34 protein-coding genes are annotated in these 55,161 nt (G+C 36.3%); 8 read left to right on the top strand and 26 right to left on the bottom strand.

Going from position 1 to position 55,161, the window contains the following annotated elements:
* Nucleotides 1–257: 257 nt before the first annotated feature.
* Together ACK4HO_RS04970 and hemN are read right to left on the bottom strand one after the other, a co-directional pair.
* On the bottom strand, nt 258–413 hold the full coding sequence (locus ACK4HO_RS04970) for a hypothetical protein (protein ID WP_409663403.1): 156 nt from the start codon (nt 411–413) through the stop codon (nt 258–260).
* A 134-nt stretch (nt 414–547) separates the two neighbouring features.
* Nucleotides 548–1,912 carry an oxygen-independent coproporphyrinogen III oxidase gene (gene hemN / locus ACK4HO_RS04965; RefSeq protein ID WP_409663401.1) on the bottom strand — a complete coding sequence of 455 codons (1,365 nt, stop codon included), beginning with the start codon at nt 1,910–1,912 and terminating at the stop codon, nt 548–550.
* A gap of 261 nt (nt 1,913–2,173) precedes the next feature.
* Here hemN and ACK4HO_RS04960 point away from each other — a divergent pair, with 261 nt between their 5' ends.
* Together ACK4HO_RS04960 and ACK4HO_RS04955 are read left to right on the top strand one after the other, a co-directional pair.
* The gene (locus tag ACK4HO_RS04960) at nt 2,174–2,722 is read left to right on the top strand and encodes a nuclear transport factor 2 family protein (protein ID WP_409663398.1); all 549 of its coding nucleotides are present in this window, start codon (nt 2,174–2,176) and stop codon (nt 2,720–2,722) included.
* Between the two features lie 119 nt (nt 2,723–2,841).
* On the top strand, nt 2,842–3,774 hold the full coding sequence (locus ACK4HO_RS04955) for a nuclear transport factor 2 family protein (RefSeq protein ID WP_409663395.1): 933 nt from the start codon (nt 2,842–2,844) through the stop codon (nt 3,772–3,774).
* 144 nt (nt 3,775–3,918) lie between these two features.
* Here the strand turns inward: ACK4HO_RS04955 and ACK4HO_RS04950 are convergent, their stop codons facing one another.
* Entirely contained in the window at nt 3,919–10,539 is a 6,621-nt protein-coding gene (locus tag ACK4HO_RS04950) for an HYR domain-containing protein (RefSeq protein ID WP_409663392.1), read from the bottom strand.
* 722 nt (nt 10,540–11,261) lie between these two features.
* Complete coding sequence (locus ACK4HO_RS04945) at nt 11,262–11,792, bottom strand: YceI family protein (RefSeq protein ID WP_409663389.1); 531 nt, start codon at nt 11,790–11,792, stop codon at nt 11,262–11,264.
* Between the two features lie 324 nt (nt 11,793–12,116).
* Between ACK4HO_RS04945 and ACK4HO_RS04940 the strand changes: the two genes are divergently transcribed.
* From ACK4HO_RS04940 to ACK4HO_RS04930, 3 genes are all read left to right on the top strand, one after another.
* On the top strand, nt 12,117–12,509 hold the full coding sequence (locus tag ACK4HO_RS04940) for a hypothetical protein (protein WP_409663387.1): 393 nt from the start codon (nt 12,117–12,119) through the stop codon (nt 12,507–12,509).
* Nucleotides 12,510–12,679: 170 nt separating this feature from the next.
* Nucleotides 12,680–17,746, top strand: coding sequence for a translocation/assembly module TamB domain-containing protein (locus tag ACK4HO_RS04935; protein WP_409663384.1), 5,067 nt, complete (start codon nt 12,680–12,682; stop codon nt 17,744–17,746).
* A gap of 1 nt (nt 17,747) precedes the next feature.
* On the top strand, nt 17,748–20,057 hold the full coding sequence (locus tag ACK4HO_RS04930) for a BamA/TamA family outer membrane protein (RefSeq protein WP_409663382.1): 2,310 nt from the start codon (nt 17,748–17,750) through the stop codon (nt 20,055–20,057).
* Here the strand turns inward: ACK4HO_RS04930 and ACK4HO_RS04925 are convergent.
* From ACK4HO_RS04925 to ACK4HO_RS04900, 6 genes are all read right to left on the bottom strand, one after another.
* Complete coding sequence (locus ACK4HO_RS04925; protein WP_409663379.1) at nt 20,038–20,538, bottom strand: DNA-deoxyinosine glycosylase; 501 nt, start codon at nt 20,536–20,538, stop codon at nt 20,038–20,040. The two genes, ACK4HO_RS04930 and ACK4HO_RS04925, sit on opposite strands and share 20 nt — an antisense overlap.
* The gene (locus ACK4HO_RS04920; RefSeq protein ID WP_409663376.1) at nt 20,535–21,026 is read right to left on the bottom strand and encodes an endonuclease domain-containing protein; all 492 of its coding nucleotides are present in this window, start codon (nt 21,024–21,026) and stop codon (nt 20,535–20,537) included. Before ACK4HO_RS04920 ends, ACK4HO_RS04925 begins: the two co-directional genes overlap by 4 nt.
* 120 nt (nt 21,027–21,146) lie before the next feature.
* Nucleotides 21,147–21,899 carry a S1/P1 nuclease gene (locus tag ACK4HO_RS04915; RefSeq protein ID WP_409663374.1) on the bottom strand — a complete coding sequence of 251 codons (753 nt, stop codon included), beginning with the start codon at nt 21,897–21,899 and terminating at the stop codon, nt 21,147–21,149.
* 160 nt (nt 21,900–22,059) lie between these two features.
* Nucleotides 22,060–24,213 (bottom strand): catalase, encoded by a 2,154-nt coding sequence (locus tag ACK4HO_RS04910; protein ID WP_409663371.1) that lies wholly within the window; start codon nt 24,211–24,213, stop codon nt 22,060–22,062.
* Nucleotides 24,214–24,344: 131 nt separating this feature from the next.
* Nucleotides 24,345–24,770: a hypothetical protein gene (locus ACK4HO_RS04905; protein WP_409663368.1), complete on the bottom strand. Its 426-nt coding sequence runs from the start codon at nt 24,768–24,770 to the stop codon at nt 24,345–24,347.
* Nucleotides 24,771–24,787: 17 nt separating this feature from the next.
* A complete protein-coding gene (locus ACK4HO_RS04900; RefSeq protein WP_409663366.1) occupies nt 24,788–24,934 on the bottom strand; it encodes a hypothetical protein in 147 nt (48 codons plus the stop codon).
* Between the two features lie 349 nt (nt 24,935–25,283).
* Between ACK4HO_RS04900 and ACK4HO_RS04895 the strand changes: the two genes are divergently transcribed.
* A complete protein-coding gene (locus ACK4HO_RS04895) occupies nt 25,284–26,387 on the top strand; it encodes an AI-2E family transporter (protein WP_409663364.1) in 1,104 nt (367 codons plus the stop codon).
* 329 nt (nt 26,388–26,716) lie between these two features.
* Here the strand turns inward: ACK4HO_RS04895 and ACK4HO_RS04890 are convergent, their stop codons facing one another.
* On the bottom strand, nt 26,717–34,927 hold the full coding sequence (locus ACK4HO_RS04890; RefSeq protein ID WP_409663361.1) for an immunoglobulin domain-containing protein: 8,211 nt from the start codon (nt 34,925–34,927) through the stop codon (nt 26,717–26,719).
* A gap of 702 nt (nt 34,928–35,629) precedes the next feature.
* Here ACK4HO_RS04890 and ACK4HO_RS04885 point away from each other — a divergent pair.
* Entirely contained in the window at nt 35,630–35,920 is a 291-nt protein-coding gene (locus ACK4HO_RS04885; RefSeq protein ID WP_409663359.1) for a GIY-YIG nuclease family protein, read from the top strand.
* A 705-nt stretch (nt 35,921–36,625) separates the two neighbouring features.
* Here the strand turns inward: ACK4HO_RS04885 and ACK4HO_RS04880 are convergent.
* From ACK4HO_RS04880 to ACK4HO_RS04810, 15 genes are all read right to left on the bottom strand, one after another.
* Nucleotides 36,626–36,817, bottom strand: coding sequence for a cold-shock protein (locus tag ACK4HO_RS04880; RefSeq protein WP_409663356.1), 192 nt, complete (start codon nt 36,815–36,817; stop codon nt 36,626–36,628).
* Between the two features lie 158 nt (nt 36,818–36,975).
* Nucleotides 36,976–37,128 carry a hypothetical protein gene (locus ACK4HO_RS04875; RefSeq protein ID WP_409663355.1) on the bottom strand — a complete coding sequence of 51 codons (153 nt, stop codon included), beginning with the start codon at nt 37,126–37,128 and terminating at the stop codon, nt 36,976–36,978.
* 45 nt (nt 37,129–37,173) lie between these two features.
* Nucleotides 37,174–39,318 carry an ATP-dependent helicase gene (locus ACK4HO_RS04870; RefSeq protein WP_409663352.1) on the bottom strand — a complete coding sequence of 715 codons (2,145 nt, stop codon included), beginning with the start codon at nt 39,316–39,318 and terminating at the stop codon, nt 37,174–37,176.
* A gap of 6 nt (nt 39,319–39,324) precedes the next feature.
* Entirely contained in the window at nt 39,325–39,960 is a 636-nt protein-coding gene (locus ACK4HO_RS04865) for a viroplasmin family protein (protein ID WP_409663350.1), read from the bottom strand.
* A gap of 166 nt (nt 39,961–40,126) precedes the next feature.
* Nucleotides 40,127–42,193 (bottom strand): DUF262 domain-containing protein, encoded by a 2,067-nt coding sequence (locus tag ACK4HO_RS04860; protein WP_409663347.1) that lies wholly within the window; start codon nt 42,191–42,193, stop codon nt 40,127–40,129.
* Between the two features lie 236 nt (nt 42,194–42,429).
* Nucleotides 42,430–42,732: a hypothetical protein gene (locus tag ACK4HO_RS04855; RefSeq protein WP_409663344.1), complete on the bottom strand. Its 303-nt coding sequence runs from the start codon at nt 42,730–42,732 to the stop codon at nt 42,430–42,432.
* Nucleotides 42,733–42,743: 11 nt separating this feature from the next.
* Nucleotides 42,744–43,817: a putative phage abortive infection protein gene (locus ACK4HO_RS04850; RefSeq protein ID WP_409663341.1), complete on the bottom strand. Its 1,074-nt coding sequence runs from the start codon at nt 43,815–43,817 to the stop codon at nt 42,744–42,746.
* Between the two features lie 179 nt (nt 43,818–43,996).
* Nucleotides 43,997–47,947, bottom strand: coding sequence for an Eco57I restriction-modification methylase domain-containing protein (locus ACK4HO_RS04845; RefSeq protein WP_409663338.1), 3,951 nt, complete (start codon nt 47,945–47,947; stop codon nt 43,997–43,999).
* Between the two features lie 20 nt (nt 47,948–47,967).
* A complete protein-coding gene (locus ACK4HO_RS04840; RefSeq protein ID WP_409663336.1) occupies nt 47,968–48,975 on the bottom strand; it encodes a restriction endonuclease subunit M in 1,008 nt (335 codons plus the stop codon).
* A 187-nt stretch (nt 48,976–49,162) separates the two neighbouring features.
* A complete protein-coding gene (locus ACK4HO_RS04835; RefSeq protein WP_409663333.1) occupies nt 49,163–49,828 on the bottom strand; it encodes a hypothetical protein in 666 nt (221 codons plus the stop codon).
* Nucleotides 49,829–49,833: 5 nt separating this feature from the next.
* Nucleotides 49,834–50,067: a hypothetical protein gene (locus tag ACK4HO_RS04830; protein ID WP_409663330.1), complete on the bottom strand. Its 234-nt coding sequence runs from the start codon at nt 50,065–50,067 to the stop codon at nt 49,834–49,836.
* 88 nt (nt 50,068–50,155) lie between these two features.
* Entirely contained in the window at nt 50,156–51,361 is a 1,206-nt protein-coding gene (locus ACK4HO_RS04825) for a hypothetical protein (protein ID WP_409663328.1), read from the bottom strand.
* A gap of 11 nt (nt 51,362–51,372) precedes the next feature.
* Nucleotides 51,373–51,663 (bottom strand): hypothetical protein, encoded by a 291-nt coding sequence (locus ACK4HO_RS04820; protein ID WP_409663326.1) that lies wholly within the window; start codon nt 51,661–51,663, stop codon nt 51,373–51,375.
* A 77-nt stretch (nt 51,664–51,740) separates the two neighbouring features.
* Entirely contained in the window at nt 51,741–52,682 is a 942-nt protein-coding gene (locus tag ACK4HO_RS04815) for a peptidoglycan-binding protein (RefSeq protein WP_409663323.1), read from the bottom strand.
* A 414-nt stretch (nt 52,683–53,096) separates the two neighbouring features.
* Complete coding sequence (locus tag ACK4HO_RS04810) at nt 53,097–53,846, bottom strand: hypothetical protein (protein WP_409663320.1); 750 nt, start codon at nt 53,844–53,846, stop codon at nt 53,097–53,099.
* A gap of 398 nt (nt 53,847–54,244) precedes the next feature.
* Between ACK4HO_RS04810 and ACK4HO_RS04805 the strand changes: the two genes are divergently transcribed.
* Nucleotides 54,245–54,433, top strand: a complete 189-nt coding sequence (locus ACK4HO_RS04805) for a hypothetical protein (protein ID WP_409663318.1) — start codon at nt 54,245–54,247, stop codon at nt 54,431–54,433.
* The last annotated feature ends 728 nt before the right edge of the window (nt 54,434–55,161 follow it).

Below are 55,161 nucleotides of genomic sequence, written 5' to 3'. Positions count from 1 at the left end.
GTTGAATAATATTCAGAAATTGAGTTACTTAAATTAATAAAACACATCGCCATTATTAATAATAGGACTGAAACAATTGAGATAATGATTTTCTTTTTCGTGTATTTCATTACTGGTGTTTAGGCATTGCCACTAACTACCTGATAAATACAATAAATCAGCCTCATCATTCAAATATATAAATAATTCCTTTCAATAGTATTCCTTATAACCCTGTAAAAAAGTTATCCATTACTTTTTCTTGTCATTTCATCGTTTTATGCTTTTCCGCCGGGTTGATAAGGCTTTCCGCCGGCGGAAAGAAGCAAAGGAACGGCGGAAAGAGGTAAAGAAGTAGCGGAAAGGAGTAAAGGAACAGCGGAAAGGAGTAAAGGAACAGCGGAAAGAAGTAAAGGAACGGCGGAAAGAAGCATGAAGGACGCGGAAAGAGTTAAGAAGGTAGCGGAAAGCATCAAGAAGAATGCGGAAAGAGTTAAGAAGGCAGCGGAAGCACTTATATAGGGAAAAGGGAAAAGAAGTAAAACTACAACTTACAACCTACAACCTTCTAAATCGTCATCGAAAACAACTGTGTCTGAGGTGTTTTGCGTTTCAATCGCAAGTCGAATGCCATGCAGATGTTGCGCACAAAAGCTTTGCCTTTTTCGGTCACGACCAAACTGTTGGGTTTAATCTGTAGCAAACCGTCGAGCTCGATTTCGTGGAGTTGGGCCAATACTTCAGGCAGCTCTTCAAAGTACATATCGTCATTTTGCCAAGAAGTGTTGAATTGGCACATCAAATTTAGAATATGTCGGCGAATGATTAAATCTTCATTGGTCAACACATGCCCACGATAAACGGGTAATTCGTTGTTGGCCAAACGAGCGTAATAAGTCTCCAGCTCTTTTTCGTTTTGGGCAAAAGCATACCAACTGTCGCTGATAGACGAAACACCCAAACCAATCATCAATTGGGTTTTAGAAGCCGTGTAGCCCATAAAATTGCGGTGGAGTTTTCCGGCTTTGAAAGCGTTATACATCGCATCGTCTTTTAAGGCAAAGTGATCCATCCCAATTTCGTGATAGCCTTTGTGTGATAACAAGGCTTTCCCCACTTCATACAACTTGCGTTTCTCTTCATCTTTTGGCACGTCTTCGTCTTTAAATCCGCGTTGGCCGTTGCCTTTAATCCATGGCACATGCGCATAACTATAAAATGCCAATCGGTTTGGAGAAAGCGAATTGGTTTTTTCAATGGTGTCAATAATATTCTCTAATGTCTGAAACGGCAAGCCAAAAACCAAATCGTGTGAAATGGAGGTATAGCCTATTTCTTTGGCCCAAAAAGTTACTTTGGCCACATTGTGAAACGACTGAATTCTGTGGATAGCAGTTTGTACTTTTTCGCTATAGTCCTGCACGCCAAAACTCACTCGGCGAAATCCTAAGTTATAAAGCGTTTGCAAATGCTCCCGTGAAGTATTGTTGGGATGGCCTTCAAAACTGAATTCATATTCAGCTGTTTTTTCGGCTTTGCTGAGAATACCGGAAATTAATTGTTCTAAATTTTTAGGCGAAAAAAAGGTAGGCGTTCCGCCGCCTAAATGAATTTCTTTGATAATGGGTTTGGCCGGAAGTATATCGCAATACAATTGCCATTCTTTTAAAACCGCTTCTATATAGGGATTCTCTACTTCATGTCGTTTGGTAATTCTTTTATGGCAACCGCAAAACGTGCACAAGCTTTCGCAAAAAGGCAAATGGATATACAAGCTGATGCCTTCAGTAGCGTTACTCTCGTTAAAACTTTGTATAAAAGTTTCCTTCCATTGGTTCGCAGAAAATGAAGCTTCTTCCCAATAGGGAACTGTCGGATAACTGGTATATCTCGGACCGGGAACGTTATATTTTTGGACTAATGAAACAGACATAACACTACTTTACAAGGACAAAAGTAGTTGGAGTTTTTTCTAATAAAAATGACAATTGTCATATGTGCCAATTATTCCTATGCAACTTTCATTCTTTGTATTCTTAGATATTGAAAATCAGTTAGTTTGTTTAAAAATAAGTGTTTTTTGAAAAGCAACTAACCGATTTTATTTGTAAATTTATTCCACTATTCTGACCTGCTTTCGCATAATGGTAATTTTTAAAATTTAATAATACTATCAATTTAAAACCTTTACCTTATGAAAAAACTAATTTTTATTGCGTTTACAATTGTCCTTTTTTTAGGATGTAAAAAAGAAGCTCCTGCAGAACCTACAGCACCGACCGCAACAGACGAACCAGCTGCCGAACAACCGGCTGAATTTGCTGACGCCAAGTATACCGAAATCGGTAAAAAACACATGGCTGCCTTAGCCAGCGGTGATGTTGACGGATGGATGGCCGATTATGCTGATAATGCCAAATATTATTGGAACGGCGGTGACAGTTTGGTAGGCAAAGCTGCTATTGACAAGTTCTGGCGAGATCGCAGAGCCAATGTGATTGAAACACTTAGTTACAAGAACGATATTTGGTTCCCAATTAAAATCAACAAACCCCAACAAATGGAAGCTCCGGGTGTATGGCTGATGTCTTGGTATGAAGTAACAGCCAAATATAAAGGCGGCTCTTCAATGACCCAATGGATGCATATTTTATATCATTTTGATGAAAATGACAAGATAGACCAAGTTAGTCATTTTGTTGACAGAGTGCCGGTTCAAGCTGCTTTGCCAAAGAAAAAATAAATACAAAACGCTGAATAGTTACTGTTCAGCGTTTTTTTTATCTCTAAATCTATCTCATCAATCAAAATAAATCAAAAGAGCAATCAACTAAACCAATAACAAAACATGAAATGAAAACAATGATTACCCTGGTATTGATGATTACTTCAAGTATCGTCTTTGCCCAAAAGAAAACCAACGGAACTATTTACATTGACCATCCCTCGATTAAAGTAATCGAAGAAATGACCAAAGCCATGGTAGCCGGTGATGAGAAAAAAGTGGCCACGTATTTAGCAGATGATTTTAAAGCCTTTAATGGCGTTTCAGTCAATAAAAATGACAAAGGCCAAGACAAAGCGCAGTTCTTAAAAAGCGTCGGATTTTGGAAAGCGGAGTTTGATTACTTAAGTATTACTAATTCGCCGGGAGCATACCCGGATGCTTTAGAATACAAAAAAGACAATGATAAAGACGAAGTGTGGGTACAAACTTGGGATGACTTAAAAGGCATGCACAAAAAAACCGGTGTTAAAATAGACATGCCCATTCACCGGATGTTTTTGCTCAACAAAGACAACAAAATCAAAACCATGATAGATTACATGAACGAAAGTATTTTTGATGAAATAGGCGACAGCTTTGTAGAAAGAAAAAACGGAACCATCTACAATCACCATGAGTACATCAACAGTGTTAGAAAAATGCTGTATACTTTTGAAAACAAAGATTTTAAGGCTTGTTATGATTTTTATGCCGAGGATTGTCGCTTTAGAGACATCAATTCACCAAGGGATAAATCTTTTACGTTAACTGAGCAAAAAGCCAATGATGAAAAATTCTTAAAAGAGTTTGAAGTGGTTGGCATTGACGTTGTAGGTTATCCCGATTATTTGCATTACGAATTAGGCGATGCAGATTCGGTTTTGTCTTGGTGGGACTTCAGACTAATCAGAAAATCAGATAAAAAAGCCATCACTTTACCGGTATTTTACATTCACAATTTTAATGATAAAGGAAAAATATCCAGAGAAGTAATTTACTATAGTGCTAAGATTTTAGAGGAAAAATAGTTTCAAAAGTATTTAAATTTAAAGTAAAAAACCGTCTCATATTATTGAGGCGGTTTTTTTTAGGGTTTATATTTTGTGAATTTCAGAGCATAAAAAAAGGCACTCCAAACGGAATGCCTTTTCTTGGTTTTTAGTTAAATGGTTTTATCGTCTTACTACACGAACAGTTTGTATGTTATCGCCTTGAGAGACAATCACATTGTAAACACCCGAAGGATATCTTTCTCCAATAGGCGCTTTTTCTAAATCGCTTACTTTTACAGTTCTCTGTTCAACCAATCTGCCCACCATATCGTATACTTTGATGTCAATTAAGGCTGCATCAGCCGTTTTAACTTCAATCATAAAGTTGTTGGTATACGGATTTGGATAAACGGTAGCTTTGAAAGCAGTTGTTTCAATTATTCTAGCTGCCATTGGAGTGGTTATGGTACATTCTTTATCATAAGGTACGAAAGTACCATACAATTGCATAGATACCGCAACATTATAAGTGGTATCAGGAAGTAGTCCGGTAAACATGCTTAGCGTAAAGTTAGGCGTTGGACTATCTTGATATTGCTCATAATCTAATTCCCCAAATTCATCATAATGCGTCAACAAGAAGCGATAAACCGTGGCTCCTGCAAAAGGAGTGGCATTAATCACTTGTGTATAACTGCTTGCTACCAATTCACATTGAGAGGTTATGATTGCAGAGGTTGGCGGTACAGGCGTAAAGATGGAACAAACTTGTCCAAACTGTGACCAGGCGATTATATTAGCCAATTTAATTTTGATTTGAACATCCACTTTGTATTCCGTATCATAAGTTAAGAAACCTACAGGAACGGTTAGCATGGTCAAATTAAAGTTAGGTAAATTACGCTCACCGGTGTAATAGTAGATAGTTGGTGCATCAGCACGAGCTACTCTAAAACGATAGGAAATCGCAGAATTCACCGAATTGGCATTGATAGTAGAATTCATAAACAACAGTGTTGAACCACACTGAGAATTCACCACTTTCGTTGTCGCAACGTTGGTTGTTGTCAGTGTACAAGTACTGCCGTTATAGCCTTGTACTTCACCATTAACAATGGCTGCTACTTGAATAGAGTAAGAAGTACCGTAAGCATAAATATCAGTATCTGTTAATTTGAAGTGGTGTTGCACCGTATCAACGTAATCAACTTGTCCGGTAGACAAATTAGTTACTTTAAAGCGGTAACCAATCACATAGCCTGCGCCTAAATAAATCTCTGTACAATTGATGGTATTATTCAAACCGTGATTGATGCCTCCACAACTTGGAGAAAGAACATGCACCACAATTAGCGGATGACCATCATACAACGTACCATTACAGTTGTTGTCAATATTGTCAAAAGGTATTTCGGCAACACTCGGATTGATTTCAAAAACCAAATCGTTACAATCATCATCATTTACAGAATAGTTTGATTCCGGTGGCGTGTTTCCGTCAACGGCACACAATTGAACCGCAGTAGAACCTTCGGCTCCATAACCATCACCATCACCATCTACATAGAACGGGAAGGTTTCATGTCGGTCTGCCAAAGTATCATCACAATCGGTTCCGTCAACACTATATCCTTCCGGAGCATTATTAGCATCATCTGAACATAACATTACTGATGCACCGGCACCATAACCATCATCATCGTTATCAGCATAGAACGGATAAGTCAGGTAAACGATTACCGTGGTATCAGCTGATGGAGTTGAAGAACACACACCACTTTGTAAAATAGCTCTGAATTTTGTAGTTTCAGACAAAGGTCCAGATGTATAAGTATTGTTGTTGTTACCAATAGGATTCCAACTTAAGAATGGCGATGTTGAACTCTCCCATCCTAATATATCACCCGTATAACCACTTAGAGTCAGCAAAGCGCTGGTTTCCCCCGGACAAATTGAAGTACCGCCACTTACAGCTCCTCCAACAGTTGTTGGGTCAACTATAAGTCTTCCGCTTACAGAATTGGTTCCGTCCCAAAAGTAACCACCGGCGCTAGTGTAACCGCCATATTGCCATAAGCAACCATTAAGTCGGTAACGGAAAGTATAGTAATAGGTTCCGCTGGTTGGTGGAGTAAAATTATAATAGTACTCATCATTAGCAGGGCCGCCACCAAATTGATTAAAGGAAGCCGGTGACCAATTTGACCAACCTGAAGGGTTAGTATTGGTGGTGCTGTAACCAAATTGAACATCAATTCCGGCACCTTGTGCGCCTCCAACGGTTGTTACACCCGCTTCATAAACTTGTCCGTAAGCGGTCATGCTTGAACCTTGACAAATTCTGGCATTTGGAGGCCATTGTAAGTTAGCCCAATCCAAAGATTGAACGGTCAATACACCACTTACATTATTGGTACCATCCCAGGTACCACCATCCCATTGTCGGAATCCGCCATATTGCCAAGTACAACCATTTTGTCGGTATCTGAAAGTATAATAATAAGTACCCGGAACGTTTGAACTAAAGTTATAAAAGTATTCATCATTATTTGGTCCACCACCAAATTGGTTAAACGAAGCCGGTGACCAATTTGACCAGGTTGAAGGATTAGTATTCGAAGAATTGTAACCGAATTGTACTTCAATGTTAGCGCCTTGTTGGCCATTAACAGTGGTTACATTTGGCTCATAAACTTGTCCGTAAGCAGTAAAAGAACCACCCGGACAAATGGTTGCATTAGGAGGCCATTGTAAGTTGACATGATCTAACAAATCCACGGTTACCGTAAAAGTACAGCTGCTTGTGTTACCATGACCATCATCTGCAGTAGCGGTAACAGTTGTTGTACCTACAGCAAAGAATGAACCTGAGGCCGGACTATAAGTAATGTTAGCTGTACCACAATTGTCTGAAGCCGTAGCTGCAAAAGTAACTGTAGCACCACAAACACCGGCATTCATATCAACATCTATATTTCCGGGACAGTTAATTGCCGGTGGTTGATTGTCATTTACTGTAACGGTAAAATTACAACTCGTTGTATTGCCATGACCGTCATCAGCAGTAGCAGTAACGGTTGTTGTTCCTACTGCAAAGAAGGAACCCGAGGCTGGAGTGTAAGTAATGTTAGCTGTTCCACAATTATCACTTGCGGTAGCAGTAAAACTAACATTAGCACCACATTGATTGGCGGTATTATTCACAGTTATATTGGCCGGACACGCAATTGTTGGTGCTTCTGTATCATTAACGGTTACCGTTTGATTACAAGAAACCGTATTACCGGAAGCATCAGTAGCAGTCCAAGTTACGGTAGTATTTCCAAACGGGAAGGTTGGCGGAGCATTGTTGCTGATGAATTGACGATTGATTGCAATATCATCAATAATGAATCCAACGGTATCACCCCATCCGGCTGAAGGCTCAAATTTTAATTGGTGCGTAGTTTGTGTAGCCACAAAGGTGAGTGTTTCAGGTGTTAAACTGAAAACACCATTAGAACGACTAACCGTGGTATTTAAAGCTCCACCATCTAGAGTAATTACTGTCCCTACTGTTGGCGGGGCACCTGATCTTCTGGATGCTCTGAAAGTTAGCTGATAGGTTTGACCTACCACAAAACCGCTAATGCTTTGACAAAGTGTTACCGGCTCATGATCAATCTCAGCTACGGCGTTAAAAGGGTCAGAGCCACCATATCCGGCTTCTGTGCCATAAGCTTCTACATTATTGCCACATTGGTTCCAATTGTCACCACCAGAGGCAAAGCTTCCGTTAAGGGTCATTTGCGGAGCAACAGCACAATTATCTGTAACAACAGGTGCTGTTAGTGTAGCAGTACCCGAGCAAAGTCCGGGTGTGTTGCTCACAACTACTGTTGGTGCACAAGTAAGAGTTGGTGCTTCCGTATCATTAACCGTTACTGTAAAGCTGTTAATGGATACATTTCCGGAGGCATCGGTAGCCTGAAAAGTATTAATAGTGGTACCTATCGGGAACAATGCACCACTTGCTAAACCAGCGGTTTGAACAGTAGTTACCGTACAAATATCAGTAGCAACCGGAGTTATATAATTAACTATGGCTCCACAAGCACCGGTATCGTTATTGGCAACTATAGTATTAGGTACGCCCAAGAAAGGCGCTTCTGTGTCATTAACCGTAACGGTGAAACTACAGGTATTGGTATTGTTGTTTGCATCTGTCACTTGGAAGTTGTTGGTTGTAGTCCCTACCGGGAATACCGAACCACTACTCAAACCTGAAGTTTGTGTAACATTAGTACCCGCACAATTGTCATTTCCAGTTGGAGTAGTGTAATTAACTATATTTCCACAGCCTACATTGGAACGATTGTAAATTTCAAGGTTTCTGATGCAACCGTTAAAAGCACTACCATTGCTATAGTCATTGGTAGTGAAATTCAGATTTCCACCGGTTACCAATGCAGGTAGCGGTGTGCTCATAACCACAACACCATCTATTTTTAAAATGGCAGTATTGGCAGTGTAAACTAATTCACCGGTATACCATTGGTTTAGGGCCAATGTTTTGGTAGAGAATAGCGTATTAGAATTATTGTATTTAATTCCGACCTGTTGGGATGAATTTACATAAAAACCAAACCATCGGAAAGAGTTTCCTCCTAATACGATAGGGAATCTTAATCCGGATGCCGGATATCCCGACAATTTAAAGTCAACTTTCATAATAAAATTAGAAGTGTTTAAACTGCTGATAATAGGTGTTGTAGCATCTTGTCCATTAGCATTGAAACTGTATATTCCATTCAAGCACAAAGGATTTCCGGTTGTTGGAGCAGTTGTACTTCCTGCTAAAGTAACCGGACCAAAAGCTCCCACGGCATCCGTTAATGAATTTTCTAACGGGTAGGAAGCTAAAAGTGTATTGGTGTTTTTAACAATGTTAGCCGGGCAACTTACAGTGGGTGCTTCGGTATCATTAACCGTTACAGTAAAATTACAACTAGTTGTATTACCGTTGCCGTCATTGGCGGTGGCGGTTACTGTTGTAGTTCCTACTGCAAAGGTTGAACCCGAAGCCGGACTATAACTTAAGTTAGCAGTACCACAATTATCTGAAGCCGTTGCTGCAAAAGTAACATTGGCACCACATTGACCCGGCGAATTCCCTACAGTTATATTAGAAGGACAAGTTAGGGTTGGCGCTTCAGTGTCATTAACCGTTACAGTAAAATTACAACTAGTTGTATTACCGTTGCCGTCATTGGCGGTGGCGGTTACTGTTGTAGTTCCTACTGCAAAGGTTGAACCCGAAGCCGGACTATAACTTAAGTTAGCAGTACCACAATTATCTGAAGCCGTTGCTGCAAAAGTAACATTAGCACCACATTGTCCTAGGGTATTACTAACCGTAATATTGGCAGGGCAATTTATAGTTGGCACTTCCGTATCATTTACGGTTACCGTAAAGGTACAAGTATCAGTTCCGCAACCATTGGTCGCCGTAGCCGTTACTGTGGTTGTTCCTACAGGGAAGAAACTTCCAGAGGCCGGAGAGTATGATAATGTTGGTGCCAGATTACCTGTTGCGGTTGCTGCAAAAGATACATTGGCACCACATTGTCCTGAGGTATTTGATACTATGATGTTGGATGGGCAAGTAATGACAGGTGCTGTACCTACAATAACAGTGATATTTACAGTAGTGCTCGCAGAAGGGTTGAAATTATCAGTAAAAACAAAACTAATGTTATGTGTTCCCTGATTACAAGCGGCACCGGATATGGAAACCGTTGCATTAGAAGAAGTCCCGCTTGTCGTAGTTTGTGTAGTATTACACAATCCTCCGGTATTAACCACCACTGAAACGTTTTGACCGACTTCGGGTGGCAAGGCAGTTAAATTTATAGTGCCGGTTTCTCCACAAGCAATATTAATAGTATTATTAGCCGGAACTCCTGAGACTGCCGGTTGTAAATTAGTAAGTGAACCTGCAGTTAACGGATAACAGCCAAAGTCAAGATAACTAATACCGCTTGTTCCACTTAATGGTCCGCCGTAATTGGTATTATTCTGATTAAAGCGACCAATCTGTATGAAGTTAATACCATCTCCTTTGTTAATTCCGGCTGTAGCAGGAACTCCTCCAAAACCTCCTATACCGCCATTTGTGGCTGCTTCTCCTGTAGTCCATTGCATATCGCCATAATAAAAGGCAACATTATTTCCTAATCCTATCAAAGGATCATTCCCATTGGTTATTACTACCTGAAAGGTATTCAGCTTGCTAACATTTTGATTATAATAACCGACTCCCGGCCATGTAACGATTAATCTTGTTGGACTTACTTTGTACTTTACGGTGTTTCCTACTCGAGTATCAACATCTGCCCAAAATGGGGCAACCATTGGTGTATTAGTAGGAAAACCAACCGGATCAAATGAACCGGAGGGAGCTGTAAAGGTTAAATTTCCATTATTATTGATAAAAACAGTATTATAGTTTGTTCCGTATAAACTAAATTGAAATGGTAATGCAATTCCAACTGAACCATCATCATTTCCGGGGAAATTAGTATAAGTGGCATCTGGTGGAATGTAACAGTTAACAGCAGTAGATTGGGCTACGTTAGTGTTAGATCTGCTACTCAAATTGAATGCTTTATTCAATTGTTCGGCAGTATTTGTGTTTGTCTTAATAATTGGTGTAATACTGTTCTTCGAAGATGAAGCTTTAGCGGCATAATGTTCAGGACCGGGCTCAATGATAGTTTGAGCACTTGATTTGTTTATTATGAATAAACAAAATAAGGTCATTAAAAAAATGTTTGGGTGTAGTTTTGCCATGTTTGTTAGTTTAGTTTACCTACTCTTTGAAGGGATTTTCGGTTTTTTCCCAATGCACAATAGAATATAATTTCACTCTTCAAAAGAAGAATAAATGACGATGTGAGGAACAATTCAAACACAAAAGTGTCCAAACAAACATTAGTAGGTACGCGAAAAAAAATGTAGGTTGAAACGAAATCAAGCATCAATTTATGGAGGAAATTGATTTTCGTTAACAGAATGAAATGGAATTAAAGCAGCTGTTTAATTCTGAAAATAAATTTAACAATACTTTAATGGTTAAACAAAAAAAATCCGACAAACTACATTTTATAGCCGTTAAAATGACAATATTTTGTAGAACAAACGTTAATGGTTTTATAGAACTAACATAAATTTCAAAGCTATAGTTAATCAAGAATGAAGCAAAAAAAAAACCGCCACGATCCCTCGTGACGGTTTTTCCTTTATGTCATAGCATTGCTGTTATTGGTTAGGACCAAAAAGGGGCTTTTGGTGAAAACTTCTTCTCTTGACCCAATAACATTGGTTTTTTGTTATAACAAATTTGGCATTTTTTAATCAATGTTGTGTTGCACAATTTTTTCTAATTGTTATATAATTATCATCAAATGGCTGAGGTAGTGGGACAAAGCCAATTTAATAAGCCCCTTTTGTACATTGCGATTTCGTCACTAAGCAATCAAACCTTACTGTTTTACAAACTGTACTTCGGCGTTTAATTTAATGTCTTCACCCACCAATACACCACCGGTTTCTAATGCGGCATTCCAAGTTAGGCCAAATTCTTTTCTATTAATCTTACCATTTAACGCCAAACCGATTTTAGTGTTTCCCCAAGGATCTTTCATTAAACCACTGTATTCAGCCTCTAAAGTGATGTTTTTGGTCACGTCTTTAATAGTCAAATCACCACTGATTTTGTATTCGCCTTCGTTTACTTTTTTAACATCGGTGCTTTTAAAAGTCAGTTTCCCAAACTTCTCCATGTCAAAGAAATCCGCACTTCTCAGGTGATTGTCTCTGTCGTCATTTCCGGTGTTGATGGAATTCACTTCTGCAGAGAAGTTTATTGTAGCGGTTTCGAAATTTTCTTCTTCGTTTTGAATATCGGCTTCAAATGAATTGAATTTCCCCGATACGTTAGTAAACATCATGTGTTTTACTTTAAAACCTATTTCTGAATGTGTAGGGTCGATTGCCCACTTAGCTTTTGCCATTTTTTTTGTTATTTATAGTTAATGTTATTTTCAATACAACAAAGGTAAGCAGGGTGAAAGCATGGAGCACTTAATCTAGATTAAGAAGTGGCAATGGTTTGTGAAGCTTTTTATAAATACATTCGGGCACATTCTAAGACAGAAGTGGTTTTGCGTTTTTGAACTAAAGCAACAGCTGGACTTGCTCTCGATTTTTTGTTTTACCTAACGGAATACTACAACAAATACATAAATGGATATAATCTTTTTGAAGATGTATTGTCTAACTTTATATTCTCTAATTATACCCTTACTTTATCATTTAAACCATTAAAGATAAAGAAAATGAAAAGATTCCTGATTGTACTGCTACTGATGACAACCCATTCAACCCTCTTAGCACAAAGTACAAAAATCGCAAGTGGATGGCGCAAAATAGAAGAAACGAGTATCGAATTCAAAAATGAAACCGGTCAAATTCTGGTATCCTCAACAAAGCGTTTTGGGTCCATAAAAATAAAGGTTGACAACTCGGCAATAAATTTTGAATTTTTTGATATTTATTTTGATGATGGTAGTTTGCAAAGAGTCGATATCCATCAAGTAATCAAAAGCGGCGGAGAAACCAATGCCATGATTATCGGTGGTAAAAAAATAATCAAGCGAATTGATTTCAGCTATAAATCCATCGGGATAACCAGCAGTACAAAACCGCAAGTGGAACTTTGGGGAATTTAAAACCGTCTTGTAACCAATTCAGATGTGCGAATTATGTAAAAAAACAATTTTCAACTGTAAGGCTTATCCCAAGTTTTAGTGCCAAATTTGTGTAAGGAACACATTAACCCGTAATAAATTAACTAATACTGTTTCAGTAACGCGCTATTATTCAATACACAAACAAGGTGATGTTACATAAATACGTGAAGAAAGGTTTAAAAATAACCGGCTGGATAATAGCTTCTATTATCGGGCTGATTCTTCTTGTGGTGTTATTAATCCAAGTTCCGGCGGTGCAGAATAGCCTTAAAAAAAGAGCGGTAGCTTATCTGGAAGGCAAAATACACACACCGGTCAGTATTGGCAGAATCAAAATTGGTCTCCCCAAAAAAGTCATACTCGAACAGGTTTATTTCCAAAGTCAGTCAGGTGATACTTTACTTGCCGGAGAGAAAATAGCGGTTGATATCAGCCTTTTTAAATTGTTTGATGATGAAGTCGAAATCAATTCCATCAGCCTCAAAAACATCACAGCCAATGTAAACCGCGATAAAGATTCGGTTTTCAATTTCGATTATATCATTGACGCTTTTGCCTCAAAGGAATCTAAAAAATCCGAAAAGAAAACCAAATTTTCTATCCATAATGTCAACTTAGATAACATCCGAGTTCATTTTGATGATGCGATTACCAAAAATAATTTGAACGTATCGCTGACCCATTTTGATACGCGAATGAAAGTATTTGACTTGGATAAAATGGATTTTGAAGTCCCAAAAATCAGTCTCAACGGCTTAAAAGTAAAACTAAAACAAGGTGAACTACTCCGAGAAATAACGACCAAAACAATCGTGATTGCTGATTCCTTGATAAAGAAACGACCCGATTTAAAAATAAAACTAGGCGTAGTCGAATTGACCAAAATAAGCGTAAGCTACGACAATGCCGGAACACGATTGAACAGCGGTGTCTCACTCGAAAAACTTTATATTGCCTTTGAGGAAACCAATTTACAAAAGCAAAAAATAACCATCGACCGATTTGAATTAGAAGGTGTAAAAGGCGGACTAACACTCGGCAAATATGACCGAAAACTCGACATCAATACACTTCCGGCGCAAGCGGTGCCCAATTGGCAACTGAGCCTGAATAAGGTGAGCCTAAAACAGATTGATTTCCGTTTTGATGATGAAAATACTGTGCGGATGAAACGCGGTATCGATTACCGACATTTGACTATAAACCAACTCCAACTCGAAGCCAATAACCTAAAATATGCTAACGAAGTTGTGTCCGGGAATATCAAATCATTTACCGTAAAAGAGCAAAGTGGTCTTGATGTCAAAGCTTTTCGCAGCAATATTACTTATAGTCCTCGTGGCGTACAACTGAAAAATCTGTATTTAGAAACACCACAAACCTTACTTCGCAACCAAGTAGCAGTTAATTACCCATCAATACAAGCACTGCAAGCCAATCCCGGAATACTTGGAATCAATGCCGATTTTCAGCAAAGTCGCGTTTCTGTTAAAGACATCTTGATATTTGCACCCGAAGTGAGTGAAGTAGCGCTCTTTAAAAACAATCCAAATGCTATTGCCAAAATCAACGGACAGGTTAGAGGTCATCTCCGAGATCTTATTTTTCCCAAAGTACAAATCAGCGGCATAGGAACGATGAATATGGTAGCAAGCGGCAGAATTATTGGCTTACCTGATGGTTTAAAAGCTTGGTATAACCTCGACATAAAATACCTGCAATTGGGCGCCAAAGATGTTCGTAGGGTTTTAGGCGATGAGCTAATTCCAACCAACATACAGTTTCCCGAGCGCATGAGTCTTAAATGCACTTTCAAAGGGAAATTAGATAATTTCAATACCGATTTGGTGCTGAACAGCAGTTTCGGTGGTGCCAAAATAAAAACTGGTTTCGATTACCGATACAAAAACAGAGAACAATACAATGGCGTTGCCGAACTCAATAATTTTGACATGGGAAAATTAATCAAAGACAATTCGATAGGCAAAGTTACCGCCAAAGCCAAAATAAAAGGCAACGGACTGAATCCAAAAACAGCTTCGGCTAATATTGATGGCTTCATGCGAAAAGGTACTTTCAACGATTACACTTATCAAAATCTAGCCCTAAAAGGAACGATTGCTAAAAGCAATTACAAAGCCACAGCCAACAGCAACGACCCGAATCTCGAATTTGATATGGTTTCCGAAGGCAGTTTTAAAGAAAAATATCCACAAGTAAAGTTGCAATTAAATTTGGCTATGGCCGATTTAGAAAAGCTAAACTTTCACACCGGACCCTTAAAAGTAAGGGGGCAACTCGACGCCAATCTAACCACAGCCAATCCCGATTTTCTTAACGGAAAGATAGCAGTGCATCATTTGCTTTTTTCCAATAACAAAGAGCAATTCCAATTAGATTCCATCAATATCACCGCCATCGCAACCGCTGAAAAGAATTCACTGCAAATAAAATCCCAACTCTTAGAAGCCAATATGGAGGGCCAATACCAATTGAGTAAAGTGGTAACAGCGGTATCTAATTCGGTTGCGAATTATTACGATAGGGAACCCTCGGCAAAGAAAAAACCAACATCACCACAGCGATTTGATTTTAATATTAGTGTCAGCAACGATAAGGTTATTACGCAACTATTCCCAACCATTACACAACTGCAACCCATCAGTATCAAAGGCCGATACAATAGCGTTAATGATACTATTATGGTCAAGGCTACGATACCAAAATTGGTCTATGAGACGAGTACGATTAACAATGCCGTGATTAATATTGATACAAAAGACAACGCTTTAGTCTATAATATTTTTATTGATGAAGTGAAAAACGCCCAATTCCGTTTGCCGGGTACTTCAGTGGAAGGTGTCATAAAAGACAACACCTTGGGCTATAGATTGCAATTGCTTGATGATAAAAACAAAGACCAATACTTAGTCGCCGGAACTTTGAAAGCCATTAACGGCAATACCGAATTTCATTTGTCGCCCGAAGACTTATTGCTGAATTATGAAAAATGGACCGTCACTGAAAACAATCGGATTCAATTGGGGAAGAATGGAATTTATGCCAATGATTTTCTATTAACCAATGGCGGCAGTTTGGTTAAGTTACAATCCCAATCGAATACATTCAACGCCCCGTTATTGATTAATTTCACCGATTTTGACATTGCCACACTTTCCCGCATGGTGCAAAAAGAAGCTCTGGCTTTTGGTGGTGTTATTGATGGAGAAGTGCGATTGGAAAACCTCAATACAAATGCCATTTTTACATCAGAATTGACGATAGAAAATTTCTCTTTTAAGAAAGAAGTCATTGGGAATATCAGTCTGAAAGTCGACAATAGGGTAGCCAACACTTATGCAGTTCAAGCCACGCTTTCCGGAAAGGAAAATCAGGTAACCGTAGACGGGATTTATAGAAATGGCGACCAAAGTTTTGATTTGAAACTTGATATGCAAAAACTAAATTTGTTGAGCATTCAACCGTTTACTTATGACCAAATTACAAAAAGCAGCGGTTATGTTTCAGGAAAATTCCTTATCAAAGGCACGGTGGCCCAACCCAAAATCATAGGCGATTTGCAATTTCACAATGGCGCTTTTACGGTTACCACACTCAATTCGGCTTTTGAATTGCTGAATGATTCCGTGACGTTTACCGGAGAAGGCATGGTGTTTAAAAAGTTCATTTTGACAGATTCCAAAAAGAACACCCTCGAACTGCGAGGGAAAATCGATACGCCCAATTACCGCGATTATGCTTTCGACTTGCGAATAAATGCCGATAACTTTAGAGTCACTAATTCAACCGCTAAAGACAACGACTTGTACTACGGAAAGCTGTTTGTTGATACTCGATTAAGGGTAAACGGCGATCTCAATAAACCAATTGTGGAAGGCAATATCAAAGTCAATAAAAATACCGAACTAACTATAGTATTACCACAATCCGACCCGGCGATAGCCGACAGAGAAGGCATCGTAGAGTTTATCGACCAAGATGCGCCGCTAGTAGATGAACGATTTGCAGTAGCGCTTGATTCACTTAATAAATCAAAATTTAAAGGCATGGATGTGTCTGTTAATATTGAAGTCAATAAAGAAGCCGAACTGACTTTGGTTATCGATAAAGGCAATGGAGATTATCTGAAATTAAAAGGCGAAGCCCAACTTACCGGAGGCATCGATGAATCAGGAAAAACTACATTGACCGGACGTTACGAACTAAAAGAAGGTTCCTATGATATGACCTTTAATTTCCTCAGAAGAAAGTTTGAAATCCGCGAAGGCAGTTATATTCTTTGGACCGGCGAACCTACTACGGCGGATATTAATATCAAGGCAGTTTATAAAACCAAGACAGCGCCTATTGACTTGCTCGACGACCAATTGGGAAATGTTTCGCCAACTGTTAGAAATACCTACAAACAGCGAATCCCCTTTGAGACCGTCCTGAAAATGAAAGGCGAATTGCTAAAACCAATCATCACTTTTGATATTGTTTTGCCCGAAGGCAATTATAACGTTTCGCCTGAAATAGTAACCACTACGCGAACTAAATTGGAACAATTGCGCCAGCAACCGGACGAACTCAACAAACAGGTCTTTGCCTTGTTACTATTAAACCGATTTATAGGAGAAAATCCATTTGCCAGTGAGGCAGGCAGCGGAACAGAAGCCCTTGCCCGTCAAAGTGTGAGCAAATTGTTATCGCAACAACTAAACAATCTCGCAGGCGATTTAATCAAAGGCGTTGAAGTCGATTTAGACTTGGAAACTTCCAATGATTACACTACTGGAGAAAAAGCCAATCGCACCGATTTGAATGTGGGTGTTTCCAAAGAATTACTCGATGACCGATTAAAAGTCACTGTAGGCAGTAGCTTCGGACTTGAAGGACCTGAACAAGCCAATCGCGACATGACCAATATAGCCGGTGATATTTCTCTGAATTACCAACTCTCCAAAGACGGCCGATATATGCTAAGAGCTTATCGCAAGAATGAATACCAAATTGCCTTGCAAGGACAAATAATTGAAACCGGAGTGGCTTTTATAATAACGATGGATTACAATAAATTCAATGAACTTTTTCACCGTTCGGAAGAGGAGAAAAGAATAAAAGAAGCTATGAAGAGAAAAAAGAAAAGAGATGACGCCTTAGAAGAAGAACAGAAAGAACAACCACCAACCGAAGAAACAGAAAAAAAAATATAGTATGAAGGCACTCAACCGCTATTTGATTATTTTTTTACTGCTGCTATTAGGCTCGTCCTGTAGCAATACCAAGCGTTTGCCTGAAGGCGAGTTATTGTATGTAGGTGGCAAAGTAAAAGTAATTGACACTACGGTTTCCCGAAAAGAACGCAAAGCCTTGGAAACGGAACTCAAAGCATTATTGCGCCCTAAACCTAATACCAAATTCCTTGGATTGCGCGTCAAATTGTTTTTCTATAACTTGGCCGGTGAACCTAAAAAACAAAAAGGTTTTCGTTATTGGCTACGTACCAAAGCAGGCGAACCACCGGTATTATTCAGTCAGGTTGATATGGAATATAATACCCTTTTATTGCAGAATTATTCGGAGAATCGAGGTTACTTTAAAGCCACAGCCACAGCAGATTCTACCAAAAGAGGCAAACGCGCCACCACCGAATATACAGCCTATCCCGGAAAACAATACCACATCAAAGAAATCAAATTCCCAACGGATTCTTCCGCACTGGGAAGAGCAGTAACAGCAACACAAGATAAAACCCTTTTGAAGAAAGGTGAGCCTTATGATTTAGACCTTATCAAAGCGGAACGCCTTCGGATTGACGGCCGACTCAAAGAACAAGGTTACTACTATTTTGGACCCGATTATCTGAAAGTTCAGGTGGATAGCACCGTGGGCAGTTATGAAACCGATTTGATTGTAAAAGTAAAGGACGAAACGCCGTCAAAAGCCCGAAAAGTGTTTACCATCGGTGACATTATCATTTATCCTAATTATTCTATTAATACCGGAAAACGCCGTTTGGATAAACTTGAAAAAGACACCACGGCAGTTGTACAATACAAGGATTTTACCATTTATGACAAAGAAAAATTATTCAATCCGCGCATCTTTGACCGCACGCTTTACTTTGCTAAAGGCGATTTGTACAACAGAACCGATCACAATCTTTCGCTGAACCGATTGGTAAATCTTGGCACGTTTAAGTTTGTGAAGAACCAGTTTACCGTTTCTGATTCGATTGATACGGTTTTGGATGCTTACTATTATCTCACACCGCATAAAAAGAAATCCATCCGCGTAGAAGTTTTGGGAAAAACCAATTCGGCCAATTATACCGGAACGGAACTCAACGTTAATTGGAGCAACCGCAATACTTTCAGAGGAGCGGAATTGTTTACTGTTTCCGTTTTTGGCGGACTCGAAGTACAGGTTTCCGGACAAAATAACGGGTTTAATGTATATCGAATAGGGTCGGAAGCGAGCTTAATTTGGCCTCGTTTTATAGCGCCGTTTAAATTAAAATCTTCCAGTGGATTTGTGCCCAAAACTAAGGCTACCATCGGTTATGAATTCCAAAAAAGAGAACAACTGTACGCCCTTAATTCCTTCAAAGGTTCCTTTGGTTATTTGTGGAAAGAAAATATCCGCAAGGAACACCATTTGAATGTAACCGACATTCATTATGTAAGTCCGAATAATGTAACCAGTTTGTACATCGAGCAAATTGCGGCCAATCCAACTTTAGCCAAAGTCATTGAAAAGCAATTGATATTTGGTCCGACCTATTCCTATACCTACACCAATACAATGGAAACGATTCGAAAAAATACTTTGTATTATAAAGGCTCGGTAGATACATCGGCCATGCTTACAGGTTTAATCACCAGTGCCAATGTAAAACAAGGCGATACCATTAAAGTATTGGGCGTACCCTTTAGCCAGTTTATCAAGTTTGAAAATGACTTTCGCCATTATATAAAACTCGGGCCCGAATCCCAATTGGCAAGCCGTATTATTGCCGGAGTAGGCTATAGTTATGGCAATTCGACCGAACTTCCCTTTATCAAGCAGTTTTTTATTGGCGGGACCAATAGCATTCGGGCTTTTCGTTCGCGCTCCATTGGTCCGGGTTCTTACCTTCCTGAACCTGGTGCCAGTGCTTTTTTACCCGACCAATCGGGTGATATCAAACTCGAATTCAATACAGAATACCGAACTAAATTGTTCAGTTTTATCAAAGGAGCGGTCTTTGTAGACGCCGGTAATATTTGGTTGATGAATAGAAATCCTCAGAAACCGAGTGCCGAATTCTCTAAAAAATTTATGGATCAAATAGCTGTTGGAACCGGAATTGGACTTCGATTTGACTTATCATTTTTATTGTTGCGTACCGATTTTGCGTTCCCCATCCGAAAACCTTATTTGGAAGACGGCCAGCGATGGGTATTAGATGAAATTGATTTTGGGAGCGGTTCTTGGCGGAAGGAAAATCTCGTATTCAATTTAGCTATTGGGTATCCATTTTAAAAGGATTAATATGTTCTTGCCAAATCGCTAATTTCTTTTCAAAAGACATCCCAGCATTCGCCGGACTGGTTGAAGGCAAAGTCACTAAGGTATAAGCAGCGTCAGTTTCAACATATTTTTTAAAATAGTGAGCGGCTTTTTGTCCGTTAAAATAAATGTGAGTTACATTGGGATGTTGTTTGAGAAAGGTTTTAAAATCATTGGGCACTTCTTTGAGGATGGCACTGTCTAAACTGCCTTGTCGTTCACAAGCTTGTAATACATCCCATAAGGCTATATTATTTTGAAGTAACAGCTTTTTCTTGGTTTCATAGTCTGTTGAAAAGGGCATATTACAAATCGTAAATAATAACTTCCAAAAATAATTCCTCGGATGTCCGTAATATTCATTCGCCAAAAGCGAAGCAATCCCGGGCATTGTGCCTAAGATTAATATTGTAGCTGTCGGATTGGAGATAGCAGGAAAGGAGTAGATTTTCATGATTTGCTTTTCTGTTCTATTTTATCTGAATCGAGTTGGTTTTTAAAATTATGTTTGATTTCATCAAAAACGCCTTCTAAATTATCAAACACTTGTTTATTTTCAAACCGAAGTACTATTATTCCAAAATGAGCTATAAATAAATCTCTTTCTTGATCTTTTTCCTGTTGGGTAAAGCTGAAGTGATAATCACCATCCAATTCAATAGCTAATTGTTCACTTGCACAATAAAAGTCAACTATATAATTGCCAATACTATGCTGGCGCCTAAATTTTCGACCTTCAAATTTTGAATTTTGAATTTGCTTCCAAAAGTACGCTTCAGCAGGAGTGAGTTTATTTCTTAGTTCTTTTCTAAAAGTTTTTAAATAGGGAAGGTTGTGAATTACAGGTTTTTTTACCACCCCATCTCGTCTTGGGACGAGACACCCCTCCTTATCAAGGAGGGGTGTCTTGTCTTGTTTATTGTTCAAGTCTTGTTTTTTCATCACAATTATAAAATATTAGACCCCTATAATTGTAGTAAAAATAATAAATAATTTAAAGCACACTCAAAAGTTCCCCTCCTTTCCAGGGAGGGGTGGCTCAGCTCTGCTGAGACGGGGTGGTTAAAACACCCTTTGCAACACTGCTGCCAATCGAACTCCGGCTTTTGCAATCTGCGTTTTTATAATCGGAGCGCTGTTGTCTATATACTTTTGGGTAACAATATTGCCTTGTGTGTTATAACATTTGCCCAATAAGTTATTGGATTCTTGTGCCCAAGTGACCACATTGATTTTTTGAAGATTCACAAGTTGGCTTTTTGAAAAAGGGTTAGCAGAGAGACAACCTTTAAGATTTATTCTTTTATGTCGGATAATCCCGCTGTCCCAAAAAGCATGTAGGTTTGTCCCCTGACCTTTAAAGTTAAGCTGCGTTTTGTTTCCGCCTTTGTCATAGCCATAACCTACGTGTAGCGGTTGGTGCAAATCGGCCACTAAGTGGAATAAAAACAGTACTTTGATTTTGATTTGGGCCTTGTTTAGTTGCTTTTTGTTTTGCAATTCTTTGATGGTTTTATCCAAGATATAAAGAATATTATTTCCCTTTTTTAGCGTTACTTTTTCACCTCTGTTAAAATTCATATAGTGATAGGTTTTCATATACCCATAGCCGGGTTGTTTGCTAGCATCATCCATCCAGGTGGCCGCTTGTTGTATCGTCATCCCGTTGAGTGCATTAAGTACTTTTTTCTTTGTGGCCGCATCAAGTTGGTTAAAGGCAGCCTCAGCCACCATAATATGACCTTTTTTACCCCAAGCAAAAGTATTGGTAATACTGAATAGGATAAAGAGTAATAAGACAGTAAAGTTTTTCATAGCATAAATAGCATTTTAATTTAATAACATAACAAATATATATTTATTAGTCATTGCCTATTCTTTTATGCCAAATATTATTGCCCTCCCGAATGCTCCTGCAAAAAGTAGTAAAGCAATACACTAGGAGTACTGATACTGTAGAAAAAATTCTTCATTGTCATATTTTTTCTTCCCGTTCCCAATAGCGGTGATTACCCATCGCATTTACAAAAGAATCCCCAAATTTTTCCTCTATTTCTTTACTTACGATTACACCGGCATCTGAATTTTTACCGGCTTTAAACGCATTGGTCTCTGCGAGAACCTCAATTCCTTCACCTTCAGCGGCAATGAATTTACAATGTTTAAAAGCATCGTTTACAAATTCGGCCACGTCTTTGTTTCCTTTTAATCCAGCTATTCCTTGACCGGCAGGAACAAATACAGCATCAAACAAAACGGAAGCCGCAATAAGGTAACTTTGATCCACAGGCAACACATTTCCTTCTACGGTTTTAATCGTTCCCATGTGTGGCGCAATGATTTTAATGGAGGCACCGGCATCTTCCAAAGCTTTTTTCATGTTGTTAACCGACACGTTACTCACGCCCTCATTACAAAGGAATGCCACTTGGCGTGTAGCGATAGTATTGGTAACTGTTTTATTTTTAATCATGCTCAAGGCGTCTGAAGATTCTATTTCCTGTTTGATTCCGGTTTTGGATTCGTTTTTAGGATTGGCATCGGCACCGGCACCATGATTCAATGGTTTTTCGGGTGTTGTTGGCACTTCCATACCTAAACCTTCTGCCACTTTTGAGGCGAGTGTTTTATCAATTTGCGAAAGCAATCCGAGTGTCCGAGTTCTGATGGCTGCTGTTGCTACTTTTCCCAATTCAAATCGCAAGGCTTTGATGATGTGTCCTTGTTCGACAGGTGTTTGACTTTTAAAGAAAAGTGTGGCCTGACTAAAGTGGTCTGAAAAACTTTCACTGCGTTCCCGTACTTTTTGTGCATCTATGCGTTCGTTGAATGAGGTAAAACCGCCTTCTTCAATTTTAGCCTGAAAAGGACAACCGCCACCAAGCGAATTAGGATGATAGCTTACTCTTCCTACCGCTATTTCTTGCCGCATATGGCCATCACGCTGGTTGTTATGCATGGGAGCCACGGTTCTGTTAATCGGAATTTCATGAAAGTTTGGACTCCCTAATCTCGACAACTGTGTATCGGTATAAGAGAATAATCTACCTTGTAAAAGCGGATCATTAGTAAAGTCAATACCCGGAACTACATGACCGGGATGGAAGGCAACCTGCTCTGTTTCGGCAAAGAAATTATCCGGATTTTTATTTAGAACCATGCGTCCGATTATCGTGACCGGAACCAATTCTTCCGGGACAAGTTTTGTGGGGTCTAATAAATCAAAATTGTATTTATGTTCGTCAGCATCCGGAATTAGCTGCACGCCCAGTTCCCATTCAGGGAAGTTCCCTTTTTCAATGGCTTCCCATAAATCTTGTTTGTGAAAATCCGAATTCTTACCCGAAATTTTTTGAGCCTCATCCCAAACTACCGCATGCGTACCTAATTTAGGTTTCCAGTGGAATTTGACAAAATGGGATTCGTTATTTTGATTAATAAATCGGAAAGTATGTACGCCAAAACCTTCCATCATTCGCAAGCTTCTTGGAATGGCACGGTCACTCATTGCCCACATAATCATGTGCATCGATTCGGGCATTAGTGAAATAAAATCCCAAAAGGTATCATGTGCCGAACCTGCCTGTGGCATTTCATTATGAGGTTCCGGTTTTACGGCATGTACAAGGTCAGGGAATTTCATAGCATCTTGTATAAAGAATACGGGCATATTATTCCCCACCAAATCATAATTGCCTTGCTGAGTATAAAATTTGACTGAAAACCCACGAACATCTCTTGCCAAATCCGTAGAACCTTTTGAACCCGCTACGGTTGAAAACCTCACGAATAAAGGCGTTTTAACAGAAGTGTCATTTAGGAATTCTGCTTTTGTATATTTTTCTAAAGGTTTGTAAAGTTCAAAAAAGCCATGAGCTGCCGAACCTCTGGCATGTACAATTCGTTCCGGAATCCGTTCGTGGTCAAAATGGGTTATTTTTTCACGCAATATAAAATCTTCAAGCAGTGAAGGTCCGCGTTCACCAGCTTTTAGCGCATTGTTATTATCATTGATTTTGACTCCTTGATTGGTAGTAAGAAATTCACCATCCGCCTCTGATTTATAAAGGCTTAGATCTTCTTGTTTGGCTTTGGAGTTGTCTTGGTTTGTATTGTCAGTTTTTTTCATTTGATTATTTTTTTATTTGTGTACCAATAATTTTTGCAAGTTTTACAAAAAATAGGTGCGGTTATTTTAGCCATTGTTTACGTTTAGCCTATAAATTAAACCGCCGACAATAAGCCGGCGGTTTTTATAACTTAAAGTCCCGGAGTTCTTGCAGCTTTATTAACGCTCTTTTCCGAATCCTCTGAATCTTCCCAATCCTCTGTATTTTCTTCATTTAAAATCAGCTCATTGTCATCCACGGAATCTTCATTATCACGTTCATCAAAATCTTCCGGATTTGGAATCTGATTGTCACTGTCTTGTGGGTCATCATATTCATTATTCCTTTTTATGCCCGATTCTGATTCTTGGCTGTAATTTCTTTCGCTGTCTGAACCGGAAATTGTTGCATTGAAGTCTCTACCATTTTCCGGAGAACGTTGGGAATTGGCTTCTGCATCACTACTGTTTCTCGATTCATTGTTGTCTCGGTCTAATTGAGATTGTTGATTTCGAGATTCTCTTTCCTGCGGGTTACGGTCGCTCTGACTATAATCCCTGTTGTTGTCATTTTCCATAGTTTTAATTTACTAATTTACCTTTGGGAACTTTTAACCTCATTGTCTGAGGATTTCCCTGATTTACTGTCAGTTGATTTTCCTGATTTACTGTCTCTGGCTTTTTTCGCAGCACTGTTTTTATCATCCGCTTTACTTGATGAAATTGCATTTTTTGTGTTCATACTATTATTTTTTAAATTAAATATTATCAAATGTACTCTTACCATATCCGCTTTTTTTATACTATTCGTTAAAAGTATTTTATAATTCACATCTGTTTTTTTAACATAATAAGAAGACAGTCAGGAGATTACTTACAGGTTAATCATCAACCTTTAACGCTGCCTTTATCGAAATGATTTTTGAGTCTTTGCCTAATAGAGATTGTAGATATCACCATTTCAAATTTTATCACTACTTGTAATGATGTAAATAATCGGCCGGATTGTATAATAACAAGCGAGGCAGAATAATCGAATTTTGTAGAAATTCTACAATTATGCTGTAACTATAATTAATCAACCCGCTTTTATGACAACAACAGAAATACAACAGTTACCATTTTATGCTAAATTTGCTTTTATACTGGTTATCTTAATCTCATTGGGTTTTTTGTTCTATATCGGGCAAAGCATTCTTTCTCCTTTGTTGTTGGCATTATTGTTTGCCATATTGCTCAGACCGGTAACTGCTTTTTTTACAGATAAACTTCATTTGCCCAATGTGTTGGCATCGCTGATCAGTGTAGTGCTTTTTTCCTTTGTTTTTGTTGCCATTTTTTATTTTATTACCATACAGGTGGCTGATATGGCCGATGATTGGGGCAAGATTAAAAGAAACCTTAACATCCATTACAACCATTTACAGTCCTATGTCACTGAAAACTTCAACTTCAGTAAAAGAGAACAGGACGCCATGGTTGATGATGCCACCAGCAGCTCAGCAGAGAGCGGAAAAGAAATCATCGGGATTACCTTAGTTACTTTTACCGATACTTTATTGACGATGGTATTGATTCCGATTTACATGTTTTTAATACTGTTGTACCGAACCCATTTTACTAAATTCTTTTCCAAATTGTTCCACATAAAGTACCATGGTGTGCTGCAGGATGTTATTACTACCATCAAGATTTCGGTACAAAGTTATATTTTAGGACTCTTAATAGAATTGCTTATTGTTTCCGGTCTTACCACGGCTGGCTTGTTGTTTTTGGGTGTTGAATATGCTATTCTATTAGGGGTTATCACCGGTCTTTTAAACCTAATTCCTTACATAGGCATTCTTATCGCCGGACTGCTAACCATAATAGCTTCACTAACAGGTTCAAGCGAATTGTCTGTCATTATTGGAATAGTAGTAGTGAATGTGGTCGTACAAATTATTGACAATAATCTTTTAGTGCCATGGGTGGTGAGTTCAAAAGTAGAAATCAATCCGTTGGCTTCTATCGTGGGTATTGTTATTGGCGGAGGACTTGGCGGTGTTTCAGGAATGTTCTTAGCCATTCCGATAATGGCGATGATGAAAGTAATATTTGATAGAATAGAATCTTTAGAAGCCTGGGGTTATTTGTTAGGTGATGACTTACCCAGGTCTTTTAGATGGCGGCGTAAACCGATACCGAAGGAATAGTTTTAATAAGTATAGGGATTAGGGATAAGTTCATGTCGTTTAAATGATTACTTACTTTTCCCTTTATGCTATCCCAACTCAAAACACAGCATCCTGCAACCCGGGATTCCATCCTTCCTAAGCTGCCCATTGCATTAACGTTTGAAACTCTTCGAATGAAAGCCTTCTGAAAATTAGTTTTCTATTGTTCATAGGCTAAAATTATCAAAAATATTTCAACTCCCAAACCATCATTTCCGGTTGAGTTTTTGCTAATGCAAACTCTAAAGAATAGTCACAAAAAAAAGCGAAAGATATTCTCTTTCGCTTTTTATGAGTTGAATAAAAAATTAACGTTTTACGATTCGTACGGTTTTGGTTTCATCATCTTGCGTTACAACAATGTTATAAACACCCGAAGCATAATTTAAGCCTAGGTTTTCTTGCTGTATATCCTCAGGTCTTTTTACACTTCGTTCCAATAGTTTCCCGGTCATATCATATACAGCTAATGTCACTTCGCTTACACTCGAGGTGCTTAGCTTGAAACGGAACGAATCTGAATACGGATTCGGATAAGCTAAGGCATCGAAAGACATTTTTTTATTGGATACTACTGCTCTTGCTTGAATACAGTCGGTGTAATATACTATGACAGCAGCTGAAAATACACTTACACCACAGCTGTTGGTAAATTTCGCTCTAAAATAATTCGCTCCCGACAATGGATTAGTTACGGTAAAGCTCTGACCATTAGCACCTTCAATATTAGTGTATCCTAATGTGTTAGAAGTAGCTGATCTTTGCCATTGAATAGCGCCAACATAGCCGTTTCCAATAGTCAATACCTTTGAAGCATCATTGGTACACATAGCGGTTAAAGCAGTTTTACCCGATGGTAAAGTTGTATTGACCGCAATGGCTTTGGCTAATGATTTTGGTGCCAATTCAATAAAAATCGATTCACTATATACCGTTGCACATCCGCCAACACTTACTTTCGCTCTGTAAGCTGTTCGCACTGTTAGGTTTTTAACTTCAAAGGTGCTTTGGGTTTTACCGGTGCTGTACCAAGTAACAAGATCGGTTGATCTTTCCCATAAGATAGTACCTATTACATCATTTAATTCTAATAAAGTGGTGCCGCTACCGGCACAGATGGTAGTTGAACCCGCAGTAATATATCCGGCTACGGCATTGTTTACAAGAGTGTATAATACAACATTACTATATTCTGAGGTACAAGTTCCGCTGGTTACTTTAGCTCTAAAAAAGACATTAGTAGTCAAATTACTCACCAAATAAGTGGTTGAAGTACTTACTGTTGAAGTGGTACTAAAAGGGTCGGTTTGCAAATTGGTTACTCTAGGTGCATTACTAAAATTAATACCGTCTGTTGAGTATTCCCATTGAATTTTACCTCGATATCCGGTTAATTTTAAAGTACTCGAACCGCTGCTGCACAAATAACCACCGCCGGTTACTGTACCACTTAAGGATGGTAAATCAACTTTTATAGTTTTTATGGCAGTAGTGGCCGAAGTATTATCACAAGAGTTTGAAACCACCGCTCTGTAGGCCAAATGACTATTGGTTTGCGCGTTCATCAATGTATAAACTTGTTCATTGGCTCCGGGTATATCGGTGAATGTTCCGGTAGCATTAGGGGCCGATTGCCACTGTATTGAAGTACCCGATTCGCCAAGTAAGATAAAATCAATATTATTGTTTAAACATACCGAGGTTGGCGCAGTAATTCTTCCGGCTGCTGTTGCGCCTACTATATAAACGGTCGCAATATCTGAAATTACACTCCCACAAGTACCGTTTATAATCACCCTGAATTGGGTTCCATTTGGAGGATAATTGCTGGCTTTGGTAATAGTGAGTGTAGGTGAAGTAATGCCCGAAAACACTCCGTTTATACTATCGTTTAGATTATTCCAACCCGGGTTTACATTAGTTGTTGAGATAATACGATACTGCCAAGTATAGGTAGCCTCAGGCATAATGGTCGCCACAGTAAAGCTCGTTGTTGAACCTGCAGGGCTACAAAGGTTTGCATTAATAGGTTGGGTAGTAATCGCCGAACTATTGTTGTTAATCACAGCTAAATTTACCGCTTCAGAGGTTAAGCTGCCACAATTACCGCTTACAAAACACGAATAAGAAGCAACATCATTGTCGGTTGGATATTGAATAGTAAAAACAGGATTGGTAGCTCCTGCAATGGCAACATTGTCTTTCAGCCATTGGTAAGTCACATCACTACCCGAACCAATTACTTCAAAACTCACCGATGTTCCGGCACAAACAGTTTGTGGTAGCGGTTGCAAATCGATTACAGTGGAAGTACATACCGCAAAAGTGATATGGGCATAATTATCACCACAATTATTTCTCGTTTTTATAGTATAGGTAGTGGTAGGGGTTAAAACAGTGGGTGTCCCCGAGATGATTCCGGTTTGCACATCAAACTGCATCCCGGCGGGTAAAGCCGGTGATATGGTGTACAAGTGAGGTCCGGTTATTTTATCTATGGTATTGGTACTGTAATTAAAAACATATAAGGTATTGCTAGCGCCTGGTATAACTTTAGAATAATAACCGAAATATACATTTATTTCTTCTATACTACCATCAGGATTAATTTTTTTGATAATGTAGTAACCACCAGTATAAACGGTACCGTCAGCCCCTACAGATAGTCTGACATTCCATATTGAATCGGCGATTTCCGTAATAGTATCATTTTCTATTTTTAGAATCACTCCCGAACTAATAGCAACATAAATGGTTCCGGATGGGCTTACTGCTAAACTGTACGGATATCCGTTTACAGCCCAAGTGTTAAGAACAGTTCCGTCAGGACTTATCTTTTTAACGGTGTTGGCATACAATTCGGCTACATAAATATTATTTGAAGCATCTATACTTAAGCCATTAGGGTAATCTATACCGGAGATTGCGGTTGTAAGGTTTCCGGCGGTATCAATTTTTAAGATACTGTTGCTTGATTGTTGGTTTACAAATACATTCCCCTCACTATCAACCGCTATGTTGTTGGGTTGATTGATAGTATTGTTAACTATCGTAATATTTCCATTGGTGTCTACTTTTTTAATGGTACCGCCATAAGTATCACAGATATAAAAGTTACCCACGGCATCTTGAGCAAAATCATCCATAAAAGTATCAGGTACAGCACGATAAGTGCTAGTAATGTACTGGTTTTGATGAAGTGCTCCTCCGGTGTTCGTTGGAATTAAAGGGGTCATCGGCTCATTCAAATAGTATCCACTACTCAAATCATTGTAATTTATAATAGGAGATAGGTTCACTACAACCGTTGCGGTTTCCGATACCACATTCCCTTCCGGACTGGTTACAAAACAAAGGTAATCACCGTTATCACTATCCCCTACATTCAACAATTCCAATGTGCTTGAAGTGGCTCCTGTTACAGGAGTGCTGTTTTTGTACCATTGATAACCTAAGTTACAGCCTCTGGCTACAGTATTTAAAAATACATTACCTCCGGCACAAAGGGTTTGACTTGTGGGTTGTACATCCATTATAATCGGACCGCAAGTTGAAAAGCTGATATTGGTGTTAAATGTGTTACAGCCATTGTTAATAGAAACCGTATAACTAGTCGTAGGAACAAACGTTAGAGGAGTGCCCGAAATAGTTCCTGTCAATGGATCTAAAGTCATCCCAGTAGGCAGCGCAGGGGTAACAGTATAAGATACACCCTGAATAATCTTTACCAAATTGGCTGGAGATGTAGAAACATATAGAATTCCGTCGCTATCCGAAACAATCCTATTGGCACTTGTGATGTTGTTAGTTACAGTGGTTATTATGCCTTGAGCATTTATCTTTTTTACAGTTCCATAGTATAGATCTGTAAAATAAAAGTTACCTCTGCCATCGGTTGATAAATCATTTAGATACTCTAAATTATCAACAGCAGTGCTTACTATTCCTTCCGGACTGATTATTTTGATGGCATTGTTATAAGTGTCTGCCACATAAATTGAGCCGTCTTCTTTTATTTCTAATCCGGAAGGATTGTCAAATCCGGTAGCCCATGTAGTCACTGTTCCGTCGAGGGCTATTTTTTTAATAGCATTGTCACCGTTAGCGTAAACATACACCACTCCGTTGGCATCTACTACTATCCCTGCGGGGTATATGATACCTGTACCTATATTGGTAACTGTTCCGTTTAGAGCAATTTTTTTAATTTCATTATTAAAAGTATTGACTACATACAAATTGTTTTGGTTATCCACTGCCACGGCATCGAGGTACCCTAATCCGGTGTAAATATTGGTCAAAGTGCCGTCAGGACTCCACTTTTTGATGCCGGTGTAGCCATAACCAATCATGTAAATACTGCCATCATTACCTCTGGCAATGTCTTTTGAGTATTGTGTTCCCGAACTTAAATCACTAACAGAAATTTCATTGGTTACAATACTTCCTCCGGTTATAGTTAGGTTTAATGGCGTCATTTCAACTCCATATTGGTAATTGGAAATTACGTCAGGATAACTGATAATCCTATCGGTTAAAACATTTAATGACACAGTCTCTGATAGGAGGTTGCCGTATGGAGTTGTAATTTCACAATTGTACGTTCCATTATCAGAATCGGTTATATTGTTTAGGACTAAAGAGGCCTCGTTAGCCTCATCAATAGCAGTACCGTTTAAATACCATTGGTAGTTCAAATTACATCCTGTAGCCGTGAGGCTAAAGGTAACATTATTGCCTGCACAGGCTGTTTTTGATAGGGGTTGGGTAATGATTACAGGCGGTGAACAAATTTCAAATCCTAATGTAGTGGCGGTGTTCCCACAACTGTTCCCAACTCTTATCGAATAAGTGGTAAAAGGACTCAAAATAGTTGGGGTTCCGCTAATAACACCGGTCTCCGGATGTAAGGTCAAGCCCGCCGGAAGCGAAGGTGTTATGGTATAATTAACCAAACTACTAATCTTGCTTACCCTTCTTTTGTCAGAATGTACTACATATAAGTTGCCTAATCCATCCATACTAATGTCGGTAATATTGCTAAAATTGTTGCTTACAATGCTAATACTACCGTCTAGTGATACCCTTTTAATCAAATTATTGCCGCTGTCTGCCACATAAACATTCCCTGTTGGGTCTATGGCCACATCTATCGGATTATTAAAACCACTACCCACATTCGTTAGGGTTCCATTGGGAGCCCTCTTTTTTACCAAATTGTTACTCCAGTCGGCTACATATAAGTTGCCTTGACTGTCTACTGCCATTCCTTTGGGATCACTAAGGCTTAAATTTAAATTGGTAACCAAACCACTAGGGGTGATTTTTTTGATAACATTGCTGAAGGATGTATTCAAATAAATATTGCCCTCTTCATCAACCACAATGTATTTAATGGTACCCAGACCAGTTTTAAAAAGGGTTTGGGCACCATTACCGATTTTTTTATAAAGATTTCCGTTTTCATTAGCGGTGTATATGGTAGTTACATCTACAGCTACCACACCCATATACATTGGTGTAGCGATGTTGGTGGTGTTAAGCGTGTTGCTGGCTATTTTTTTTAAATTGTTGGTAAAATCAGCAATATAAGTGTTTCCTTCTGCATCATTTGCTAAACTTTCGACTTGACTAAAACCGGAAATTAAAGTAAAATTGTCCCCATCAGGTTCAATTTTTCTTAAGGTATTATTCTGATCAGTAATATAAATATTACCATTACTGTCTAAGTCTATTCCATAACAGTAAGTATTGATTAGATTGTATGGCGTTACCGTATTGTTTGGGTCAACTTTTTTGATATCATTCCCGGTAGTTACATAAACATTCCCGGCAGCATCGGTATCTAAATCTACAAAATATGTTCCTACTCCGGAAATAGTGGTTACAGTACCTATCGTATTTATTTTCTTTAATGAATTGCCATTATCAATTACATAAATGTTTCCCAAGGCATCCAATGTCAAGGCAAGTGGGTTGAATAATCCACTACCCAGCATTGACGTAGTACCATCGAGAGCTATTTTTTTTATAAAATTAATATTATCTTCAATATAATAAATATTCCCATCTGCATCTACTGTGATATCTTGAGGAAAATAGATACCAGTAGCGATGATAGTAACACCACCACTAGGGTCTATTTTTTGGATGCTACTACTATTTTTGCTTTCTATTACATAAACATTGTTAGAGGAATCTACAGTTATTCCGTAAGGTAAATTAAGAGTAGGACCAATCAAGGTGACCACCCCATTAGGACTAATTTTGCGAATTTTGGTGTTGTAAGCATTTTCGATCAAATAGATATTTCCGTTAGTGTCTGTGGCAACCCTGAAAGGAAAAGTGAGTCCGAATATACTTTCCGAAGAAGGCGTAATAGTACCACCCGTATTTGTGGGTATGATAGGAGCAATAGCACTTCCGGAGAAATAGGTAGAACTTACCGGACTGTAACTTATTGCCGGACTACTGTTAAGACTCAATCCCATAGTATTGGAGGTAACACTACCCGAACTTCCGGTTACCACACAATGATAAGAACCTAGGGAGGTAGCAGAGATATTGGTTAAATTCAATATCGAACTTAAGGCGCCTGAAATTGGAGTACCGTCTTTATACCATTGATAAGTTAAATTACAGCCTACAGCCTCAACTCTCAATGATTTGCTGCTTCCTTCACAAACCACGGCAGCATCCGATTGCGATAGGATAGACACCGTACTACTGCAAACACCAAAAGTAATTTGAGTGCTTCCAATTCCACAATCATTGCCTGCAGAAATCGTATAAGTGGTACTCAAAGCGGCTTCGGTTGGCGTGCCTGATATTTGACCATTTAAAACATTGAAATTTAAACCTTTAGGTAATGGAGGTGAAATTTGAAAATAATTATAGCGAGTAACCGTATTGGCATTTTGGTTAGGCTTATATATCCTCCCAAAACTGTCCAAGGCAATTCCATCATCATTTGAATATGTTGTGTTTGAAAGATTGCTAATTATTCCGTTAGGGCTTATTTTGATTAATTGATTAGAATAATAATTAATGGTGTAAATATTACCTAAGTTATCAATAGCTATATTTTCAAAGTAGTAATTGGTGAATTCCACAACACCATTGGTAATGTTTACTACCTCAGTATTTGTTAATTTATTAATCCTATATCCATCAGTCACATACACATTGCCCGCGGCATCACAAGCCAAAGACTTAGGACTGCTCATGTAAGGGTTCACAGTAGTGACAGTTCCTGAGAGGTCAATTTTTTTAATATTATTTTGGCCTTGCTTCACATAAACCTGACCCAAAGGGTCAGCTGCTAGACTATTCACGTCAGGAAAATTAAAAGCTATAATAGTAATACTGCCACTTGGACTAATTTTCTTTATAAAATAAAAATAGGTACTAGTACTCATAAGATCTGCTACATACATATTGCCTAACCCATCCATAGCCATTTTTGATGGACCTGTAAACCCCGAGGCAAATATGCTAAGCGTCCCATCAACACTCCTTTTTCGAATCATTTTATTGTTTTTGTCTAACAAATAAATGTTATTAGAAGCATCAATAACAATATCTCTGGGGCTACTAATATGGGTCAGGGAACTGGTCGAATTGTTAGCCGATATTTTTTCAACTGAATTATTTGAAGTATCACTGACATAAACATTTCCGTTGGCATCAACCGCTATCCCTTTGGGAGAGGTGTAAGAACCGGCCAAAGTAGTTGTTTGGTTATCCAGGCTTATTTTTTTAATGGCATTATTCCCGGTATCGGCCACATAAACCAAACCATTGCTGTCTACAACAACCGCTTCCGGAAATTGAAAACCAAATCCTAAGGTAGTAATCACATTGTTGGTTGAGATTTTTTTGATGTTGTTATTCCCGGTTTCTGCCACATAAAGATTTCCAACAACATCAATAGCCACCCCTGAGGGGATAGACAATCCTGTGGCAACAGTACTTACCACATTAGCGGTGCTTATTTTTTTTATGGCATTATTCCCGGTATCGGCCACATACACATTCCCGTTTTGGTCTACAGCAACCCCACGTGGACTCGAAAAGCCACTCCCAATAATAGTTACGGTGTTATTGGTGTCTATCTTTTTAATCACATTATTGCCGGTATCGGCCACATACAAAACCCCTGCTTGGTCAATACTCAAACCTCTGGGCGCATTAAACCCGGTTACTACTACTGTAATGATACCGTTGGGAGTCATCTTTTTAATCTGGTTGTTCGCGCTTTCCAGTACATAAATGTTGCCAAGCGCATCAACCGTAATTCCAGTAGGCTGTCCTATTGGAGAGTTGAAGTTTATGAGACTGCTTCCTGAGGTAACCGTGCCACCGGTATGGGTAACGTATAAAGTAGGTATGGGACTGTTCAAGTTGTATTGGCTGTTCACACCCGAATAGCTGAATTGTGGCGATACACATTGTGCCATAATTTGGTATTGGCTCAAACACAATATAAAGGCAAGAATTGCGGTGGTAATTTTTCTCATATTTTTGATAGTCAATGGATAGGCTATAAAAATATCTTTTTTTAGTTTAACTCAAAATGCCATTTTTTTAATATTCGACTAAGTACCAATATATCTGTTAAACAACGTGATTTAATAATCGTTTAACGGTATTATATTATGGTTAAAGGGAATTATAAATTCGACCAAGGTTACGATGTTATTTCGATTTTTTATAGTTAGTAGAGTTTTCGAGAAGCCTCGTTCAAACAACGGTTCTCGATACTATTTTAAAAACTGAAAACTAACGTTTTCAGTTTTTAAAATCACTCGAACTGACGGGTCTGTAGTGCGATAGTAACTTTAGTTAAAAAAACTCGAACTGACGGTAAGTGCAAAGGACATCATAAGCGTAAAAACATCAAAACCGTCACTTCGAGTGATTTATAAATATAAAAACGCTAGTTTTTGTATTTGTAAATTGTATCGAGAAGCCTTGTTTGTACCACGGTTCTCGATACACTTTTTATTCCACTGCGTTCCACAAAAACCACTCGAACTGACGGGAATCTGCAACGATAGTAACTTTAGTTAAAACCACTCGAACTGACCAAAAGTGCATATCTTGATAAAACAACCAAACCGTCACTTCGAGTGATTTTAAAAGATAAAAGCGATAGCTTTTATCTTTTAAAATAGTATCGAGAAGCCTCATTAAAATAAATTATTTCTTACTTTTACAATATGCAACAATCCTATGTTTACATATTAAAATGTTCCGATGGCACTTATTACACTGGAGTGACAAGTAAACTTACCCAAAGGTTATTCCAACATGATATAGGTTTTTTTCCCGATTGCTATACTTTTAAAAGAAGACCACTCAAACTAGTTTTTTACTGCGAATTCACAGATATCAACATAGCATTTGAAAAAGAAAAGCAAATTAAGAAGTGGTCAAAAGCTAAGAAAGAAGCCTTGATAAACGGAGATTATGATGCTTTACCCAATTTGGCAAAAAAGAAGTTCAGTTGAAACAACGGTTCTCGATACTATTTTAAAAACTAAAAACTAGCGTTTTCAGTTATTAAAATCACTCGAACTGACGGGACAGTGCAACGATAGTAACTTTAGTTTAAATCACACGAACTGACGGTAAGAGCATAACTTGATAAAACAACCAAACCGTCACTTCGAGTGATTTTAAAAGATTAAAGCGATAGCTTTAATCTTTTAAAATAGTATCGAGAAGCCTCGTCCACACAACGGTTCTCGATTTCCTTCGGCAGTCGGCTTCGCCTCGTGTGCTTCGCTCAATTCAGCTAAAGCTTCGGGTCAATTTTTGTTCCGTTGCACTCCACAAAAACCGCTCGAACTGACGGGACTGTGCTAGGTTAGGGACTTTAGTTTAAACTACTCGAACTAACGAAAGAAGCATAACATGATAAAAAAACTAGACCGTCACTTCGAGTGATTTTAAAAGATTAAAGCGATAGCTTTAATTTTTTAAAATAGTATCGAGAAGCCTCGTTTACACAACGGTTCTCGATACGCTTTTTTATTCCTCTGCGTTCCATAAAAAACCACTCGAACTGACGGGATTCTGCAACAATAGTATCTTCAGTTAAAACCACTCGAACTAACAAAGTAATTCCGCCCTATCGAAACCGCTTCAGTCCTTAAAACAAAAAAAGCCAATCAGAAGGATTGGCTTTTTAACAAACACAGGTAAAATATATCTTAGATAACGTTTACATTGGTTGCGGTTGGTCCTTTCTGACCATCCGTTACATCATAAGACACTTTGTCGTTTTCACGCACTTGGCCATTAAGACCGGTTGCATGTACAAATAAGTCTGATCCGCCATTGCTTGGCGTAATAAATCCGAAGCCTTTGGCTTCATTGAAAAATTTAATTGTTCCTTCGTTCATAAAAATAAGTATTAAAAAAGCAAAGATAGTCTTTATTATTGATTTTTAGGTATTTACTCTAAATAATTTAAACTGTTGCATTATTTTAAGGCCTTTGGTGGCTATTGCTCATAATAATGGTTTTGGATTTCTTTTGTAATTAAGTAAAAATTACACCCTCACCAACTCACTTCATGTATACTAATAGCAATCAAGAAACTCCCCACCCGCAATACCCCATCCAAAAGCTCTGCAGCGATTCTTTCGCCAAAGTTGCCGTAAAGACTATTATAAGGGTTTTCTAAATAGAGTGGGAGTTTTTTGGTGTTCATGGGGGGTTGGGTTTTGGTTGGTTAGTTTAAGATTAGTTTTTAATATTAATATTTCTCCCCACACTTAGGGCAAGCCACCCATTCCTCTTTCATAGGAGCGTGACAGTTTTTGCACTCATTCTGGCGGAAATTTGTCTTGGTTAGTTGTTTGCTCTTTGAAGTGTATTCTGCCGGGATTTCATTAAGAAAACTCGATTCGTTTCCTCTTTCGGTAATTAAATAGAGTTTTTCTTTAGCTCGGGTAAGCGCAACATAAAAGAGTCTTCTTTCTTCTTCTAATAGCAAATTGTAGTCGGCTGTCTTAATAATTTGGAATAGTCTGTCTTCTAACCATACATCAGGAAATCCTCCTTTACCATCGGTCAACCCAATAATGAAAACTACTTTAGCCTCTAATCCTTTTGAAGCATGAATGGTTTTTCCATTCACAAAGAACTTATGTTGTTTAAACTCTTCTCGGTATTTGTAAAACATGTTATTCCTGCGGTAGAGGAATAAAATATCATCTTTAGCATAACCTTCTTCTAATAATTCATTTACTTTTTCAACACAAAATCTAACATTGTCTTCATCATTATTACCATGCTGAATTATGATTTTTTGTTGGGTGTCCTTGGTTGCTGAAATATCTTTTTCAATCTTATGTTTGTTGTATTTAATCACTTCGTTACTTGCCTCAACAATATTTCTTTCACTCCTGTAATTTTGGTTTAGCTTGATGAGTTGTGCATTTGAAAAGTACTTTTCAAAATTGATGATGTACTCCACATTCGAACCTCTGAAGCCATAAATACTCTGCCAATCATCACCTACACAAAACAATTGTGTTGATGGTTTTATAATTAGCTTTATCAATTCAACTTGAAGGTTATTTACATCCTGAAACTCATCCACCAAGATATACTGGTATCTGTCTTGATACCGTTGTCTAACATCTTCATGTTTGGTAAATAAAGAAGCTGTTTTTAATATTAAATCATTAAAATCTAAATAGGATTTATTGGTAGTATAGTTGATATAGTCTTTAATGATTGGAATTGCTAGTTCGTAAAATATCCTAATCCGCTCATGCTGGTCTTTTGTTGCTCTTGAAATTATTTCATCTAAAGCAATATTCTCAACTTTAATCATATCGCAAATCCGAATAATTTGTCGAACTAAATCTTTTACCTCTTCATAATAGCCGTTAAACTCTTCTAAGTAGTTTAACTTTTTATCTTGGTGAAAGTCTTGCGGTAATCTGCTCTTTACAATTTGATCGAGTGTATGATTAAAAATAGCGGAATCTTGAGTGTTGCGTTCAAATGTTTTGGCATAAAGAATATTCCCTTTGGCAAACTGTTTTTCTTTGTCTTCCATTGGGTAACTTAAATCACTAACATGTTCTAAGTACAAATTAGCATCAGGAATGAAAAAATCAGGATGGAAATCAAAATCTCTCACATTTAACAAAGGCTCATATACAAAAGGAATACTATGACGGTAGAGCCAATCGGCTATGTATTGCTCTGACTTTGATTTTACTTTTGTACCGTTTAAAGTGGTGTAAAATTTACCATCAGTCACTTTGGGCGATTGGTACTCTTTGGGTATGTGAACTTTATCGACCAAATAGTCTAATATGTAACGCTTAGCTTTTAATAGAAAATCATTGCTATTACATTTTTCAATAAACAAACGGTGGAATACTTCAAAAGCGGTCTCGTCGGCAAGACGGTTGGAGATATCTTCAATATCCGATGATTTTTCATCACCTATAATTTTGAACTTATTGTCAAACTCTTTTACACCATCTGTGCGTAATACACTATAACAAAAACTGTGAAAGGTACGTACTGTTAAACCTTCAATCCACTTATACTTGCGTTGCCAGTTTCGGCGCTCAGCATCCTTTTCTTTCTTTGTTAGTTCTTTGCTGAAAATGATTCGTTCATAAATACCACTATTGTCTGCAGACACTATCAAACGGTCAATCATTTCGTTCGTGGCATTTTTAGTAAAAGTAATGGCCAAAATACTAGATGGATGTACTTTCTTTTCCTCTATCAAATAAATGATTTTTTGCAAAAGGGTTTTGGTTTTACCCGAACCAGCTCCTGCCAAAACCAAAAGACGTTTGGTATCACTAACCACAGCCTCCTGCTGTCGGTCATTTAATCCTTCTAAAATGTTATCGCTACTATTAGACATAATGTTTTATTTTCTTCCAAAATCAGCTGGGTTTTCTCCCCAGGCTTTAGTTTCCCATTTTAATAATGGATTTTCATAGGTATTATTTTCTAACCATTTTTCAGCTCTTTCTAACATTTCAAACAGTTTCTTGTTTTTCTCACTAGGCTCGTGATTGGTTCTTGCTTTTTTATCTCTTGTCCAGCTCAACGCAATCTTGCTATCTGAATAAATTGGCTTATTCCAATTATTCTGTTTACACAAGGCCAAAGCATGCACAATCGCCAAAAACTCTACCATATTAATAGTACCATCCTCTAAAGGGCCAATATGAAACAATACTTTTTTAGTTTTGAAGTTTACGCCCTGATATTCTACCAAACCTGTAGTATTATCCCAAGCACCATCTACAGCTATACTGTCTTCTATGGGATTGCCTATTAAAAGTAATTCTTCTTTGGATAATTCGCTCACTACTTTTTTTGACATACCTATATAATCAGCACTTTCAGCAGAAAATGCCGCCTCAGCTGCTTCTCTTGTTGAAAACGATTTAAATACCGGTGCAGGAAAACCATGGGTTTGTTCTTTACAAGCTTCCCAGGAATCAAATATGCCGGTCTCACGACCGTGCCAGACTACATAAAACTTAGGTTTTGCCATAGTAATAATTACTATTTATAACTTAATTTATCAAAAATCACCTGACTTCTAGTTTCAAAGGAAAAACGGTTTTTTGCTTCTAATATATAAATAATCAAAGCCGTTTTTAGTACTTTTCTTTAAACGAGTTCGATGCTTGCACTATCGGTAAGGTGTTAAAGTGATATTATTCTTCATATTTAATAACTAATTCATCTTCTAGTTCAAATGCAGTTAATACTTTTTTCAGTTTGTTGAATTTTGAATTACTATCCGTGTTAACTTCTATGAAATAAGTATCATTGATTGCATGGGCACTTCTTGGTCTATCTTTGTCGGTTGTTAAACCTAATGTTTCTTTTAGATCTGTTAGTAGAAACTTTGATGGGCTTTCTGTAAACAAGTCAGTAATAATATGATTATACATTTTAGAAAACTCTTTTGTTATTATTAATTCGTCCTTATATGTATAATATTCTAATTTTTTATGTTTAGGTTCAGGTGCATCAAACAATGTATATTCTTCGTTATCATTGTTATCAGTAATTGAAATGCTAGGATATTTCCAAATTGAAGTAAAACGATCATATAGTAATTTATAGCGTTCTTCATATGCTTCAATATTCCATACTTCTTTAGTTTTTAATGCTTCATTCAACCAAAGATTACTGTATATATAACCTTGCCTTCCTTCATCTTTATTCATATCTCTTTTTTCAGTAAAAGGTTTATTACTTAAAGCGCCGTTATTACCTGATAAGGTTAAGTTTGCAATTGTATTTATGTATTTTTCAGAAAATAATTTATATTCAGCTTCGCTGATGTCTGTTCGCCATTTAGTATCCGGATTTTGTGGAAATATATGCTCTATTGTTATTTCTACAGAACTTAAATCAACCCTTTCTGGATTTCTATAATGTTCTATTTGTTCAAAATAGTACAATCTATTTTTAGCTTGAGTATTATATAAGTCTTTGTCTTTAAGAGTTGTTTCAACTTCTGAATTATTAGGTAATCTTTGTACACCTTTCTTTTTAACTAATGCTTTTTCTAACGATATTAAATAATTACTTCTATCAACATCAGTATATAATGTCATGAATATTTTATTTAATGCATTAGTTGGTAAGCCTACAATAAAACGACGCCAAGTATAGGATTGGATGAGTCTTAATACTTCAATGAAAGTGTTTTTGTCAATTTCATTTGTTATATAATCATCATATACTGGTAATAGGAAAGGATAAGAAACATTTATTTCTAATTGCTTTATACTTCTTAATTCCCGTTGGATTTCTATATCACTTTCATTTGATGGGTTTAAAAGTTTGTTATAAATAACTGAATACTGCTTAATAGTTTGTAATGTGTTTTGATAGAAATCAACATCACGTTTTTTGAAACGCAATTTAAATTCTTCATATACTTTACTTTTATTAGGTATTTTTTTATTTATTAATGTTAGATAATCTCTTATAAGTTCAGAAACCTTACTTTCTTGTGAGTTTTCTATTTTAGCATTATTTTCAATAATTTCCCAATAATTTTCAAATACGCGTACTTGTTCTCTCGGTTCTAATCCCATAAGGATATAGTTTCTGATTAAGTCTGCTTGGGATAATTCTAAACCTGTAGAATTTAAACTTTCAAATATACGTTGTGGGTCGTCTTTGCCACGTTCTAATGAAATTTCCACAAATAATAAACGGTTTAATCCTTCTGTAACAATTGAAAAATTATCTTTATTCAGTGTATGATAAAAGAAATTAAAATTGTCTATTATTCTTGAATATTCGTTATAGTCACTTGGACTATTGTCGTTCATCAAGAATCGAAATGCCTTTGCATTTACATCAGTTTGCTTTAACTTCAATTTACTACTGTCTTCTTTTACAAAACGATTTATTAAAATAGTTTCATTTATTTCAGCAGCTTTTTCTTCCATATCATTTGCCAATGCAAAGTGGTATAATGCGAGATATAATAAAGTCATTGTAGTTAAACGCTGTTGTCCATCAATAATAACTAATTGCTTTACATCAGAAGAAGTATAAACACCATCATGAATAAATACAATACTTCCAATGAAATGCGTATCATCATTACTCATTTTATTTCCTACCTCGATTATGTCTTCTAATAGTTGCTTGCATTCAGCTGTTGTCCAGTCGTAATTTCTTTGATATACAGGAATGACAAATTGAGTTTTATTTTGAGTTAAGAAGTTCTTGAATACGGTTTCGGTGGCTTTCATATTGATTATTTTAAAGAAGGTTAAAGCAAATTACTTTTTCATCGTTAGCTATTAATGTAAAACCATGATTAAAAACTAAATGTCTACTTAATGCATTTGAGTTTGCACTTATATTAATATGTAAAAATAGTTGAGGTTCAATTTGTAAAAATTCCATTATTGGCATTTCTACAATTATACCTTTTGAATTTCTGTAGATTATTAGATGTATTCTGTTCATTTTTTATGTTTATTTTTTAATAGTTTTTAACCCATCTTTCATTAGTTGACTCAATACCAAAAACATTTGGGTTTTGATTAACTCCCACATGCTTAATGTTTAATAAATCTTTATTTAACGATAAAAAAAGAGCAATTTGAGCGTGAACTTTTCTATATTGTTCTTTATCATATTTACCTAAGAATACTATATATTCTAATTCAAATTCCTTAGTAAAACATCGAATGAACTCCTGAGAATCAAACGGATCATTTTCTATAGTTCTAATTATACCTCTAATTTTATCAATTTTTAAATTCATAAATTCGATTATACTCATAAATACTAAATTTAATTATCACCCCATTCAAACAATGGGTCGTTATCATTCTTAATTAATTCTATAAAATTTTCAAAGTGCTTTCTTGGTGATTCTGCATATCTAATCTTATCTATTGGCAAATTATGAAGAACTCTATACTTGGTGAAATATTCATTTCCAGATTTTCCTTTATAATCCCAGTCCCCTCCAAATCCAATTCTATAATTATAATATAACATTAGCTGTTCATCATTAGCCATTTGACCTCTTACAATCTTAAGATACTCTCGAGATTTTAAATATGAGAACAACCCGTTCTTTTCATTATTAACTACAAATTTCACTAAGCCGTAAAGATGCCTATAGTAGTGCCCTAGTCTATTTTCATGTCCTGTAAATGGCGCATATTTTATATGCAATTTTATGTTCTTTTTCGGATCTTGAGTTTCAAATTCATTAACTCCTCCAACACTTTCTTTATGTTGATTTCTAATCAATTTTAATTGGTCTTTAATCATTCGAATGAATTCTGTATCAATTTTCTGTGAAGTAATTAAACTAGAAGATGATCCAAAAAAGAAAATTCGATAAGAAAGTTCCAGTAGATCTTGAGTCTCATATTTATTAGTTATATCGTATAATTTACAAAATTCATAACAAGCGATCAATTCTTTTACCATAGAAACGAAAACCTTTCTGCCTTCAACAAATCTCTCCACTTCGTTTCTCGTAATTATTTCTTCTCCGGTTTTTTTATTATAACTAATTGAATTATTGTAATCATATCCTGAAATTTTCATTTCATTTACGTTTTCCTTATGCAAACGTAACATTTCATAAAACTGACTTTCGAATTGCTGTATCTTGAACTGGTCTTGAATTAGTTTGTTGGCATTATACTGAGCATAAAAAGCCAATCCTCCTGCAAGAATTCCAAACAATGCCAAAACAGGATTTAAAACACCTCCTATCAAATCACCAAGTGTACCAGAATAATCTATAACTCCATTTTTTACTGTGGCGGTTTTAATTCTATTGTCAACTACAATTAAACCATAAGTTAGTAACGAGAATAAAACTAAGAAAGAGGCGCAAACTGACAACTTCAAATTAAAGTTTTCAATTTTATCGTGAAGTATATATTTACTAGTAGTTATTATTATCAAGTAAAAAAAAGATAAAATAATTACAATGGTACATATGAGACTGATATAAAACATATTTAAGCTATTAATTTATCCATTATATTTCTTGATAGTCTTTTGAAAATTGCTAAACTTTTTTACATCGTCTTTATCATACTTTCTATAAACTCTTTTTCTTCATCTGTTAAACCATACTTAGTGTATAATTGACTATCAATTTCTTGAATTGATTTTGTCCAATCTATATCTGAATTAGCAGTAAAATTTTGAAGTGGAACGAATTTGTATGTTTTCGATGTGCCGTGGTGACTAGCTTTAGAAAGGCTATGCATAAATCTTGCAAACTTGGAAGTAAAATATTTTGTAAGGTTTAATGCCGAATTGTCGTCTAATTCTAGATTTGCACCAATTACTATGTAGGTTTCGGTACTAATAGTCCCAGGTTGACCTATAAAGGAATTAAAATTATCATCATTTAATTCAGTACCAATATTATTTGCATATGATGTAAAAACCTTGTATTTATCTATCCATTCTTTATTAACAGTAATTTCTTCCTTATCTAAATAGCCAATTTTTTTACTTTTACCATAACAGATTATAGGATTTTTAAGCCCATTTTTTACAAGTCTAAATATTTTGATATTTTTAGTAATATTCCCATCTAAACCAAATGGTCTTCTAGATGAAACATGGTTTTCAAAGCTTTCGAATTGGTTACTATTTTTAATTTTATTAATGATTGATAAAGATTTCCAATGTCTAATGAATATTTCTGAATCTTCAGTTTTCAAAGAACGAATATTTGCTTCTGGTGTTAAATCATTATTATAAGTGAAAACTGTAGTTAAGTCTTCTGAATTGTCATGGTTTTTATCCCATAAAAAGTAGCAAATGCCTCCTCTTAAATTAATGTTTTGAAATATTAATTCTGGTTTTAAGAAATCGTGCAGCTCTGAAATGTGAATATCATTAAGCATTTCATCTCTAAAATTATCCAAACCTTTACCACCCGCAAACCATCTCGTTGGCATAATCATTGAAATATAACTGGGATTAAGTTTTTTTGCAATATCAACAAAATGATTATAAATAGGTTTAGCACTAGCTTGAGCACCACCATCTTTTTGATGATATGGAGGATTACCAACTACAATATCAAATTTCATATTTTCATTATTTATTAAAATACTTTGTTTTTTAATCAATTTATTCTTTGCAATTAAATCATAGGAAGTATAGTTTTCTTCAATGTGATTTAAATCTAATTCAAGAAGTTTGTATACTTTTCTTGTAAACTCGTAAGCAATTTTTGATGTTGGTATAGAGTAAAAATTACTAGCTGCTTCTTTACCAAATTTTTTATATACTGCGTAAACAAATTCTCCTTGTTTTGCTGCTATATCTAATTGTAAGGTTGAACTAGTGAGAGCATTCTCAGGTAATGAATTAATTATTTTCTCTGTTACAATTTCCGGTGTTACAATTTCTGAATCAGATAAACGACTAAATTTTTTCATTGCATTGCTTGCTCTTTCCATTGGTGGTAGCAATGCATCATTTGCTAGTGTGTTTATGTTATGAACTTTATAATCTAATTCACTTAAAATAAAAGGATTAATATGTTTTTCCAACAAGATTAAAACACTTTTATTTAGCTTTAAATTTGAAGCAATGCGTTGTTCTTCTGCATTATTATCAATTTGATTAATTAATTCTTGTAATGATTTGACTCTAGAATCTGTTAAGAATGCGAAGAAAAGGATTCTAGCATAATACATAGCAAATTGACCTTTATAATCTACCTCTTCCTCTGAATTACTTGATTTAGGAACATTATCAACTGGGTCACCGTCTTCTGTTGGTTCATCACCCGGATCAATATAATCACCATCACCTTTAGTTGGTTTTATTTCTAAACCCTGTTTTGAATTAATTTTACCTTGTTTTTCTATTTCGAGCCTTATATCATCTATGTTTAAAAGAGAATAATCAACAGCTATTGTTGTAGCTTCATCGAAAACACTTCGTTCGCTTGAATATTTTCTGATAGCATCTAAAATATCGGCAGGCTGAACTTGAACAATTTTATTATTGTTTAAAACAACAATTGGAGAAATTTCTAATTCCCTTTTTATTCTTTGCTCTAATTTATCATTACCATTAGATTCAGTATTTACATTATAAATTTGGGATTTATGTTCCTGCATTTGGAACATTCTATTAGGATTGAAGTCTACTAGAAGCGTTTGAGGTTTCATATTGTATTTGACAACATCACCACTTGGCTCTTTGTATACTTTTATATATTGATTTTGTAAACGAAAAATAGCTTGGTCATACTCTTGAGGTGATGCAGTATCTTTAAAGTATAGCATTGTATCCCATTGAGAAACAGTACTTCCTGTAAGCATTCTATTTACTGTTAATGTTATTGTTTTGATATTGTCTGCCTCGCAAGATTTTATTTTTCTTTTAACTGATTGAGTGTCTTTGTATATTTTATCACTATCAACTCCTGATATATTTATGATTTCGTATGAATTGAGAATTTTAAATTTATTCTTTTTTATTAATTCTTCTAATGCATCACATGAAGCACGGAAAGGCAAAACACATACAATATGCCTACACATATTACCTTCTTTTATTTTATCATAATCAAGAAAGCTTAATAGGTTTTCGTCATCTTGTGAACCATCAATTACCTTAAGTAAATCAATTATTTCTTGCTCATGTAAGAATTTTTTATGGTTGTCATTTACTTTGTCTTTTGAAATAGATTTTGATTTAAATAATGTTGAAAAAGCATAGGTTACACCATACTTTTTCATTTCTTCCATTTTTTTACGAGAAGATTCGTTTGGATTAAAAGCAAAACGTATCATTTGAGGAAAACCATAATATGGATTATCCCATTCTTTAACATCGTCTTTATTTAAATTATCCGAATCCCATTTAGCTTGATCGTCAGCAATGTCAGAAAATTGATAGAAAGCTATTATATCATCATCCGTGAATTCGCTATCCATCAAAATACGATATGGTGTACCGGAAAGGTGTAGACGAACTTTAGAATTAATAAATTTAGTAGTCGTATCAAGCTCATCTAACGAATCGTCATTTAACTTTATTTCACTTTTTATTTCACTTGATGTTAATCTAACTTCTTTTAAAACTTTACCATATTCTTGAGCTCTAGCACCAAAATGAGTTTCGTCAATTATAAGCAAGTCTATTTTATTCTCAAATATTTCTTTATGCTTCGTTTTTATTGCATCTCCCTGTAAATCTTGTAAAGTAAGGAATATAACTATTTTCTCGTTAGCTTCTATTTTCTCATTGATTATAGTGTCACTTTGTAAAAGTGAATTACTATCAAGAAAAATATATCCATCAAATTTTAAATGACTTTCTACTGTTTTTTTCCATTCTTCTTTTACATCAGCTTTTGCAGAAACAACCATAACAAATTTTGCTTTCATCTCTACTGCACAACACATAGTAGTGAAAGACTTACCAAAACGCATTACAGCATACATTAAAAGATTTTTTCTGCCTTTATTTAATGCTTCTTTGAAACTATCAATAGTTTCTTGTTGATTTGGACGAGGTTCGTAATCTTGAGTTCTTGTATAGGTTTGGGTTATTGGAATTCGACTGGTATCAAATTTATAAAACTGATATTTTAAATCATTGTTTATGTAACTAGTTCCAATATCTTTGATAGCATCTTCTACATCAGATTTAGTAGTTTCATTGAAAAATTCATTCGAGTAATAAGGGATATCAATAAATGTTTCACGTTGCAATCTAACCTTGCTTTTTTCTTTTTCTAAAAAATAATGAATAGCGTGGTCTCTAAAAAAAGTTTCGTCATCAACTTTAGCTATAGTTTCAAATTTTTTCTCAAGATTCGGAAAATATTTTCTCCATTCATTTAATCTTATTTCAATTGGTCTATAAGTATCTCCAACTTTAAGATAATTGGGAGTTGTTTCAGTAGTAAAAGCATAAATATGTGGTTCAACTCTACCAAATATTATTTCGTTTAATATTTCAACATCTATTTTATTGATTTCAGACATACTCTTTTATTGTTTTTATTTTAATTTTTAAGTAGGTCAATAAATCTAATTATCAAACCTTTCTCGCCTGTTATTGGGTCTTTTTCTTTCCAATCTTTAATTGTACAATAAATACCATTATGTTTATTGATATTTTTTGATTCGCATCCATTGCATGTGACAAGATTCTTTTCTGAATCACCAAATAAATTCTCGTTTTCTTGTGTATTAATATTACAGCTATTTGGAATTACCCCTTTTAATCCATCCATTTGCCAAACGTTCCATGAAATAATATGGGCAATCTTCTGAATATTTATTAATTGTGGTTCTAATTTGAATTTTTCAACATAATACTCAATAAATGTGAATAGTAGAGCTTCTCTTGCAAGTAGTAAACTATCTCCCTGCCATTCAAAACCATAAGTGCTTTCAAAAGCTAATTCAGCGGCATTTAACCAACCATCTGAGGTGAAAACATTTTCACTTATAATTCGTAATTTTCTATCTAGTAAACCAATTCTGTTTTTAACATTAATGAATTTACCTGTGGTTATGTCATATCTACTAGTTAAGTATGGTGCTTCACCACAGGAAAGTTCAAGCCTATTTTCATTTATGTAATCTTCCCATGATTTATCTTTTGGAAATTTTATTTTTACCGAATTACTCTTCCAAGTTGAAGAACCATCATTATTTAGGATGCTCTTGTTAAAAACATTTTTTCTTTTAAACCATGCATTATCGACAGCATTGTTTTGTTCATTACAAATCCATGAAGGCGTGAAAACTTCTGCCATATTTTTAACTCTAGAATGCTGTAAATCTTTATTTTTTTTGACTCTAGGCATTATCACATGACCGTTTATTCCTGTTATTAATTCTGGTAATATTTCTGAAGTAAAATAATATTCTGTTCCTAGTTCTAGGTAGTTATCAGTTGCCCAAAAAATATTTTTTTGAGTAGTATGATCGCGCAAAAGTATTTCTAAAACATCAGGATATTGTTTCAGTATCTCGTTTTCAAGTATGTCTACTTCTGTATGCATTTTTTAAAAATGTAATATTTTAAGGTTTCTTCAAACATACCAAATTTCCCACACATAAACAATCCTCATCAATGGGTATTTTAACCTAGTTTTCTCAGGAGGTATTCTTACGTAAAGAATAAAAAAGTGCGGTGATTAACCCGCACTCTTTAGTCAATAGGATTTCAAAATACAAAAATTCCTGTAGCTACTTTTTTGAGGCTTCAAGGAGTGCTGCTTTGATAGGATTAGGCATTTTCCATGAATAATCTTTAGCAATTTTGGCATAGGTTTCTTTCCAAAAGTCAGCATTTGGGTCTTTAAGTTTTTCTTTATTTGCTTTCAAATACCGGGTAATTTCATACGACATATGAAATCCGTTATAGCTGTTTTCACTATTATTGAAGGCGGTAATGGCTTCATCCACGTTTTTTAAAAGTAATGCTTTGTATCCTTTTGCCTCCCAATCCAATGCAGCATTATAATCAGATTTGACTATAATGGGTTTTACATTTTTAGAGGAGTATTTTTCAAAATCATTGGTTTTAGGAGCTTTCATCGAGGCTATAGTCACATTGGGCGTAGTACTAGGCATAGTAGTGTCAGTAACAATAGCAGTTGCTTTTTCAATGGCCTGTTGATCATTCGATTGTGCAATTACGTTTTTGAGGATCATTGTCTTGCTTTGATAAAGCTGCATCAGCTGTTTGGCTTGCTCTTTCTTTTCTTCAACTACAATCAACTCCGCTTTTGATTCAGACAATGCTTTCTTTGATTCTATAATTTGTATTGTTATGTAATAATACCCAAACAGTATCATTAACAATCCTATTATAGGGATAATTCTCAAGTATGCTTTGTTTTTTGTATCCATGAGATTTAACTGTTTAATAATTTGTAAATATCATTCCAGATTTTAAAAATACGGTTAATGCACAGAGTCAAGGCTCCGGTAGGCACACACAAGCTGTAGAACGATTTATAACCTTCGGTTTGTGTTAAAGTAAGATACAATCCTATGCTAATTATAGACAATGCTGTTATAGTGGTGAGTATGGTGTATATAATACGCTCCAATTTAAAGGTTGCCGAGAGTTTATCTATAGCAATCATTTTTTGTTCAAAAGTTAATTCCTCCATAATATCTTTATCTAAGTAATGTTATATATATATGATTATCAAAGTATTATTTTTCATCAATCTAATTCTGTCCAAAATTATAGGTGACATTGAGAAAGCCTAAGAAATTTGAATTTTCTAAATCATATTTTACTGTTAATGGAATCCATAAATTATCCGTTAGTCGAAAACGAAAATCTGCATTAGCTGAGAAATTTTCCTCATCTTCTTCAGGTAAAACATTTTTTAATATTTTGTTATACTCAGCGTATGCTTTAATTTCAAAATAACTTTTTTCTTCTTTACCTTTTATTACTTTTAAATTGTATCCAACTTTACCATTCAAAAGACTTCTTTGTGAATCAGGAATGTCTAAAGTATCTGCATAATTGTATTTACCTCTGATATCAAGTTCACCATAACTACCACCTAACAAGAATACTAATTCTAAGGCTCCTTTATTTAACTTCCCATCTTTATCGGTGATACCACTCGAAGCAATTGATAGAAATGGCTTCTTTTCAAGCTCTTTTAAAAAATCATTTTTTGATTCTTGAAGAAAGTTGTAAACATCTGTAGAGGTGGTAAAAGGATTTCCACTTTTATCTCTAATCGCCTGAAAATAAATACTGTTTTTGATTTTAGTATCTAAAATTGCTTTATAATCAGTATAGATATTTTGTAAGCCAGTCTCAACAGTTTTACCATTTCTAATAGCAGTGGCAACTTTAGTTATATCATAGGAAAGTTTTTGTGCCTCTTCTTGATTCATATTACGTCCATTTGCAGTTTGAAAATCTTGCATTTCCTTAGCTGCGATATCTCCTACCGAATTAGCTATTATTAGGTTTAATTCGTTAATATGAGGTGCAAAGGTTGTATTTTCAATATCTATAAACCCCTTATCTCGTTTGTTTAAGATAGCGTACGTAAATCCACCAGAATAACCATTGAAATTGAGTTTTTCATCTAAATTAACTTTGATATTAATTTGAAAATTTCTTAAAAATTCGATTCCATTTCTGGATTTTGTAGTCAGGATATCTTCATCATAATTTTTAACTAGTGAAAAAAGTGTTGAATTTATATCTAATGATTTTTCATCAATATTCATATTTTTAAAGGCAAATTGATAAAAACTTCCAAAAGCATCCTGAAGATTACCGGACTTAGCATTTTCAATTTGTTTTAAAGTGTTTGTTGTTACTGTTGCGTTTTCCTCTCTTGTTTGAGCGAATAATGAAGACGAAATTCCAAATAGGAATGTTAGTATAAGTATATTTTTCATTTTCTTTCGATTTAATTTATTTCTCCAATAAAAACCATTACGTAATTTTCTTCGTTTGAGTGTTTTGTGTCTGAGAGTTTAAAGTCACCTGAAACAGTAACTGTTGTTGTGTCATTTATTTGATTCATTCCAACTATTGTTATCACATATCTTCCGACCCCTGCTTCAAACTCTTGTGTAAATGATTTTTGAGATTCAAAATATTTATCGTGAAGATCATTGTCTAGATTATTAATTATAACATTTATTTTTTTTGGTGCATAAACACTCTCAACAACGGTTTTAATTTTAATTTTTTTCATAATTTCTGAATTTTAAAGTTTTGCCTACTCTATTGTCTCTTTTCAGCTTTCGAGAATTCATTTTTTTAAAAGTTTTATCATCCAATCCCTAATTTCCCAAAAGTCTTTGGTCCAACAATTCCATCAGAGTCAAGACCGTTCTTGGTTTGGAACGCCTTAACCGCTTGTAGAGTAGGCATATCAAAATTTCCGGTAATAGGGAGTTTTAGTAGAGAGTCTTTAGCATTTAACACCCGTTGTACTTCGGTTACCATAAAGCCTGTATTACCCCGACGAAGGTAACTTCCCGAAACAAATTTCGATTTGGCAATAGCAATCTCTCGAGCGTCTTCTTGCAGAGCACCTATTGTTACGGTATCTGCTTTTCCGCTTACGGTCATAGCATTTTTAGTTTGGTAATCTTTTAATCGCATTTCGGTTTCATTACCAAACCAACCGTCAATTTCAATGACATAGCCCAATTCATAAAGGTTTTTTTGAACCTGTGTAACGGCTGACCCTCGGGCACCTTTAGTTAATTCCGACTCAGGAGTAGTAACAGCAGTTTCTATATAGACACCCGGATTAATAAATGATTTGATTAAGTTTTTAGACCTAATTCGTTTCATGACTTTACCACCATCGCTGTCATTCCCTACAGAGGTATTTCCCTCATAGGCTTCAATAAAAGTCTTTTCGGTGTTTGTCCATCGGATAAAAATGCCAATATGATTGGCATGGCCATTACCTTCCCAGTCATAAATAACAATATCACCTTGTTGGGGATTGCTGGTAAGTAATCCTTTTTGTTTGTAATAATTATGTGCCGATTGACAGTGATGAATACCCTTAGAAGTTTGGATATTTCCTAAAGGATGTCCGGCATGGTGAAATACCCAACTCACAAACATAGCACACCACTTTTGCCCATTAAGCGAAGGATGATACCATGAACCATAGATACATTTGTTACTGTTAGGAGGTGATTCTGTCGTTCCTAATTGAGATTCAGCTTTTTGCAATACATCAATTCTAGCCATAGAAATACTGTTTTTAAGGTTGTTTTTGTAAAAAAGTTAGTGGTAGGCAAAGCCTAAAGAATTTAAAAGAAAGGATAATCTTGTTCTCATACCTATAGAGTTTTAAAAGTTACACTGCAATCAGCCACAGCCGGTTACCCCATAACAGAGCAACCTACTGTAGCTTTCCAATTAAACGTGTGGTATTTGAACATCGGAAAGACGTATTTAAATTTAAGTAAACTAAAGCTAACGAGGTACTTTAACGATAGAATTTTACACTTCGTCGGTATTTTGTGTCCTTAATCGACAAAACTCAGCCACTCAGCCACTCAGTCACTCCCCCAAAAAAAACTCCCCGCCATGTCATCACAGCGAGGAGTCCTAAAAAAATAAACCTCAGTCCCTTAGCGCCTCAGCGCCTCAGTCCCTCTTTTAAACCACTTCAATCACCTGCAATACACTATACTCCTCATTTTTTAAGGAATACTGTACCCCGTTAAATTCCTGGAAAAAGGAAACACCTAGCAGGAATAGGGTAACACCGGTAGTAGCGGGAACACTCGGTGGCGTTAAGGTAACAGAAGTAGGGGTGAGGTCAACCGGAACGTTCTCAATATTACTCAGCACAAGCTCCGAGGCTTCTGTCTCAAAATCAATTGCCAAGACAGCACATTGGAAGCTCACATGGGTAGCCCCTTCGGGATAACGAATCTGCTCCTGAGGGACAAGATTAGGAATCGTTACAACACCAGTCGCAGTGTCCAAGTCATAAACCGAAAAAAGCACAGTGCTCAACGGCGCATTGATGTTAAAATCAAATCCATTTAGCATTAACTTACCGTCAGGAGTAGCAAGGCCGTTATACACTTGTCGTTTTCCCCTGGCCGAAGTCGAGTCATACCTTTTAATGTCCGACATCGTTTTCATCAATCGGCTGGTCATCTTGCTGTCCTTCGCCTTAAAAATAAGACTGCCCAAGGCAAGACGAAGCATTTTACCTGCGCCCGCGGCAGTAGTAAACTCACTGTTGTTTTCACGCGTCCTAACAAAATTAGGATCGTTTTCAATTCTCTCTTTAGAGATACCTCCTTTACGACGGACAAAATTTTTACCGTCTTTAGTGTAAAAGGTTAAATCCTCAATGGTGCCTTCAATTTTTACAAGGCCGTTCTGTTTTGCCATAATAAATAAATTTTGAATTAATAATATTTTTTGCAAGTCTTAAAACCCATTACCGATATTTTGATGGCTTTCAAAATAATCCGTAAACACGCAGGTATTAAGAGGTTACAATTATAAAACTCCAAAACTTTTAGTTTATTGTATGCATGCATACCATTATTGCCGACCACCGCCATCTTTTACCAAAACTGCCGTTATTACCCTAAAAGGAATGTTAAAAATGTTATGCTTGCATAATATTTTGATTATTATTGCGTTATAAATGAGTGATTTGCCCCACTTAAAGCCATAGCAAAGCCATAGTAAAGCCATAGTAAAGCCATGGTAAAGCCATGGATAACTTATGGAAAGCCTACTAAAGAGTATGGATAAATAACCAATACTTAAACTAGTAACCAATGAAAAGAATCTGTATTTACCCAAAAGATGTTCAGAACCTAACAGGCAAAGGCGAAAGGCAATCAAGGAACATTATTCTAGAAATCAAGAAAAAATACAACAAAGAAAAACACCAACCCATAACCATCCACGAATTCTGCGACTACATGAACTTCGACGTAGAGAAAGTAACCCCCTTAATAAGATAAGTGACATAAAAATACAATCTAAATCCAAAAGAGCTAAAGAACGTCACTTCGAGTGATTTTTAAAGTTAAAAGCGCTAGCTTTTGAGTTTAAAAATTGTATCGAGAAGCCTCGTTCGCACAACGGTTCTCGATACACTTTTTATTCCGTTACACTCCACAAAAAACACTCGAACTGACGATAACTGATTAAGACAAGATAAGTTTAAAAACCTCAAGACCGTCACTTCGAGTGATTTTAAAAGTTAAAAGCGCCAGCTTTTGACTTTTAAAATAGTATCGAGAAGCCTCGTTCGCACAACGGTTCTCGATACACTTTTTATTCCACTGTGTTCCATAAAAACCACTCGAACGGAAGAATCTCTTTTGAAGGGCTACCCCTTAGAAAGAAGAACATCTAAGTTAACACCGAAGTAAAACCTTAGAACCTTAGCGCCTCAGTACCTTAGAACCTCATATTCTTCGCGCCTTCGCGCCTTCGCGAGACAATTACAGCCCAAAGAAAGGGCAATCCCAAAGAAAGTTAATTATCTAAGTTAACACCGAAGTAAAACCTTAGAACCTTAGCGCCTCAGTACCTTAGAACCTCATATTCTTCGCGCCTTCGCGCCTTCGCGAGACAATTACAGCCCAAAGAAAGGGCAATCCCAAAGAAAGTTAATTATCTAAGTTAACACCGAAGTAAAACCTTAGAACCTTAGCGCCTCAGTACCTTAGAACCTCATATTCTT

The organism is Flavobacterium sp. (genome assembly GCF_046296355.1).
Classification (GTDB): Bacteria; Bacteroidota; Bacteroidia; order Flavobacteriales; family Flavobacteriaceae; genus Flavobacterium.
This window is presented reverse-complemented; position numbering and strand designations above follow the sequence as displayed.

Excerpts from the sequence above, each read along its gene's own strand:
- ACK4HO_RS04925 (WP_409663379.1), bottom strand. The coding sequence starts at position 20,538 with ATGAAAATCTACTCCTTTCCTGCTATCTCCAATCCGACAGCTACAATA.
- ACK4HO_RS04970 (WP_409663403.1), bottom strand. The coding sequence starts at position 413 with ATGCTTCTTTCCGCCGTTCCTTTACTTCTTTCCGCTGTTCCTTTACTC.
- ACK4HO_RS04840 (WP_409663336.1), bottom strand. The coding sequence starts at position 48,975 with ATGCATACAGAAGTAGACATACTTGAAAACGAGATACTGAAACAATAT.
- ACK4HO_RS04895 (WP_409663364.1), top strand. The coding sequence starts at position 25,284 with ATGACAACAACAGAAATACAACAGTTACCATTTTATGCTAAATTTGCT.
- ACK4HO_RS04910 (WP_409663371.1), bottom strand. The coding sequence starts at position 24,213 with ATGAAAAAAACTGACAATACAAACCAAGACAACTCCAAAGCCAAACAA.
- ACK4HO_RS04835 (WP_409663333.1), bottom strand. The coding sequence starts at position 49,828 with ATGGATACAAAAAACAAAGCATACTTGAGAATTATCCCTATAATAGGA.
- ACK4HO_RS04825 (WP_409663328.1), bottom strand. The coding sequence starts at position 51,361 with ATGAAAAATATACTTATACTAACATTCCTATTTGGAATTTCGTCTTCA.
- ACK4HO_RS04820 (WP_409663326.1), bottom strand. The coding sequence starts at position 51,663 with ATGAAAAAAATTAAAATTAAAACCGTTGTTGAGAGTGTTTATGCACCA.
- ACK4HO_RS04890 (WP_409663361.1), bottom strand. The coding sequence starts at position 34,927 with ATGAGAAAAATTACCACCGCAATTCTTGCCTTTATATTGTGTTTGAGC.
- ACK4HO_RS04810 (WP_409663320.1), bottom strand. The coding sequence starts at position 53,846 with ATGGCAAAACAGAACGGCCTTGTAAAAATTGAAGGCACCATTGAGGAT.
- ACK4HO_RS04920 (WP_409663376.1), bottom strand. The coding sequence starts at position 21,026 with ATGAAAAAACAAGACTTGAACAATAAACAAGACAAGACACCCCTCCTT.
- ACK4HO_RS04940 (WP_409663387.1), top strand. The coding sequence starts at position 12,117 with ATGAAAAGATTCCTGATTGTACTGCTACTGATGACAACCCATTCAACC.
- ACK4HO_RS04845 (WP_409663338.1), bottom strand. The coding sequence starts at position 47,947 with ATGTCTGAAATCAATAAAATAGATGTTGAAATATTAAACGAAATAATA.
- ACK4HO_RS04930 (WP_409663382.1), top strand. The coding sequence starts at position 17,748 with ATGAAGGCACTCAACCGCTATTTGATTATTTTTTTACTGCTGCTATTA.
- ACK4HO_RS04950 (WP_409663392.1), bottom strand. The coding sequence starts at position 10,539 with ATGACCTTATTTTGTTTATTCATAATAAACAAATCAAGTGCTCAAACT.
- ACK4HO_RS04830 (WP_409663330.1), bottom strand. The coding sequence starts at position 50,067 with ATGATTGCTATAGATAAACTCTCGGCAACCTTTAAATTGGAGCGTATT.
- ACK4HO_RS04960 (WP_409663398.1), top strand. The coding sequence starts at position 2,174 with ATGAAAAAACTAATTTTTATTGCGTTTACAATTGTCCTTTTTTTAGGA.
- ACK4HO_RS04805 (WP_409663318.1), top strand. The coding sequence starts at position 54,245 with ATGAAAAGAATCTGTATTTACCCAAAAGATGTTCAGAACCTAACAGGC.
- ACK4HO_RS04875 (WP_409663355.1), bottom strand. The coding sequence starts at position 37,128 with ATGAACACCAAAAAACTCCCACTCTATTTAGAAAACCCTTATAATAGT.
- ACK4HO_RS04855 (WP_409663344.1), bottom strand. The coding sequence starts at position 42,732 with ATGAGTATAATCGAATTTATGAATTTAAAAATTGATAAAATTAGAGGT.
- ACK4HO_RS04905 (WP_409663368.1), bottom strand. The coding sequence starts at position 24,770 with ATGGAAAATGACAACAACAGGGATTATAGTCAGAGCGACCGTAACCCG.
- ACK4HO_RS04865 (WP_409663350.1), bottom strand. The coding sequence starts at position 39,960 with ATGGCAAAACCTAAGTTTTATGTAGTCTGGCACGGTCGTGAGACCGGC.
- ACK4HO_RS04955 (WP_409663395.1), top strand. The coding sequence starts at position 2,842 with ATGATTACCCTGGTATTGATGATTACTTCAAGTATCGTCTTTGCCCAA.
- ACK4HO_RS04935 (WP_409663384.1), top strand. The coding sequence starts at position 12,680 with ATGTTACATAAATACGTGAAGAAAGGTTTAAAAATAACCGGCTGGATA.
- ACK4HO_RS04815 (WP_409663323.1), bottom strand. The coding sequence starts at position 52,682 with ATGGCTAGAATTGATGTATTGCAAAAAGCTGAATCTCAATTAGGAACG.
- ACK4HO_RS04860 (WP_409663347.1), bottom strand. The coding sequence starts at position 42,193 with ATGAAAGCCACCGAAACCGTATTCAAGAACTTCTTAACTCAAAATAAA.
- ACK4HO_RS04915 (WP_409663374.1), bottom strand. The coding sequence starts at position 21,899 with ATGAAAAACTTTACTGTCTTATTACTCTTTATCCTATTCAGTATTACC.
- ACK4HO_RS04945 (WP_409663389.1), bottom strand. The coding sequence starts at position 11,792 with ATGGCAAAAGCTAAGTGGGCAATCGACCCTACACATTCAGAAATAGGT.
- ACK4HO_RS04880 (WP_409663356.1), bottom strand. The coding sequence starts at position 36,817 with ATGAACGAAGGAACAATTAAATTTTTCAATGAAGCCAAAGGCTTCGGA.
- ACK4HO_RS04900 (WP_409663366.1), bottom strand. The coding sequence starts at position 24,934 with ATGAACACAAAAAATGCAATTTCATCAAGTAAAGCGGATGATAAAAAC.
- ACK4HO_RS04870 (WP_409663352.1), bottom strand. The coding sequence starts at position 39,318 with ATGTCTAATAGTAGCGATAACATTTTAGAAGGATTAAATGACCGACAG.
- hemN (WP_409663401.1), bottom strand. The coding sequence starts at position 1,912 with ATGTCTGTTTCATTAGTCCAAAAATATAACGTTCCCGGTCCGAGATAT.
- ACK4HO_RS04885 (WP_409663359.1), top strand. The coding sequence starts at position 35,630 with ATGCAACAATCCTATGTTTACATATTAAAATGTTCCGATGGCACTTAT.